56 protein-coding genes and 2 pseudogenes (1 of these 58 running past the window's edge) are annotated in these 57,381 nt (G+C 30.5%); 31 read left to right on the forward strand and 27 right to left on the reverse strand.

What is annotated here, in order from left to right:
• Nucleotides 1-105 precede the first annotated feature (105 nt).
• Nucleotides 106-390, reverse strand: a complete 285-nt coding sequence (locus AJ886_RS01045) for a DUF362 domain-containing protein (protein ID WP_002854354.1) — start codon at nt 388-390, stop codon at nt 106-108.
• A gap of 205 nt (nt 391-595) precedes the next feature.
• Between AJ886_RS01045 and AJ886_RS01050 the strand changes: the two genes are divergently transcribed.
• Both AJ886_RS01050 and flhB read left to right on the forward strand, forming a co-directional pair.
• Nucleotides 596-1,192: a peroxiredoxin gene (locus AJ886_RS01050; RefSeq protein ID WP_002854219.1), complete on the forward strand. Its 597-nt coding sequence runs from the start codon at nt 596-598 to the stop codon at nt 1,190-1,192.
• Nucleotides 1,193-1,310: 118 nt separating this feature from the next.
• On the forward strand, nt 1,311-2,399 hold the full coding sequence (flhB, locus tag AJ886_RS01055; RefSeq protein ID WP_070287027.1) for a flagellar biosynthesis protein FlhB: 1,089 nt from the start codon (nt 1,311-1,313) through the stop codon (nt 2,397-2,399).
• Nucleotides 2,400-2,404: 5 nt separating this feature from the next.
• On the opposite strand, the gene motB is transcribed toward flhB, so the two are convergent.
• From motB to polA, 3 genes are read right to left on the reverse strand one after another with little or no spacing between them, the layout of a single operon-like run.
• Nucleotides 2,405-3,148: a flagellar motor protein MotB gene (motB, locus tag AJ886_RS01060; protein ID WP_044780423.1), complete on the reverse strand. Its 744-nt coding sequence runs from the start codon at nt 3,146-3,148 to the stop codon at nt 2,405-2,407.
• Between the two features lie 2 nt (nt 3,149-3,150).
• Nucleotides 3,151-3,927 carry a flagellar motor stator protein MotA gene (gene motA, locus AJ886_RS01065; RefSeq protein WP_002880492.1) on the reverse strand — a complete coding sequence of 259 codons (777 nt, stop codon included), beginning with the start codon at nt 3,925-3,927 and terminating at the stop codon, nt 3,151-3,153.
• Nucleotides 3,928-3,943: 16 nt separating this feature from the next.
• Entirely contained in the window at nt 3,944-6,583 is a 2,640-nt protein-coding gene (gene polA / locus AJ886_RS01070; RefSeq protein ID WP_070239986.1) for a DNA polymerase I, read from the reverse strand.
• A 160-nt stretch (nt 6,584-6,743) separates the two neighbouring features.
• Here polA and AJ886_RS01075 point away from each other — a divergent pair, with 160 nt between their 5' ends.
• Both AJ886_RS01075 and AJ886_RS01080 read left to right on the forward strand, forming a co-directional pair.
• Nucleotides 6,744-8,105: an MFS transporter gene (locus tag AJ886_RS01075; RefSeq protein ID WP_070287028.1), complete on the forward strand. Its 1,362-nt coding sequence runs from the start codon at nt 6,744-6,746 to the stop codon at nt 8,103-8,105.
• Nucleotides 8,102-9,109, forward strand: coding sequence for a nucleoside hydrolase (locus tag AJ886_RS01080; protein WP_002854630.1), 1,008 nt, complete (start codon nt 8,102-8,104; stop codon nt 9,107-9,109). Before AJ886_RS01075 ends, AJ886_RS01080 begins: the two co-directional genes overlap by 4 nt.
• On the opposite strand, the gene AJ886_RS01085 is transcribed toward AJ886_RS01080, so the two are convergent.
• From AJ886_RS01085 to AJ886_RS01095, 3 genes are all read right to left on the reverse strand, one after another.
• Nucleotides 9,065-9,508 carry a YqaA family protein gene (locus AJ886_RS01085; RefSeq protein WP_002854339.1) on the reverse strand — a complete coding sequence of 148 codons (444 nt, stop codon included), beginning with the start codon at nt 9,506-9,508 and terminating at the stop codon, nt 9,065-9,067. The genes AJ886_RS01080 and AJ886_RS01085 overlap by 45 nt on opposite strands.
• Nucleotides 9,509-9,512: 4 nt before the next feature.
• The gene (gene uvrA, locus AJ886_RS01090; protein WP_070287029.1) at nt 9,513-12,338 is read right to left on the reverse strand and encodes an excinuclease ABC subunit UvrA; all 2,826 of its coding nucleotides are present in this window, start codon (nt 12,336-12,338) and stop codon (nt 9,513-9,515) included.
• A gap of 72 nt (nt 12,339-12,410) precedes the next feature.
• Entirely contained in the window at nt 12,411-13,196 is a 786-nt protein-coding gene (locus AJ886_RS01095; RefSeq protein WP_070287030.1) for a sulfite exporter TauE/SafE family protein, read from the reverse strand.
• A 122-nt stretch (nt 13,197-13,318) separates the two neighbouring features.
• On the opposite strand from AJ886_RS01095, the gene AJ886_RS01100 reads away from it, so the two are divergent.
• The 9 genes from AJ886_RS01100 (at nt 13,319) to AJ886_RS01140 (ending at nt 20,562) form a co-directional block, all read left to right on the forward strand.
• The gene (locus AJ886_RS01100) at nt 13,319-13,444 is read left to right on the forward strand and encodes a hypothetical protein (RefSeq protein ID WP_044778484.1); all 126 of its coding nucleotides are present in this window, start codon (nt 13,319-13,321) and stop codon (nt 13,442-13,444) included.
• A 167-nt stretch (nt 13,445-13,611) separates the two neighbouring features.
• Entirely contained in the window at nt 13,612-14,862 is a 1,251-nt protein-coding gene (locus tag AJ886_RS01105) for an anthranilate synthase component I family protein (RefSeq protein WP_070239990.1), read from the forward strand.
• Nucleotides 14,859-16,460: an anthranilate phosphoribosyltransferase gene (trpD, locus tag AJ886_RS01110; protein WP_070287031.1), complete on the forward strand. Its 1,602-nt coding sequence runs from the start codon at nt 14,859-14,861 to the stop codon at nt 16,458-16,460. Before AJ886_RS01105 ends, trpD begins: the two co-directional genes overlap by 4 nt.
• Complete coding sequence (locus AJ886_RS01115) at nt 16,447-17,046, forward strand: phosphoribosylanthranilate isomerase (RefSeq protein WP_044778487.1); 600 nt, start codon at nt 16,447-16,449, stop codon at nt 17,044-17,046. The genes trpD and AJ886_RS01115 overlap by 14 nt, the downstream gene beginning before the upstream one ends.
• Nucleotides 17,043-18,221: a tryptophan synthase subunit beta gene (gene trpB / locus AJ886_RS01120; protein ID WP_070287032.1), complete on the forward strand. Its 1,179-nt coding sequence runs from the start codon at nt 17,043-17,045 to the stop codon at nt 18,219-18,221. Before AJ886_RS01115 ends, trpB begins: the two co-directional genes overlap by 4 nt.
• A complete protein-coding gene (gene trpA, locus AJ886_RS01125) occupies nt 18,214-18,963 on the forward strand; it encodes a tryptophan synthase subunit alpha (protein WP_070233655.1) in 750 nt (249 codons plus the stop codon). The genes trpB and trpA overlap by 8 nt, the downstream gene beginning before the upstream one ends.
• A gap of 70 nt (nt 18,964-19,033) precedes the next feature.
• Nucleotides 19,034-19,456: a chemotaxis protein CheX gene (locus tag AJ886_RS01130; protein WP_044780438.1), complete on the forward strand. Its 423-nt coding sequence runs from the start codon at nt 19,034-19,036 to the stop codon at nt 19,454-19,456.
• Nucleotides 19,456-19,764, forward strand: a complete 309-nt coding sequence (gene fliN / locus AJ886_RS01135) for a flagellar motor switch protein FliN (RefSeq protein WP_002824739.1) — start codon at nt 19,456-19,458, stop codon at nt 19,762-19,764. Before AJ886_RS01130 ends, fliN begins: the two co-directional genes overlap by 1 nt.
• Nucleotides 19,765-20,562, forward strand: coding sequence for a hypothetical protein (locus tag AJ886_RS01140; RefSeq protein ID WP_070252430.1), 798 nt, complete (start codon nt 19,765-19,767; stop codon nt 20,560-20,562). It abuts the gene before it with no gap.
• Here AJ886_RS01140 and AJ886_RS01145 read toward each other — a convergent pair.
• From AJ886_RS01145 to plsY, 5 genes are all read right to left on the reverse strand, one after another.
• Nucleotides 20,559-22,019 carry a Ppx/GppA phosphatase family protein gene (locus AJ886_RS01145; RefSeq protein ID WP_070252429.1) on the reverse strand — a complete coding sequence of 487 codons (1,461 nt, stop codon included), beginning with the start codon at nt 22,017-22,019 and terminating at the stop codon, nt 20,559-20,561. The genes AJ886_RS01140 and AJ886_RS01145 overlap by 4 nt on opposite strands.
• Complete coding sequence (locus AJ886_RS01150; RefSeq protein ID WP_002854647.1) at nt 22,019-22,264, reverse strand: YfhL family 4Fe-4S dicluster ferredoxin; 246 nt, start codon at nt 22,262-22,264, stop codon at nt 22,019-22,021. The genes AJ886_RS01145 and AJ886_RS01150 overlap by 1 nt, the downstream gene beginning before the upstream one ends.
• Before the next feature lie 112 nt (nt 22,265-22,376).
• Nucleotides 22,377-23,048 (reverse strand): homeostatic response regulator transcription factor HsrA, encoded by a 672-nt coding sequence (hsrA, locus tag AJ886_RS01155; RefSeq protein WP_002857553.1) that lies wholly within the window; start codon nt 23,046-23,048, stop codon nt 22,377-22,379.
• A gap of 78 nt (nt 23,049-23,126) precedes the next feature.
• Complete coding sequence (locus tag AJ886_RS01160) at nt 23,127-23,444, reverse strand: dihydroneopterin aldolase (RefSeq protein WP_002857609.1); 318 nt, start codon at nt 23,442-23,444, stop codon at nt 23,127-23,129.
• Nucleotides 23,429-24,037, reverse strand: a complete 609-nt coding sequence (plsY, locus tag AJ886_RS01165; RefSeq protein WP_070252428.1) for a glycerol-3-phosphate 1-O-acyltransferase PlsY — start codon at nt 24,035-24,037, stop codon at nt 23,429-23,431. Before plsY ends, AJ886_RS01160 begins: the two co-directional genes overlap by 16 nt.
• Nucleotides 24,038-24,237: 200 nt before the next feature.
• On the opposite strand from plsY, the gene AJ886_RS01170 reads away from it, so the two are divergent.
• The 4 genes from AJ886_RS01170 to hemJ all read left to right on the forward strand — a co-directional run bounded on the left by AJ886_RS01170 (nt 24,238) and on the right by hemJ (nt 27,593).
• Complete coding sequence (locus AJ886_RS01170; RefSeq protein ID WP_002870765.1) at nt 24,238-25,263, forward strand: cytochrome-c peroxidase; 1,026 nt, start codon at nt 24,238-24,240, stop codon at nt 25,261-25,263.
• Between the two features lie 93 nt (nt 25,264-25,356).
• Nucleotides 25,357-26,694: a phosphoglucosamine mutase gene (gene glmM, locus AJ886_RS01175; RefSeq protein ID WP_044793898.1), complete on the forward strand. Its 1,338-nt coding sequence runs from the start codon at nt 25,357-25,359 to the stop codon at nt 26,692-26,694.
• Nucleotides 26,687-27,157: a signal peptidase II gene (gene lspA, locus AJ886_RS01180; RefSeq protein ID WP_052858530.1), complete on the forward strand. Its 471-nt coding sequence runs from the start codon at nt 26,687-26,689 to the stop codon at nt 27,155-27,157. Before glmM ends, lspA begins: the two co-directional genes overlap by 8 nt.
• Nucleotides 27,141-27,593, forward strand: a complete 453-nt coding sequence (gene hemJ, locus AJ886_RS01185) for a protoporphyrinogen oxidase HemJ (RefSeq protein ID WP_002870768.1) — start codon at nt 27,141-27,143, stop codon at nt 27,591-27,593. The genes lspA and hemJ overlap by 17 nt, the downstream gene beginning before the upstream one ends.
• On the opposite strand, the gene AJ886_RS01190 is transcribed toward hemJ, so the two are convergent.
• On the reverse strand, nt 27,590-28,936 hold the full coding sequence (locus AJ886_RS01190; protein ID WP_070274997.1) for a coproporphyrinogen III oxidase family protein: 1,347 nt from the start codon (nt 28,934-28,936) through the stop codon (nt 27,590-27,592). The two genes, hemJ and AJ886_RS01190, sit on opposite strands and share 4 nt — an antisense overlap.
• Nucleotides 28,937-29,063: 127 nt before the next feature.
• Between AJ886_RS01190 and cmeU the strand changes: the two genes are divergently transcribed.
• On the forward strand, nt 29,064-29,315 hold the full coding sequence (cmeU, locus tag AJ886_RS01195) for a CmeU family protein (protein WP_070274998.1): 252 nt from the start codon (nt 29,064-29,066) through the stop codon (nt 29,313-29,315).
• 22 nt (nt 29,316-29,337) lie between these two features.
• On the opposite strand, the gene cmeC is transcribed toward cmeU, so the two are convergent.
• The 5 genes and pseudogenes from cmeC to ccoG all read right to left on the reverse strand — a co-directional run bounded on the left by cmeC (nt 29,338) and on the right by ccoG (nt 37,125).
• Nucleotides 29,338-30,816 (reverse strand): multidrug efflux transporter outer membrane subunit CmeC, encoded by a 1,479-nt coding sequence (gene cmeC, locus AJ886_RS01200; RefSeq protein ID WP_070287033.1) that lies wholly within the window; start codon nt 30,814-30,816, stop codon nt 29,338-29,340.
• Nucleotides 30,809-33,931 carry a multidrug efflux RND transporter permease subunit CmeB gene (gene cmeB / locus AJ886_RS01205; protein WP_074470127.1) on the reverse strand — a complete coding sequence of 1,041 codons (3,123 nt, stop codon included), beginning with the start codon at nt 33,929-33,931 and terminating at the stop codon, nt 30,809-30,811. The genes cmeC and cmeB overlap by 8 nt, the downstream gene beginning before the upstream one ends.
• A complete protein-coding gene (gene cmeA / locus AJ886_RS01210) occupies nt 33,931-35,034 on the reverse strand; it encodes a multidrug efflux RND transporter periplasmic adaptor subunit CmeA (protein ID WP_070278299.1) in 1,104 nt (367 codons plus the stop codon). Before cmeA ends, cmeB begins: the two co-directional genes overlap by 1 nt.
• Before the next feature lie 94 nt (nt 35,035-35,128).
• Nucleotides 35,129-35,761: a multidrug efflux system transcriptional regulator CmeR gene (gene cmeR, locus AJ886_RS01215; protein WP_002861132.1), complete on the reverse strand. Its 633-nt coding sequence runs from the start codon at nt 35,759-35,761 to the stop codon at nt 35,129-35,131.
• Nucleotides 35,748-37,125: pseudogene (gene ccoG, locus AJ886_RS01220) on the reverse strand (cytochrome c oxidase accessory protein CcoG). The gene cmeR and the pseudogene ccoG overlap by 14 nt, the downstream one beginning before the upstream one ends.
• A 159-nt stretch (nt 37,126-37,284) precedes the next feature.
• Between ccoG and rpsU the strand changes: the two are divergent.
• The 8 genes from rpsU to AJ886_RS01260 all read left to right on the forward strand — a co-directional run bounded on the left by rpsU (nt 37,285) and on the right by AJ886_RS01260 (nt 43,850).
• Nucleotides 37,285-37,497 (forward strand): 30S ribosomal protein S21, encoded by a 213-nt coding sequence (gene rpsU, locus AJ886_RS01225; RefSeq protein ID WP_002780697.1) that lies wholly within the window; start codon nt 37,285-37,287, stop codon nt 37,495-37,497.
• 116 nt (nt 37,498-37,613) lie between these two features.
• Complete coding sequence (locus AJ886_RS01230) at nt 37,614-38,219, forward strand: UPF0323 family lipoprotein (RefSeq protein ID WP_002870776.1); 606 nt, start codon at nt 37,614-37,616, stop codon at nt 38,217-38,219.
• A gap of 9 nt (nt 38,220-38,228) precedes the next feature.
• A complete protein-coding gene (locus AJ886_RS01235) occupies nt 38,229-39,398 on the forward strand; it encodes a glutathionylspermidine synthase family protein (RefSeq protein WP_070233643.1) in 1,170 nt (389 codons plus the stop codon).
• Nucleotides 39,399-39,401: 3 nt separating this feature from the next.
• Nucleotides 39,402-40,337 carry a D-2-hydroxyacid dehydrogenase gene (locus AJ886_RS01240; protein WP_070233642.1) on the forward strand — a complete coding sequence of 312 codons (936 nt, stop codon included), beginning with the start codon at nt 39,402-39,404 and terminating at the stop codon, nt 40,335-40,337.
• Nucleotides 40,327-40,818: a YajQ family cyclic di-GMP-binding protein gene (locus AJ886_RS01245; protein WP_002854188.1), complete on the forward strand. Its 492-nt coding sequence runs from the start codon at nt 40,327-40,329 to the stop codon at nt 40,816-40,818. The genes AJ886_RS01240 and AJ886_RS01245 overlap by 11 nt, the downstream gene beginning before the upstream one ends.
• A gap of 8 nt (nt 40,819-40,826) precedes the next feature.
• Nucleotides 40,827-41,303, forward strand: coding sequence for a hypothetical protein (locus tag AJ886_RS01250; protein ID WP_044778510.1), 477 nt, complete (start codon nt 40,827-40,829; stop codon nt 41,301-41,303).
• Nucleotides 41,304-41,313: 10 nt separating this feature from the next.
• Nucleotides 41,314-42,138, forward strand: a complete 825-nt coding sequence (locus AJ886_RS01255) for a hypothetical protein (RefSeq protein WP_044778512.1) — start codon at nt 41,314-41,316, stop codon at nt 42,136-42,138.
• Nucleotides 42,138-43,850 (forward strand): AAA family ATPase, encoded by a 1,713-nt coding sequence (locus tag AJ886_RS01260; protein ID WP_044778513.1) that lies wholly within the window; start codon nt 42,138-42,140, stop codon nt 43,848-43,850. Before AJ886_RS01255 ends, AJ886_RS01260 begins: the two co-directional genes overlap by 1 nt.
• Here AJ886_RS01260 and AJ886_RS01265 read toward each other — a convergent pair.
• The 7 genes and pseudogenes from AJ886_RS01265 to AJ886_RS01295 all read right to left on the reverse strand — a co-directional run bounded on the left by AJ886_RS01265 (nt 43,815) and on the right by AJ886_RS01295 (nt 48,615).
• Nucleotides 43,815-44,387, reverse strand: coding sequence for a ferric reductase-like transmembrane domain-containing protein (locus AJ886_RS01265; protein ID WP_044778515.1), 573 nt, complete (start codon nt 44,385-44,387; stop codon nt 43,815-43,817). The genes AJ886_RS01260 and AJ886_RS01265 overlap by 36 nt on opposite strands.
• The gene (gene msrP / locus AJ886_RS01270) at nt 44,387-45,280 is read right to left on the reverse strand and encodes a protein-methionine-sulfoxide reductase catalytic subunit MsrP (protein WP_044778516.1); all 894 of its coding nucleotides are present in this window, start codon (nt 45,278-45,280) and stop codon (nt 44,387-44,389) included. The genes AJ886_RS01265 and msrP overlap by 1 nt, the downstream gene beginning before the upstream one ends.
• Nucleotides 45,281-45,337: 57 nt before the next feature.
• Nucleotides 45,338-46,015: pseudogene (pyrF, locus tag AJ886_RS01275) on the reverse strand (orotidine-5'-phosphate decarboxylase); the annotation flags it as partial.
• The gene (nusB, locus tag AJ886_RS01280) at nt 46,012-46,410 is read right to left on the reverse strand and encodes a transcription antitermination factor NusB (protein ID WP_002854405.1); all 399 of its coding nucleotides are present in this window, start codon (nt 46,408-46,410) and stop codon (nt 46,012-46,014) included. The gene nusB and the pseudogene pyrF, both read right to left, overlap by 4 nt.
• Nucleotides 46,410-46,874, reverse strand: a complete 465-nt coding sequence (gene ribE / locus AJ886_RS01285; RefSeq protein ID WP_002870785.1) for a 6,7-dimethyl-8-ribityllumazine synthase — start codon at nt 46,872-46,874, stop codon at nt 46,410-46,412. The genes nusB and ribE overlap by 1 nt, the downstream gene beginning before the upstream one ends.
• Complete coding sequence (gene kdsA / locus AJ886_RS01290) at nt 46,871-47,686, reverse strand: 3-deoxy-8-phosphooctulonate synthase (protein WP_070287035.1); 816 nt, start codon at nt 47,684-47,686, stop codon at nt 46,871-46,873. The genes ribE and kdsA overlap by 4 nt, the downstream gene beginning before the upstream one ends.
• Entirely contained in the window at nt 47,683-48,615 is a 933-nt protein-coding gene (locus AJ886_RS01295) for a DMT family transporter (RefSeq protein WP_002877515.1), read from the reverse strand. Before AJ886_RS01295 ends, kdsA begins: the two co-directional genes overlap by 4 nt.
• A gap of 101 nt (nt 48,616-48,716) precedes the next feature.
• Here AJ886_RS01295 and der point away from each other — a divergent pair, with 101 nt between their 5' ends.
• Genes der through pflB form a run of 5 tightly spaced genes read left to right on the forward strand, consistent with a single transcriptional unit; the run spans nt 48,717 to nt 55,257 of the window.
• A complete protein-coding gene (gene der, locus AJ886_RS01300; RefSeq protein ID WP_070240028.1) occupies nt 48,717-50,099 on the forward strand; it encodes a ribosome biogenesis GTPase Der in 1,383 nt (460 codons plus the stop codon).
• Complete coding sequence (locus AJ886_RS01305) at nt 50,086-50,583, forward strand: shikimate kinase (RefSeq protein ID WP_079860877.1); 498 nt, start codon at nt 50,086-50,088, stop codon at nt 50,581-50,583. The genes der and AJ886_RS01305 overlap by 14 nt, the downstream gene beginning before the upstream one ends.
• Nucleotides 50,580-51,539 (forward strand): tryptophan--tRNA ligase, encoded by a 960-nt coding sequence (gene trpS, locus AJ886_RS01310; RefSeq protein WP_002861146.1) that lies wholly within the window; start codon nt 50,580-50,582, stop codon nt 51,537-51,539. The genes AJ886_RS01305 and trpS overlap by 4 nt, the downstream gene beginning before the upstream one ends.
• A gap of 10 nt (nt 51,540-51,549) precedes the next feature.
• Nucleotides 51,550-52,785: a serine--tRNA ligase gene (gene serS / locus AJ886_RS01315; RefSeq protein WP_002861147.1), complete on the forward strand. Its 1,236-nt coding sequence runs from the start codon at nt 51,550-51,552 to the stop codon at nt 52,783-52,785.
• Between the two features lie 9 nt (nt 52,786-52,794).
• Nucleotides 52,795-55,257, forward strand: coding sequence for a motility protein PflB (gene pflB, locus AJ886_RS01320; RefSeq protein WP_070240034.1), 2,463 nt, complete (start codon nt 52,795-52,797; stop codon nt 55,255-55,257).
• Nucleotides 55,258-55,287: 30 nt separating this feature from the next.
• Here the strand turns inward: pflB and AJ886_RS01325 are convergent, their stop codons facing one another.
• Together AJ886_RS01325 and pyk are read right to left on the reverse strand one after the other, a co-directional pair.
• Nucleotides 55,288-55,923, reverse strand: coding sequence for a hypothetical protein (locus AJ886_RS01325; RefSeq protein ID WP_070287036.1), 636 nt, complete (start codon nt 55,921-55,923; stop codon nt 55,288-55,290).
• Nucleotides 55,924-56,020: 97 nt separating this feature from the next.
• Nucleotides 56,021-57,381: the 3' portion of a pyruvate kinase gene (pyk, locus tag AJ886_RS01330; protein WP_002865887.1), read on the reverse strand. The gene runs 82 nt beyond the window's last position; 1,361 of the gene's 1,443 nt are visible here — the last part of the coding sequence; its start codon lies off the right edge, out of view; it ends in the stop codon at nt 56,021-56,023.

Consider the following 57,381-nt stretch of genomic DNA (forward strand, 5'->3'; position numbering starts at 1 on the left):
ATAACTCCTTATTTTAATAAAGCTTAAAATTATACTTGAATTTGTTTAAAAAAAGTTAAATTAAAAGAAAAAGCTAGGAATCTCTAGCTTTTTAATTTTTTAAAATTATGCAAAAACTGGAGTGTCCCCGCTTCTCATATCAGCGCCGATATTATCACGACTTGGTTGTCCTGATTCTACAGCACTCCAAACTATACATCCATCTGTTGGGCAAGCACTGGCACAAGCTGGTTGATCATTATGTCCTACGCATTCAACGCATTTGTTTGCATAAACATAATATCTATCTTCACCTTCTGGATTGTTAGCATCATCAACGATAGCACTCACTGGACACTCATCAATACAAGAACCACAAGCAATACATATATCTGTAATTTTTACAGCCATTTTTTCTCCTTTTTAATATTAATATTTAAAAGATTTTAGCATAAAATTCTTAAATAATGTAAATTTTGATAATCAAAAATTTACATTATTTGATAATAATTATAACTTTCTTAAATTTTTAATATTATTTTAGATATTTAAAAAAAAATAAAGATTTAAACGATATAATTTCGTTATCAATAAAATTTATTATTTAGGAGAAAATATGATAGTTACTAAAAAAGCTTTAGATTTTACTGCTCCAGCGGTATTAGGAAACAATGAAATTGTTCAAGATTTTAATCTTTACAAAAACATAGGCCCAAAAGGAGCGGTAGTATTCTTTTATCCAAAAGATTTTACTTTTGTTTGTCCTTCAGAAATTATAGCTTTTGACAAAAGATATCAAGAATTTAAAAACCGCGGTATTGAAGTAATTGGAATTTCAGGAGATAATGAATTTTCACATTTTGCTTGGAAAAATACTCCAGTAAATCAAGGTGGTATTGGTCAGGTTAAATTTCCGCTTGTTGCTGACTTAACTAAGCAGATTGCTAGAAATTTTGATGTACTTTATGCAGAAGCAGTTGCCCTTCGTGGTTCGTTCTTGCTTGATGCTGATGGAACAGTTCGCCATGCTGTGGTTAATGATTTACCACTAGGTAGAAATATAGATGAAATGTTAAGAATGGTTGATACTATGCTTTTTACAAATGAGCATGGTGAAGTTTGTCCTGCAGGATGGAATAAGGGCGATGAAGGTATGAAAGCTAACCCTAAAGGCGTGGCTGAATATCTTGGTAAAAACGAAGCTAAACTTTAATTTCTTAGTATAAAGCCTCTTCATGAGGCTTTTTCTTCATTTTTATTCTTTAATTGAAATTCATAAATTTTCTACTATAATTTTACACACATATTAAAATTTTTACTTAGGCTAAAATATGGCAGGCGAAGATCAAGAAAAAACAGAAGAACCCACGTCCAAAAAGATAGAAGATGCGCGTAAAGAAGGTAATGTTCCAAAGTCTCAAGATGCGGTAGCTATTGTAACTTTGATAATTGGAGTAACTATAACTTTACTTATGATGAGTTTTATGGGCGAGAGAATTGTAAATTTATATAGATACTATCAAAGTTTTATTGGTGTTGAATTTGATTTGCGTATTATTCAAGCCATTATGATTAAAAGCATTTTTGAGGTTTTAATTATTCTTGCACCTATTGTTTTAAGTATTATGATTGCTGGGGTTTTGGGAAATATTATGCAATTTGGTTTTATTTTTACAACTAAACCTATTATGCCAAATTTAGGAAAAATCAATCCTCTAAAAGGTTTAAAAAACCTTTTTTCATTGAAAAAAATTGTTGAAAGTATAAAAATTATTTTAAAAGTGGGTATTGTTTTTACTATAGCTTTTATAGTTTTACTTAAATTTATGCAAGAGCTTCCAAGAGTTGAGCTTTATACTATGGTTGCACAGCTTACTTGGCTAAGAGACAGAGCTATTGTTTTAGCAGCTATTGTTATAGTTGCTTTTTTAATTATTGCTGTTTTAGATGTTTTTTTGGTGCGTTTTCAGTATTTTAAAGGTTTGCGTATGAGCAAACAAGAAATAAAAGATGAGTATAAACAAATGGAAGGAGATCCTCAAGTTAAAGGTAGAATTCGTAGACTTCAAATGGAAGCTGCGCGTCGTCGTATGGTTCAAGATGTTGCAGGTGCGGATGTGGTGATCACAAACCCAACGCATTATGCCGTAGCTATTCGTTATGATACAAGTAAAGAACAAGCCCCTAGGGTTGTTGCCAAAGGAGTGGATTTTCTCGCGCTTCGCATAAAACAAGTTGCCTATGAAAATAATGTTGTAGTTTATGAAAATCCTCCTTTAGCAAGGGAGCTTTATAAAGCTTGCGATGTTAATGATCTTATTCCTAGGGAAATGTTTAAAGCTGTAGCTGAGGTGCTAGGATTTGTTTATAATACAAATAATAAGAGTCGTTTAGCTGGTCAAGTAAAAAAAGGAAGCTAAAACTTTTAAGGTATTTTAGTTCCTATTTTGTTAATAAGCTCAAGAACCGATTTTTGAGTACTTGTATCTGCTGTATCGACTTTAAAATATATTTCTACTCTATTATTTTCTAAGGCTTGCGGATTTCCATTGATGGGATTATTAAGCCCATAGCTTTTAATGCTAATATTTTTTAAATTTGCTCCACCTTCTATAAAATATTTTAATACATTTTCTGCTCTTTGGTAGGCGAGCTCATAACTTCTTATAATAGAGTCGCTATTGTCTGTATAGCCTCTAATTTCTATTTTTGCTTGAGGTGGTAAATATGTTGTTAGTTCAGCCATACGTTTTAAATAATCTTGTATATCAGCTGAAACAATTTGAGCGCTACCTCTTTCAAATTCAACTTTAGATGGAAGGTTAAGAGCAATCTGATTGTCGCTTTGATCTAGAGCTGCTTGAAGACGTTTGATAGTTTCTTGCTGTGTCATAGTCATTTGTTTTAACGATTTGAGTTCATCACTTTCTTCTTTTGCTGCACCTTTATATTTTTCTTGGGTTTTACTCTCTTCTTTGACTGTTTGAGTAGAGGTATAATCAAAGATTTTAACAAATTCGGTTTTTAAAGCCTCTACTTTAGCAGGATTTGTTTTGGAAATTGCCCAAAGAGCAATAAAAAGTGCCAAAAGCAAACTTAGAAAGTCTGCATAAGGCACGGCCCATTTTTCACCTGCAGGACATTCTGGACATTTATGTTTTTTAGCCATTTTTAACCTTTGTCAAATTGTGAAATTTTTGGATCATCGTGACTTAAGAAATTAAAAAGCTTAGCTTCCAAATCTCTAGGGTTTGCACCTTCTGCAATTCCTTTTATGGCTTCAGTGATGACAATTTGCTCTTTTACAAGATCCATTCCATTAGCTTTCATTTTTCTTCCCCAAGGTGCAAAAAGCGCATAAGCACCAAAAATCCCAGTAACCGTAGCTGTAAAAGCACCTGAAATACCCGCTGCCATTGCTTGGGGATTGTCTAGCAATTTAAGAGCTAGAATAAGACCAAAAACCGCTCCAACAAGTCCCATGGTAGGGCAAGTTTCTCCAAATACTATCCAATATTCTGCGCATTCTTTATAATGCTCTTCAAGTTGTTCGGTTTGTATTTCCATGCTTTCGTGAATTTCTTCAAAGCTTTTACCGTCTACAAGCATCATCATAGCATTTTTTAAAAATTCATTTTCAATCTCATTGGTTCTTGATTCTAATGCTAAAAGTCCATCTCTTCTTGCAATAATAGCAAATTCTATTAACTGGGCTATCCTTTCAGGTAGATTTACGCCAGAGCCTTTAAAGACAACTTTGAGTTCTTTATAAGCTGCTTTTACAATTTTTTTATGTGTAGAAGTCATTGCACAAAATGCAGCTGTTGGCATAACTATAAGAAAGGAAGAAAGATGTATAACATGTAAAGGATTACCACCTTCTAGTATATCTCCTACTGAAATACTAGTAACTGCAAGCACCATTCCCAGTATGGTTGAAAGATCCATATAAATATCTCCTTGATTATTTTAAATCGCCCCAATTTTTGGCAATACTTGAGCTTGTTTTTAATTTTACTTTTAATTTTACTATATTTTCCATAATATCTCTAGTTTTTTTTACAAAATTTTCACATAAATCATCTTTTACTTCAAAAATTAATTCATCATGAATTTGTAAAATAAGCTTTTTGTCTTCATTTAATTCTTTATTGATTTCTAGCATTGCAAGTTTGATTACATCTGCTGCTGAACCTTGCAAGATTGAATTAATGCTTTCTCTTTCATACATGGCAATTTGCATAGGTTTTGCATTTTCAAAATCAAAATAACGCTTGCGACCGCTTAAAGTAGTGATAAAACCATTTTGTTTAGCTTCGTTTTTAACTGTTTCAAAATATTTTTTAATGCTAGTAAAATTTTCAAAATATTTTTCTATGTAAGATTTGGCTAAATGAGCTTCTATTTTTAAATTTTGACTTAAAGTTTTATAGCCCATGCCATAAATAAGTCCAAAATTTATACTTTTTGCAACACTTCTGGTTTCATAATTGCTTTCTCCAAAAATCATTATAGCTGTTCTTGCATGTATATCTTCATCATTGGCAAAAGCATTTAAAAGTTTTTCATCTTCGCTAAAATGCGCAAGCATTCTCAGTTCGATTTGAGAATAATCAAGAGAGATAAAACTAAATCCATCTTTAGCTACAAAACAAGATTTATAATCTTTTGCGTATTGTCCGTGTGCAGGAATATTTTGCAAATTTGGATCTTTAGATGAAAGGCGACCCGTTGCAGTGCCAGTTTGTAAAAAACTTGAATAAATGCGTGAATTTTTATCTTTTAACGCTAGTTTTAACAAAGGTTCGCAATAAGTGGAATAAAGTTTGGCAAGTTCTCTATAATCTAAAATTTTAGCAATTACAGGATGTTTATCTAAAAGTGCATTTAAAACTTTTTCATCGGTAGAATATCCTGTTTTTCCTTTTTTTCCACTTGGAAGTTTAAGTTTTTCAAAAAGTATATCACCTACTTGTTTAGGTGAGTTTAAGTTAAATCTATCCTCACAAAGAGTATAAATTTCTTCACTTAAATTTTTGATTTCATTTTCAAATTTTTTCATAAGGACTTCAAGTGCATTTGTATCAAGCTTTATGCCATTTTCTTCCATCATCATAATGATTTTAATGAAATCAAATTCACAGTTTTTAGCAAGTTCTAATAAAGGAGTTTCAAGATTTTTTAAAAAATAAAGATAAAATCTTAAAGTGATATAAGCATCTTCTGCTGCGTATTTGCAAGCTTTTTCAAGTTCTACGCTTGCAAAATTTTCTCCTTTTTTAACAAGACTTTCAAAATGTAAGGTTTCATAATTAAAAAGTCTTAAGGCTAAATCATCCATATTTACTCTTAAAGAAGGATTTTTAAGCCATGCTAAAATCATTGTATCTGCGTATTTTTGAGGCAAATTTAATCCAAAATTATTTTGAATGATTTTAAAATCATATTTGAGATTGTGCCCTATAACAAAATGATCAAAGATTAGTTCTATAGCTTTTTTGGCACTTTGCAATGAGATTTGCTCACCTACTCCAAGATAATTATGAGTTAAAGGCACATAAAAGGCTTCGTTTTCACTCATACAAAAACTAAAACCAACAATTTTTGCCTCTTTTGTATCAAGTCCTGTAGTTTCGGTATCAAAAGCAATAATACTTTCTTTATCAAGAGTATTTAAAATTTCAAAAAGTTTGTTTTCATCTTGTATTAAAGTGGCTTTAAAACCTAAATTTTTATCTTTATTATCAGGATTTTGACGCAGTTTTTTAAGCAAAGCATTAAGTTCGTAATGTTCTAAAATTTCAAGTATTTTTAAAAGAGGTTCTTCATCAGGATAAGTGGCTTTTTCTATGAGATTTTGCACTTCTAAATTGTCATACAAAGAAGCTAATTTTTTGCTTAAAAATGCATTTTCCTTACCCTCTAAAAGCAAGTTACGACTTCTTTCGTTGCGTATTAGAGTTAAATTTTCATAAATTCCTTCTATGCTGCCAAATTCATCAAGTAAGGTTTTGGCTCCTTTTGCGCCTATACCTTTAACGCCTGGAATATTATCAGAACTATCTCCGCAAAGAGCTAAAAAATCTCTGATTTGATGAGGTTTTACTCCGTATTTTTCTAAACACGCTGCTTCATCATAGTCGTTTTTAGAAATAGGACTGTAAATGCTTGTTTTACCATCTTTTATGAGTTGATAAAGATCTTTATCTTGAGTGATAATGCGTACAAAAATATCCCTATCTTCACAAGTTCTTACAAAAGAAGCGATGATATCATCGGCTTCATAACCTTCCCTAGAAACGCTTATAAAACCCATTTTTTCTATCATCTCTATGCAAATTGGAATTTGTTCTAGAAGTTCAGGTGGTGGTGGAGTGCGATTTTGTTTGTAGTTTGGATCAATTTCGCTACGAAAAGTTTTTCCTTTGGAGTCTAATGCAAAAACAATATAATCACTTTTGTGTTCATTTTTTAAGCTATAAATAAAATTTGCAAAACCGCTAATCATTCCACTAGCTTGTCCTTGTGAATTTTTAAAACCTTTTAATGCGTAGTAAAGTCTGAAAAAAAATCCAAAAGTATCAATAATAGTTAAAGTTTTCATAATAATTTCTTCTTTGATAAAATATATTTTTGGGTTATATTATTTCAAAATTTTGCTTAAAATGTCTACAATTTAAGATCTTTAAGCAAAAACACTGCAATTTTTAGCCATAATTACAAATTATTTATAAAAAAATATATTAAAATATAAGGATAATGTAATGACAAATCAGCAAATTGATGGAATTGCGGATAAGAATTTTAATACACCTGAAGGTAGGAAAGTTTTTAAAAAGGCAGTTTTTTCTTGCTGGTTGGGAACTGCTATGGAATATGCAGATTTTGCACTTTATGGTTTAGCAGCTGCAACAATTTTTTCAGAAGTGTTTTTTCCTGAGCAAACTCCAGTAATTGCACTTTTGCTTAGTTTTGTAACTTATGGCATAGGTTTTATTGCAAGACCTATCGGGGCTTTGTTTTTTGGTTATTTAGGTGATAAACACGGAAGAAAAAATGTTATGATGGCTACAATAGCTTTAATGGGAATTTCAACTACTCTTATAGGTTTTATTCCAAGCTATGCAGTGATTGGTGTTTGGACGCCTATTTGTTTGGTTGCATTACGTTTTATGCAGGGTTTTGGCGCAGGAGCTGAACTTTCAGGTGGAACAGTTATGCTTGGAGAATATGCTCCTAGCAAGAGAAGAGGGCTTGTTTCTTCTGTGATTGCCTTAGGATCAAATAGCGGAACTTTGCTTGCGTCTTTTGTATGGCTTTTGATGGTACAAATGGATGAAGCGAGTTTTAAAGAATGGGGTTGGAGAGTTCCTTTTATGGGAAGTATTTTAATCGCTCTTTTTGCTGTATATATTCGTTTTCATGTCAAAGAAACCCCTGTTTTTGAAAAGCAAAAAAATGAAATGATGAAATTGCGTCTTAATAACGAAAAGCATATGAAAAAAGATGAAAGAAGTTTTTGGCAAAGAAGTCGTGCTTTTTGGACTATGGTGGGCTTAAGAATAGGCGAAAACGGACCTTCTTATCTTGCGCAAGGTTTTATTGTAGGTTATGTGACTAAAATTTTACTTTTAGACAAATCAGTTGCCACTACAGCGGTAATGATAGCTTCATTGGCGGGTTTTTTGGTTATTCCTTTGGCAGGTTATTTAAGTGATAGATTTGGAAGACGTATTACTTATAGAATGTTTTGTTTGCTTTTGATGATTTATGCTTTTCCTGCTTTTATGCTTTTAGATAGTAAAAATGAAATTATTGTGATTTTAACTATTATTGTAGGTATGTCTTTAGCATCTTTAGGGATTTTTGGTGTACAAGCGGCTTGGGGTGTAGAACTTTTTGGGGTAAAAAACCGTTATACAAAAATGGCTTTTGCTAAGGAGCTAGGTTCTATTCTTTCAGGAGGAACAGCGCCTATGGTGGCTTCTGCTTTGCTTGCGTATTATGGCACTTGGTGGCCTATCGCAACGTATTTTGTATTAACTGCAGGTATAGGTTTTGTGACTACATTTTTTGCGCCAGAAACTAGAGGCAGAGATTTAAATAAAATAGAAGATGCGATATGAGACTTATTTTAGACACGGATATAGGCAATGCTATTGCAGGAGCAAATACCGATGATGGTTTAGCGCTTGCTTTGATTTTGGCATCTAAAGAAATCAAACTTGAAATGCTAAGCACAATTTGCGGTAATGTTCCAAGTCTTGTTGCCTATAGCGTGGCTAAGGATTTATTTAAACGTTTAAATTTAAATATCCCCGTTTATTTAGGAGCGAATGAAGCCTTAAAAGAACCAAGTAAAGCTTGGCGTCAAAGACTTGATGAAAGTGTAAAAAATTTTAAACTCGAATATCTTTGGGAAAATATAAAAAGTCCTGAAATTTTAGAAAATATAAATCCTGATGCGATTTTTAAAATGGGTGAGTTGGTGGGTAAAAATCCTAAAGAAATTTCTATTTGTGCGATAGGACCTTTGACAAATATCGCTATGGCTATGAAAATTTTTAAAGATTTTGATATAAATCTTAAAGAGCTTTTTATTATGGGCGGTAGTTTTGATATGCCTTATTACACTAAAGATACAAATTTTGGTTTCGATCCTGAGGCGGCTAGTATAGTGTTAAATTCAAGAGCTAAAATTACACTCGTACCTTATAATGTAACCATGCAGACTTTATTGACTCATGAGGATTTAAAAGAGTTGCAAGCTAAGAATATTTTATGCGATTTTATCGTTGAAACTTTAGGCGTTTGGATTGATTATGCTTCTAAAACACGTGGTACAAAGGGAACTTGGATACATGACGCTTTAACGATAGCTTACGCATTAGATTCTAGTATTGCAGATTTTGATGAGTGTTATGCTGATGTTATTTGCGATAGTTCTTTGGCAAGAGGTATGAGTTGGCGTTGCTTTAAAGAACCAAAAATGAGTATGGGGATGGATTTAAGCACTAAAAATTGTGTTAAAATTTTAAAAAATGTAGACAATGCAAAGCTTTTAAAACTTATAAAAGAGAGGCTTTTAAAAGGAGTTTGCTATGAAAATTATGAAAGCATAACGACTTAATTTTCCAAGTAAGATAAAAAATATAGTTTTTAAAAAAGAATATTTCGCAAAACCAAGTCCTAAGGCAAAAAGATCTCCCACTAAAGGTAAAAAGCTTAAAAAAGCAAATATACTTCCAAATTTGGCAAAATTAGCATTGAAATTTTCTAATTTTTTCAAGGATTTGCTAAAGTATTTTTCTAAAATTTTTTGCTTACCAAGATAAGCCAAGCCATAAGTACTTAAACTTCCTAAGGTATTACCCAAAGTAGCTACGATAAGCACTAAATTTGGATTAAAATCAAGTTTTATAAAGCCTAAAACAAAGGCTTCGCTTGCCAAAGGTAATAGTGTGCTTGAAAGAAAACACACTATAAAAAGTCCTAAATAACTTATATCATTATATAAAAAATCAAACATAAAATTATGATTTTTGTGTATTTTTAAGCTCTAAGTCTAGATAATATCCTGTGTAAGAACGGGTTTTTTTGTGTTCTTTAGCGACTTTTTCCACGCTTCCTGTGCTAATAACCTTGCCGCCTTTAACTCCGCCTTCAGGCCCCATATCGATGATATAATCAGCATTTTTAATCACATCTAAATTATGCTCTATCACAAAAACCGAATTTTTAAGATCAACTAAATGTTGTAAAACTAAGATGAGTTTATTAACATCTTCAAAATGCAGTCCTGTTGTAGGCTCATCAAGTATATAAAGGGTTTTTCCTGTATCGCTACGACTTAGTTCTTTGGCAAGTTTGATTCTTTGTGCTTCACCTCCACTTAAGGTGGTGGCATTTTGTCCTAGGGTTAGATAATCTAAGCCCACTTTTACTAGAGTGTCTAATTTTTGTTTGATTTTAGGAACGGCTGTAAAAAATTCACTCGCTTCTAAAACACTCATATTTAAAATTTCACTGATATTTTTGCCTTTATATTTGATTTCTAGCGTGGCATCATTGTAGCGTTTGCCCCCGCAAGTATCACAAACCACCATAACATCAGGTAAAAAATGCATTTCTATTTTGATTTCTCCATCTCCGCTACACTTCTCACATCTTCCCCCTTTTACATTAAAAGAAAAGCGTCCTGCTTTATAACCACGCATTTTAGCTTCTTTAGTGGCGGCAAAAAGATTTCTGATTTCATCCATAGCGCCTGTATAGGTGGCAGGATTTGAACGTGGTGTGCGTCCAATTGGGCTTTGATCAAGATAAATAACTTTATCAAGTTTTTCAAGTCCTTCTATTTGCACCCCACCAAGTTTTTTAACTTTTTTAGCCCGGTTTAATTCCTCTTGTGCAAAAGGAAGTAGGGTTTGAAGTATCAAAGAACTTTTTCCAGAACCTGAAACTCCTGTTATAGCGACTAAATTTTGTAAAGGAAATTTTACGCTTAAATCTTGGATATTGTTAATATTTACATTTTTAAGTTCAAGCCATTCTTTTTGTGCTCTGTTTTGAAGTTGTGAAATTTGTTTTTTCCCATTCATATAAAGTGCAGTTTCGCTTTTGCTTTTTAAAAGTTCTTTATAAGTTCCACTAAATACAACCTCACCTCCAAATTTTCCTGCTTTTGGGCCAATATCCACAATAAAATCTGCTTCTTCTACAGTCATTTTATCATGCTCTACGACAATTAGGGTATTGCCCTTTTGTTGTAAATTTCTTAAAGTTTTAATCAGTTTTGCAGTATCTCTTTCATGAAGTCCTATGCTAGGCTCATCTAAGACATACATCACTCCGCTTAAACCACTGCCAATTTGTGAAGCTATGCGGATTCTTTGTGCTTCACCCCCACTAATCGTTCTTGCATCGCGCCCTAAGGAAAGATAACCTAGCCCCACATCATACAAGAAAAACAATCTTTCGTTGATTTCTTTTAGGATAGGTTTAGAAATAAGTTTTTGTTGCTCGCTTAAATAAGAAAAATTTTTCTCATCTGCAAAAAAGGCCGTACTATCTTCTATGCTCATATCTAAAATTTCACCCAAGCCTTTTTTGGCTACTTTCACGGCTAAACTTTCGGGTTTTAAACGATGCCCACCGCAGTCTTTACAAATTTTTTCACTCATATATTCGGCTAAATCTTTTTCATCTTTTAGCATTTCATAAGCCATTTTAACCACGCCTTCAAAAGTGCGTTTTAGACGATTTCTTTTCCAAAGAAATTCTATAGTTTTGGCATTACCATACAATACAAGGCGTTTTTGTTCTTCGCTTAATTGCATAAAAGGTATTTTGATAGGAATTTCATTTTGTTCGCAAAAGGCGATTAGGAATTTATAATAATAACTTTTGTTAAAACCATACATGATTTTAACAGCACCATTTTCGAGGCTTAAATTTTCATCGATGATTTTTTTCATATCTAAAGTATAACGAATTCCAAGTCCATCACAAGCTTCACATGCTCCTTTTGGAGAATTAAAAGAAAAGCTTAAAGGTTCAAGTGGAACAAAGGAAATTTTACAATCAAAACAAGCTGAATGCTCGCTAAAATGATAGTGTTTATTAAGGTTTATTTCTTCATGATTTAAAACTTCTATTTCTATTTCTCCAAAGCTTTCTTGTAAACCTTTTTCTATATCGCTTGCAAGGCGAGAAAGTAAATCTTCTTGAATTTCAAGTCTATCTATGACAAGTTTAATGGTGTGTTTTTTGGTTTTAGCCAGTTCAATTTCTTCATCAAGTCTTACTAAAACTCCATCGATTTGAGCTCTTACATAGCCTTTGTTGCGTAAATTTTCAAGTAAATCTGCATAAGTTCCTTTTTTTTCTCGTATGAGTGGAGCGTAGATGATGATTTTTGCACCTTTTGGAAATTTTAAAATTTCACTGACTATATCACTTGCACTCATAGATGAGATTTTTTGTCCACATTGATGACAATGTTGAATACCTACTCTTGCATATAAAAGTCTTAGATAATCATAAATTTCAGTGATGGTTCCTACGGTAGAGCGTGGGTTTTTAGAAGTGGTTTTTTGATCTATAGCAATGGCTGGGGTTAAACCTTCGATTTTATCAACATCAGGTTTGCCTACCTTATCTAAAAATTGTCTAGCATAAGCGCTTAAACTTTCTATATAACGGCGTTGTCCTTCAGCATAAAGAGTTCCAAAAGCAAGGGTTGATTTTCCACTCCCACTCAGTCCTGTAAAAACAATGAGTTTGTTTTTGGGAATTTCAAGGTGGATATTTTTTAGGTTATTTTCTCTTGCACCAATGATTTTGATGGTATCGTTCATAGTCTTTCCTAAACATTAAATAAATTTAAGATTTTAGCATAATAATATTAAAAGAACTTGGATAAATCCAAGTTAAAAATTTATAAGATTTAGCTTATTAAGTAAAGAGTGGGTGGTTCCAAGTATTGATAAGGCATATACGCAAAGTAAAATTTTTCTATGAGCTGAAATATGCATTTTTTCTATGATTTTAATTCCTATAAAAACTCCAACCATAGAAGCTATACCTACTAGTATTCCTTTATGAATAACTTCAGAGTCTATAACTCCAGAATTTGAAAAAGATATAATACCAGAGACTGAAGCAAAAATAACAAAAAACAAGGATAAAGAAACAACTTTTTTACTATCATAGCCTAAAAAATAAGCTAAAATCGGAGCAATTAAAAGTCCACCACCAATTCCCAAAGAAATAGCAAAAATACCAGTAAAAGCTCCAGCAATAAATAAAATGACATTCTTTACCCAAACGCTTCTTTGATTTTGCACAATGTTTTCTTTAATTCCAAAAGCATATTTGATAAAAAATATACAACTTACCGCCAAAAATACGCTAGTAAGAGCTACATCGCTTAAAGCTTTTAAAAGCATTCCGCTAAAGCTTGCCCCTATGAGCCCTCCAAAACCTATCATAATACCATCTTTAAGATTTAGATTTTTTTTCTTATAATTAATATAAGAGCCAAAAACTGCTGCAAAAATCATTTGCAATACTGAAATTCCGATAGCATGGTGAGCACTTTCTCCAAGTGCGAACATAGAAGGAACGATAATCATACCTCCACCAATGCCAAAAAGTCCAGAAGCAATACCTGAAATGATTCCTATGATTAGATAAGGTAAATCTGTGATTTCCATAGCTTTTCCTAAAAAATATTAAATATTTCAAATACGGAATAATTTTATCTTATTAAGCTAAGTATTATCTTAGTTTTTTATAAAAATAGAATATTTTTTTGGTAACTTTAAGCATCGTAAAAATGTTTCAAAATATTATAAAATATAAAGATTTTATAATATTTATTTTAAATTTAAAGCAAATTTTATATTTATTGATTAAAATTAATTTAGACTTTAAAAATTTTCATAAAAGTCTTAATTTTTGAAATATTTTATAAGAAAGGTAAAAGATGAGTGAAAATGGTTTTTTTAGTAGTTCTTTGATTTTAAAACTTACACATACTCTTCGCTCTTGGCGTTTCTAAACTTCTTTTTATCTAAATTTTTTCTTTAATGTTATTTTAATTTATTTTAATTTTTAAAAAGGTTTATTATGTTTGTTAAAAATGTAAATTTTTATTACAGACAAATCCTTGAAAAATTTGAAAATTCTTATTTTGCAGAGGATTTGACTAAGGTAATTATAGGGATTGATTGTGATTATTTAGATGCTAATGAATTATCCTTTAGCGAGTTTAAGGCAAAATATTATGAAGCTTTAAGCAAGAATAAAATTTGCGATTTTGCTGGATTTTTTGGAGTTTTTAGTGCAAATTTTGTATCTTTGTTTGAAAAAATTCCACTTTCTTCTAAGAAAAATTATGATTTTCCTTTATTTTTATTCGCCAATGCTAAAGCTTATTTGATTTATGAGAAAAATAGTAAGATATTTTTTAAATTTGGCGCTTCAAAATATTTTGAATATTTAAAAGATGATATTGAGCCAATAAAAACGAAGCAAAAAAATGATTTTGAAATTTTAAACTCTTTAGAAGATGAAAAAAATGATTTTTTAAAAATGTGTGAAAAAGCTAAAGAATATCTTTTAAGTGGAGATATTTTTCAAGTGGTCTTAAGTAAGCAACTTTGTATCAAGCATCAAGTAAATGCTTTTGATTATTATGAGAGTTTAAGTGTTTTAAATCCAAGCGCTTATATGTTTTATTTTCCAAGTAAATATGGTGTTGTTTTGGGTTCTTCTCCAGAGTTTTTATTAAAAATTAAAAAAAGAGAGATTTATTTAGCCCCTATTGCTGGAACTAGAAATTTGGAAAATAACTGCGATCTTTTGGCTTTAGAAAAAGATCTTTTAAGTGATGAAAAAGAACTTAGTGAACATAAGATGCTTGTAGATTTAGCAAGAAATGATGCTTCTAAATTTGGCACTCAAACAAGGGTGGAAAATCTTTTTTCTATTATTAAAAATAAATTTGTCATGCATATAGTGAGTGAAGTGTATGCCAATATGAAAGAAGATGCGAGTATTTTCGATGTGATTGAAGCAGTTTTTCCAGCGGGAACTTTAAGTGGAGCTCCTAAAATAAGAGCTTTAGAGATCATTAGTGAGCTTGAAGATTGTGATCGTGGAGTTTATGGTGGTGCGGTAGGATTTTTAAATTTCAATGAAGATATAACTTTAGCGATTTTAATCCGTTGCGCTTTTTTTACTCAAGATAAGGCTTATTTGGCAAGTGGGGCGGGTATTGTTTTGCAAAGTGAGAGTCAAAAAGAATATGCAGAAATTTGTGCTAAACGCAAGGCACTTTTGGTAGCTTTTGAAAAATTAAAAAAGGAAAATCAATGATACTTTTAATTGATAATTATGATTCTTTTGTTTTTAATGTTAAAAGCATGTTAGAACAACTCAGCAATGATGAAATTTTAGTAAGAAGAAATGATGAAATTTCTCTGAGTGAAATTAAAAATTTAAATCCTACTCATATTATTTTAAGCCCTGGTCCAAAACATCCCAGTCAAAGTGGGATTTGTCTTGAAATTTTTAAAGCAAGGCTTAATATCCCTGTTTTAGGTATTTGTTTAGGGTATCAAGCTTTAGCTTTAGCTTTTGATTCTTTAGTGGTTAAAATGCAAGAGCCTATGCATGCAAAAAATTCTTTGATAAAACAATGCAAGGAAAATGAATTATTTTCTAATTTGCCTTCAAATTTTAGCGTAATGCGTTATCATTCTTTAGAGGTTAAACAGCTTGGTGATGAGCTTGAAATTTTAGCCCTTGATGAAAAGGGTGTGATTATGGCTTTGGGACATAAAAATTTACCTTATTATGGCGTGCAATTTCACCCTGAAAGTTATTTTAGTGAATATGGCTTACAACTTTTTTCTAATTTTTTAAAACAAGATATAAAAAAATCACAAAAACAAGAAAATCCTTTAAGTTTTTATTTGCAAAAAATGAGTGAAAATCATTTTTTACAAAGCGATGATTTTGAGCAAATTTGCAAGATTATTATGTCTAAAGATTATGAAATTTTACAAGTGGCGGCTTTGTTGATTTTAATCACTGAAAAGTCTTTAAACGAAAAATCTTTAAGTGCTTTTGTAAGACAAATTTTAAGATATTCTCAAACTTTTAGTGATGAGAGTGAGATGATTGATATTTGCGGAACAGGTGGAGATGGTTTTAAAAGTATCAATGTTTCTACGACTAGCGCTTTTATTTTAGCAGCTTTAGGGGTAAAAGTAGCCAAACACGGAAATCGTGCCATTTCAAGTTCTAGCGGAAGTACAGATGTGTTAGAAGCTTTAAATATAACTACTCCAAACACTTTAGAATCAGCTTTAAAACAACTAAACAATCAAGGGCTTAGTTTTTTACATGCTCCATTTTTCCATCCTTTAGTAGGAGAACTTAAAGAGATCAGATCAAGGCTTGGAGTAAGAACGGTTTTTAATGTTTTAGGTCCTTTATTGCACCCTAATTTAAAGTTAAAATATCAACTTATGGGAAATTATCACGCACCTGTGCATAGGCTTTTGATAGAGGTTTTAAAAAATTTAGGACGCAAAAAAGCTTTAGTGGTAAGAGGAAATGATGGTATGGATGAGCTTAGTATTTGCGATGAAAGTAAAATTTATGAGCTTTGTGAAGGAGAAATTTTAGAGTATTCTATCTGTCCTGAACAATTTGGTTTTAAAAGAGCTTTTCATAGTGAAATCATAGGATCTAGTGCATATGAAAACGCTAAGGATTTAAAAGATATTTTAAGTGGTAAAATGCAAGGGGCAAAATTTGATTTAGTAGTTTTAAATGCTATGTTTGCACTTTATACAGCCAATAAAGCAAGTTCGCCTTTAGTGGCTAAAGATATGATTTTAGAAGCCATTTATTCAGGTAAAGTTATAGAGTATTTTAAGGAGTATCAAGCTTATGCTAAAGCTTAAAATTTGTGGCATTAAAGATGAAAAAAATGCTAAAGATTTAGCTTTTTTAAATATTGATTTTTTTGGACTTATTTTTGCTAAAAGTCCAAGAAGAGTGAGTTTAGAACAAGCAAGAAATTTAAGTGCAATTTTTCATGAAAAAGATAAAAAAGTTGTCGGTGTTTTTGTAGATGAAAATTTGGAACAAATTTTAAGATGTATTCAAGAAGTTAAGCTTGATGGAGTACAAATTTATCGCACTATTACCAAAGAAGAATTTGAAATTTTAAAGGTACAAAATGTTTTTGTATGGCAGGTGATAAGTGTGGAAGATAGTTTAGATTTAAAAAGTGAAATTTTTGCTGATTTAGTGCTTTTTGATGCTAAGGGAATTTTAAAGGGCGGTAATGGAATAAGTTTTAATTGGACTTTATTAAGTTCTTATACTAAAGATTTTGTATTAGCTGGAGGCATAGGTTTAGATAATATTCATAAGGCTGTAAAAACAGGAGCTAAAATTTTAGATCTTAATTCGAAATTTGAAGATGAAAAAGGCTTAAAAGATATCAATAAAATAAAACAAATTTTAAAGGAGTTGAAAAAATGAAAAAAGCGTATTATGGGGATTTTGGTGGGCAGTTTTTGCCTGAAAGTGCAATGTTTGCTTTAAATGAGCTAGAAGGTGCTTTTTTGAAATTTTCTAAAGATAAACTCTTTAAAAAAGAATTAAACGAGCTTTTAAAAACTTATGTAGGCCGTCCTACTCCACTTTATTTTGCTAGAAATTTAAGCAAAAAATATCAGCATGAAATTTATTTAAAACGCGAGGATTTAAATCATACTGGAGCACATAAAATCAATAATGCTATCGCTCAAGCCCTTTTAGCAAAAAAAATGGGAAAGAAAAAAATCATAGCAGAAACAGGAGCAGGTCAACACGGACTTGCAACAGCCACTGCAGCAGCACTTTTAGGACTTGAATGTGAAATTTATATGGGGGCAATCGATGTGCAAAGACAGGCTTTAAATGTTTATAAAATGGAGCTTTTGGGTGCTAAAATTCATGCAGTACAAAGTGGGCTTAAAACTCTAAAAGAAGCTACTACTGCAGCTATTCAAGCTTGGGTTGGGGATATTAAAAATATTTTTTATGTGGTTGGAAGCGCGGTAGGTCCTTATCCTTATCCTAAAATAGTAATGCATTTTCAAAGCATTATAGGAAAAGAATGCAAAATGCAACTTCAAAAACTCAATAAAAAAGTAGATTATATTATTGCAGCTGTTGGGGGTGGAAGCAATGCAGCAGGAATATTTTATGATTTTATCAAAGATGAAAATGTTAAACTTATAGGTATTGAAGCAGGGGGGCTTGGCATTGATACGCCTTATCATGCAGCGACTTTAAATAAGGGAAAAACAGGCATTATTCACGGTATGAAAACCAAGGTTTTACAAGATGATTTAGGCAATATCTTGCCTGTACATAGTGTTTCTGCAGGGCTTGATTATCCAGGAATTGGTCCTTTGCATGCTTTTTTATTTGAAAGCAAAAGAGCGCAATATCATGCTATAAGTGATGAAGAATGTATGCAGGCTTTAAAATTACTTTGTAAAGAAGAAGGTATTATTGCAGCGATTGAAAGTTCGCATGCTTTGGCATTTTTAGAAAAACTTTGTCCAACTTTAAAAAAGAAAAGCGTGATAGTAGTAAATCTTTCAGGTAGGGGAGATAAAGATATGCAAATGATTAGAGATTATAAAAAAGGGGTGATTTATGGTTGATTTTAGAAAATTTTATAAAGAAAATGCAAATGTGGCTTATACGGTTTTAGGTTATCCAAATCTTCAAACAAGTGAAGCTTTTTTGCAAAGATTGGATCAAAGCCCTATTGATATTTTAGAACTTGGTGTTGCTTATAGTGATCCTATTGCCGATGGTGAGATTATTGCAGATGCGGCAAAAATAGCTCTTGATCAAGGTGTAGATATTTACAATGTTTTTGAGCTTTTAGCTAGGGTAAAAACTAAAAAAGCTTTGGTTTTTATGGTTTATTATAATTTAATTTTTTCTTATGGTTTGGAAAAATTTGTGAAAAAAGCAAAATCTTTAGGGATTTGTGCTTTGATTATACCTGAATTAAGTTTTGAAGAAAGTGATGATTTAATTAAAGAGTGTGAAAAATATAATATAGCTTTAATTACACTTGTAAGTGTTACAACCCCTAAAGAAAGGGTTAAAAAGTTAGTAAAACATGCTAAAGGTTTTATTTATTTATTAGCAAGCATAGGTATTACAGGTACTAAAAGTGTCGAAGAAGCAGTCTTACAAGATAAAGTAAAAGAAATCAGATCTTTTACAAATTTGCCTATTTTTGTAGGTTTTGGCATTCAAAATAATCAAGATGTAAAAAGAATGAGAAAAGTTGCTGATGGAGTGATTGTGGGAACTAGCATAGTAAAGTGTTTTAAACAAGGAAATTTGGATATAATAATGAAAGATATTGAAGAAATTTTCAAAAAATAAAATTTTAAAACATATTTTTATTTTATATTTACTATAATTTTAAATTAAGTTTTTTATAAAGGTGGTAGCTATGTTAAAGATTCTTGAGTATTCCATCACTCATTTTTGCGAGCATATCTTAAGACTTCGCATTGAAGCAGCTCAAGATATAAGCGGTGAACTTTATGGAGCGAGTATTTCTATCATGGGCAAAAGCGAAGGAGAAAGTAATTTTTATTTATTTTTTCCAAAAGAATTTTTAAAAAAAATTGCAGAAATTTTAATTAATGATGAAAAATTTAAAGAAGATGACTGGTGCGATTTAACTAAAGAATGTGCCAATCAGATTATAGGTTATGCTAAAAATTTGTTAAATGATGCCAAGGGTGATGACGAGTATAAACTCGGAATTCCGGAATATTTAGGAAAAGTTGATTTTTCTGAAATAGTTCTAGATGAAGCTTTAACTTATAAATTTGAAAATTGTTATTTTAGAATAGGATATTGCAAATAATGAGCGATGATATAGAGTTTAACATTCATCATGGGCTTTTACAATCTTATGAAGATATCTTAGATATTACAGTAGATTTTGTAAGCGAGCTTGGAACTACAAATATGAGTGTAGCGGAGCTTTTAAAACTTGAAGTAGGCTCGGTTATTGATCTTGAAAAGCCTGCTGGAGAAAGCGTTGAGCTTTATATCAATAAAAGAATTTTTGGCAAAGGCGAGGTTATGGTTTATGAAAAAAATCTCGCTATAAGAATTAATGAAATTTTGGATTCTAAGACTGTGCTTCAATACTTTAAAAAAGAAATTTAAATGAGATTACTAGTATTATTTTTTTTAATTTTACCTTTATATAGTGTTGAGTTGATTAGTTATAATATCTATGATAGAAATGACCGAGTAGATTTAATGCTTTCTTTTGATAATGCTTATAATGGCAAGATTTCTCAAAAAAAAGAAAAAAATTTAACTCTTTTAACTTTTAGTGATTTAACGTATTCTAAAGATGAATTAAAAGAACTTAACTCTCAACTTGTAGATAAAATTAGTATTAGTTCTAAAAATAATAATACCTATATTATGCTACAAAACAAACAAAATATTAATTTAGAACTTAGTTCTATCAATGATAAATTTGGAGTAAGAATACGAGCTATAGAGCAAGGAAAAGCAAATATCGAATCTGTACCTACAACTACTGTGAATAATTCTCAAGAATTAATGCCTAAACCAAAAAGTACAAGTTTAGAAGGGTATGATTATACAAATTATATCTTGGTAATGCTGATTTTAGTTATTTTGTTAATAGTGCTTTGGTGGTTTAAAAAGACTATGGTTTATAAAAATAACAATGTTTCTAGAGATTTTACTATGATTTTCCAAAGATTTTTAGATAAAAATAATCAACTTGTTGTTTTTGATCACGCTAATAAACGTTATACAATGATAATAGGTAATTCCAATGTGCTTTTAGAAAGTGTTGAAATTCCAGAGGAACAAATAATAAAACATACAGAAAAAACAGAGAAAAATTTTGATTCTTTTTTTGAAGAGAATAAAAAAAGAATTCAAAATCTTATAGAGCAGCGTCAAAAAGGTAAAAAATCTTAAATTTTTTGATTGATTGCTAATGCTATGGTAGCTGGTTTTGCAATTTTTTTGAGCTCATCTTTGGGTAAATTAAGAATTTTGTTTTCTTGATATATATAAAGAGTATTGTTTGCAAAAGCAAAATCAATCTTATCTTCATTTGTGCTTAAAGTTTTAGCTAGGCACAAAATAAAATTAAGCCATGAAATGGTATGAATATTGGGTAAAAGTTGTTTATAGGGTTCAAGATTATAAGGATTAACTTTTTTTCCATTAAGCTTAATAATGCTAGCAATTAAAGCTTTTTCTTTATGTGAAAATCCATAATTTAATCCACCTAGTACAAAATGAGCAGAGTGTTCATTAGCAAAATAGAAATTTAAATATTCTCCAATATGGCATAATTTAGCAGCATTTAGTAAAGTATGCTTATAGTTATCGTTAAGTTTATGAAGATTTTTAAGGGTTGTAAAAATTTGCAGAGCAAAATGTGGAGTTTTATTTTTTTGTTTTGATTGTAAAAATTTATCTTGTAAACATTTTAAACTGGGATTGAAATTTGGTGGAAAAGTGATTTTAGGACGAAGCAAATCTTGTAAATAAACTCCTTCTCTGATTCCAACCCCACTCGTGATAACTTGTTTGGCTTTTATTTTTTCCGCAATCTTTAAAAAAATAAATATACCCTCTTTAATGGTATCAAAACGATCCTTTTTTATGCCAAAATTGATTAAAGAGTCTAAGTTTGAATTAAAAATTTTTAAAATATGTCCTTTTTCTTCATCTAGCATATAGCGAAAATCATGTAAATTTTTCAGTGGATAGGAATTTTTTTGCATAATGGAATTAGATATTGCTCTTAAGCTTCCACCTATTGCAATAAGGTTTTGATTGCAAAATTCTTTAGGAATTTGTTCTAAAATTGGTTTTATAAATTCTTCTAAAGAATCCATTTTTCCAGTATCATAGAACAATTCTTTTAGCCTAACAGTGCCAATATCAAGAGATATACAAGAAATAATTCTATTATTTTTTATTAAACACAATTCACTAGAACCACCACCTATGTCTAAAGTGGTTCCATCCTTAAAAGGACTTAATAAATTTAAAGCCGCAAGACCACCTAAGTAACTTTCGCTTTTTCCATCTATACAGCGTATATTTAAAGACAGATTATCTTTGATTCTTTTAATGAAATTTTTTGAATTTGGGGCATCTCTTAAGGCCGATGTGCCTACTATAAATATTTTTTTGCACTTATGCTTTAAAGCACATTGTTTGAAAAAAGCTAAGGCATTTTCGGCTCTTTGCATGGCTTCTTCTTGGAGAATTTTGCCATTATTATAAGCATTTTCTCCAAGTCTTACTTTGCGTTTGTATTCGCAAGTTGTATAAAAACCATATCTAGAAGTTTTTTCAAAAATCACCATTCTAATGGAGTTTGAGCCAAGATCAACAACGGCTGTTTTTTTTGCCATTAAAATTCTCTATCTCTATGTTTGAGTTTTAATTCTTCTATAGTTTCTACATTATCAGGATCAGGAATGATACATTCATATGGGCAAGCAACAATACAGGCAGGCTCTGAAAAATCATTAACGCACTCTGAACAAAGATCAGGGTCTATTACATAAATTGGACTATTTTCATAAATAGCTTCATCAGGACATTCTTCTCTGCAAGCATCACAACATACGCAGTCTTTTGTAATTAAAAGAGACATCATAACCTTTCAAAAATTTAAAAAATAATTTTAGTTTATACAATAACAAAACTTAAATAAAATATAAAAATAGAAATAAAGATAAATTTTTTGCACCGAAGGTGCAAAATTGTTAAGATTTTTTAGGGAAGCAGAAACGGTATCCTCTACGACGAACTGTTTCTATGGTAGATATGTTTAACGGTTTATCCATTTTTTGACGAATTTGATTGATAGCTACTTCGATAACATTTGGAGTTACTAACTCAGGTTCTTCCCAGATAGCATCTAAAAGTTGTTCTTTGGATACAATTTGATCCGAATGTCTTGCTAAGTGCGTTAAAACTTCAAAAGGTTTTCCTTTAAGTTCTATATCTTGACCTTTATAAGTAATTTTTTCCTCATCTGGATCAATAACTAAGTCTTCAATTTTAATAACATTGGTTCCGCCAAGTCTTAGTCTTGCTTCAATTCTTGCGAGTAGAATATCAAAATCTAAAGGTTTTTTAACAAAATCATCAGCTCCAGCTTTCAAAGCTTTGATTTCTGTTTCTTTGTCTGTTTTTGAAGACATAATCATAACTGAAGTTCTTGGAGATTTATGCTTAATAGTGTTAACAAGTTCAGCTCCATCTCCATCAGGTAAAGTCCAGTTTGCTAAAACTAAATCATAATGTCTAATGCCGATAAAGTATTCTCCATCTTTAAAATTTTCAGAAGAATCGGTTTGATAACCAAATTCATTAAGATTGTCTATAATTGTTTTATTTAGGCTAATCTCATCTTCTATAACTAAAATTCTCATTTGTTCTATCCTTATTAAGAAAAATTTAAAGAATTATATCATAGCTTAAGTAAATGTTTAGATATCTTTAAAAAAAAATTAATATTTTTTTTTCAATTTAACCCCAACTGTAGCATTTTTTATTATATGGGGTTTGAAAATTTTTATGTTAAGATTGGTTAAATTAGGAAAATCTTTTTTTAAATTTAAGCTTACAAAGTCTAAAGACTCTTCAAGGGTGTAAAATTCTTCTTTTTTATACCATTTTTTAATTTTGGTAATTACCTCTGCATAATTTAAAAATTCATTTGCTTTAGCTTTAAGCTTGATAATAATTTTTTGTTTTTTCCTTCTTTCGAAATCTAATATACCGATGATACACTTAAAGTGAAATTTTATTTTTATATGACTTTGCATTCTTCTTTAAAAATCAATCTTTTAATATTAGGTAGATGTTTATATACTATAATAAAAGCGATAATGAAAACGGGTGCATGTGTATGAATTTCTAAGTCATAATTAAATATAAAAGAACTTGCAACAAAAGCAAGTAACGCTGCTAAAGAAGCTAGCGAAGATATTTTGAAAATTTTTCCAATAACTGCCCACACAATAAATGCTGTAAGCACTTCCAATGGAAGCAAAACTATCATAGCACCTGCTCCTGTTGCTATGCCTTTCCCTCCTTCAAATAACAAGTAAATTGAAAAACAGTGTCCAAAAATAGCCAAAACTGCCACGCTCCAAAGCAAAGCTTGATCATAATGAAGAAATTTTAAGATTAGTAAAGGAATAGCTGCTTTTGCAAAATCTAAAATTATTGTAGCAATGGCAAGTTTTTTTGCTAGTTTGGGATTTTTTTCTTTTACTACTCTTAAAACATTGGTTGCCCCTATACTTTTTGAACCTTCTTTTTTGATATCAGTTTTAGCAAAAAATTTAGCTAGGATTAGCCCAAAAGGGATTGAACCTAAAAGATATATAAAAGCGTAAATTATTAAATTTTCCATAATATCCTTTTCAAATCATCTTAAAATTTTAAGATTTATAACTAAAAATTATATCTTGTGAAAATAAATAAACAAAAAATAATTTTTTAAGATAAAAATAGTATTAATTAATTATAAATATTTTTTAATAATATTTATTTTTATTTAAGCTCTAAATGATTATTATTTTATTTTAATTTATCTTTAATAGGAGTTTGTAAATGAAAGTAAAATCATTGCTAATTGCATCCTTAGTTGCTTTTTCAAGCTTAAATGCTGCAAGTCTTATAGATGAAGCTAAAAATTCAGGTCTTGTTGCCTTACCAAAAGATCAAAAAGGCGTTGATGAAATTTTAAAACAAAATGGAGTAAAGGCTAGTGAATTTACTCTTGAAAAAGCAGAGCTTGGTAAAAAGCTTTATTTTGAACCACGCCTTTCAAAAAGTGGTATCATTTCTTGTAATACCTGTCATAATGTAGGACTTGGTGGAACAGATGGAGTCAGTACTGCAATAGGTCATAAATGGACAGCAAATCCTCATCATTTAAATTCACCAACAGTTTATAATGCAGTTTTAAATAATACTCAATTTTGGGATGGTCGTGCAGGAACATTAGCCGATCAAGCTAAAGGTCCAATCCAAGCTGATCCTGAAATGGCAACTCCTGCTAAACTTGCAGTAGAAAAAATTTCATCTTTGCCTGAATACGTTAGTGAGTTTAAAAAAATCTATGGTAAAAGCGGTGTAAATTTTGACAATATTGCTGATGCAATTGCAAATTTTGAAAGAACTTTGATCACTCCATCTCGTTTTGATAAATTTTTAGAAGGCGATGAAAAAGCTTTAACAAAAGAAGAACAAAAAGGCTTAAAGCTTTTTATAGACAAGGGTTGTGTAGCTTGTCATAATGGTGTGAATTTAGGTGGCAATATGCAAGCGTTTGAAGTTGCTGGTAAATATAAATTTGCAAATTTAGGTGATTTTAAAGGTGATGCAAATGGCATGGTAAAAACTCCAACTTTAAGAAATGTTGCTGAAACTGCTCCATATTTTCATAATGGCGCTATTTGGAATCTAAAAGATGCTATTAAGGAAATGGGTAGTGTGCAACTTGGCATTAAAATTTCTGATAAAGAAGCAAAAAGTATTGAAACTTTCTTAAAATCTTTAACAGGAACAAAACCAGCAATTGTTTATCCACAACTTCCTATTTCTACTGAAAAAACTCCTAAACCTGAACTATAAGGTTCCAAACAAGCTCTATTTTTAGAGCTTGTTTAAATTTCTTTATCTTAGCTTTGTTATAATTGTCTTTAAATTTTGCTAGAAAGGTTTGCAATGAAACTTTTTGGAACCGATGGAGTTCGTGGAAAAGCGGGTGAATTTTTAGATAGTTTTTTGGCTATGCGTTTAGCAATGGCTGCGGGTATTTATTTTAAAGATAAAAGTATTACTAATAATATCTTAGTAGGAAAAGATACAAGAAGAAGCGGCTATATGATAGAAAATGCTATTGTTTCAGGGCTTACTTCTATAGGATATAATGTTATACAAATTGGTCCTATGCCAACTCCTGCGATTGCATTCTTAACTGAAGATATGCGTTGTGATGCAGGGATTATGATTTCAGCTTCTCACAATCCTTATTATGATAATGGTATTAAATTTTTTGATGCTCATGGAAATAAACTCAGTGAAGATATAGAGAAAAGAATAGAAGAAATTTATTTTGATGATAAGCTTATACAAGCCTCTAAGGTGGATATGGAAAAAATTGGTCAAGCAAAAAGAATTGATGATGTTATAGGAAGGTATATTGTTTCTATTAAAAATTCTTTTCCAAAAGATCTTACTTTAAAGTCTTTGCGTGTGGTTTTAGATGTGGCTCATGGGGCAGCTTATAAGGTAGCACCTACTGTTTTTAAGGAATTAGGTGCTGAAGTTATAGTAATGAGCGATAAACCTAATGGACTTAATATCAATGAAAATTGTGGAGCTTTACATCCTGCAAATTTAGCTGCTGAGGTAAAGCGTTTGCGTGCAGATGTGGGCTTTGCTTTTGATGGTGATGCAGATCGTTTGGTGGTTGTAGATGAAAAAGGAGAAGTGGCTAATGGAGATAGTTTATTAGGGGTTTTAGCGCTTTATCTTAAAGAACAAGGTAAATTACAATCAAGTGTTGTGGCTACTATAATGAGTAATGGTGCTTTAAAAGAGTTTTTAAATAAACATGGCATAGAACTTGATACTTGTAATGTGGGCGATAAATATGTGCTTGAAAAATTAAAAGCTAATGGTGGAAATTTTGGCGGAGAGCAAAGCGGACATATTATTTTTAGCGATTATGCAAAAACTGGAGATGGTTTGATAGCTGCTTTGCAATTTAGCGCTTTAATGCTTTCTAAGAAAAAATCTGCAAGCTCTATTTTGGGTCAAGTTAAACCTTATCCTCAGCTTTTAATCAATCTTAAAATTGCAGAAAAAAAAGATTTAGATAAAATTAAAGGTTTAAAAGAATTAAAAAAAGATTTAGAAAATAAAAATATTAATACCTTATTTCGCTATTCTGGAACAGAAAATTTGATAAGACTTTTGCTAGAAGCTAAAGATATTAAGCTCTTAGAAAAAGAAATGAAAAATGTTGTGGAGTTTTTTAAGAAAGCTTTAAATGGCTAAAACTTTTAAATTTATTTTTTATTTTTGGGGTGCCTTTGTTTTGGTTTTTACTCTTGATCAATGGGTAAAATCCTTAACTTTAGCAGGACTTAGATGGCAGAGTGAATACTTAGATTTAACTTATGCTCTAAATACAGGCGTAGCTTTTTCAATGTTGAGTTTTTTAGAACATAATTTAAAATATTTACATCTTGTTTTAATTGGCGTGCTTTTTATTTATCTTTTTTGGCAAAAAACACTTTTAAAAACTCATAGTATAGCTTTTGGAATGATGCTTGGTGCTGGTGTTTCAAATTTATTGGATCGTTTTATACATGGAGGTGTAGTGGATATGTTTTTTTGGCATAAATGGTTTAATTTTGCTATTTTTAATGTTGCAGATGTCATGATAAATATAAGTGTGGCTTTGATTTTAATACAAGAAATATTTAAAAAAAGGAAAAAAGATGACAGAATGGATTAATGATTATTATTTTTGGATTAAATGGGTGCATTATTTGGCATTTGTTTCTTGGATGGCGGGTCTTTTTTATTTACCTCGTCTTTTTGTGTATCATGCTGAACATAAAGACAATAAAGGTTTTGTCGAGATTGTAAAAATTCAAGAAAGAAAACTTTATTTTTATATACAAACTCCTGCAATGATTGTGACTTTAATCACAGGAAGTTTAATGTTGCATGCTCATAAGGAAGTTTTAATGGTAGGTTCGGGTTTTATGCATGTTAAACTTACCTGTGTTACACTTTTGATTATTTTCCATATACATAATTATTATTGTTTAAAAGCTTTAGCAAATGATACTTCTGCTAAAAGTGGGAAATATTTTAGAATTTATAATGAATTTCCAACCATAATGTTTATTATTATCACTCTAATGATGGTTGTTCGTCCCTTTTAGTTTGCCTCCGCTTTAAATTCCATGCTAGCGGAGTTAAGCGGATCAATATTTTCTTTCATGATATCGATATAATCTTTATTTTTAAGACGCTTATCATCTCTAAATACTGCACGCACAAGATCCATTCCTGTGTAAAAATCTTTCATTAAAACCACAAAAAGATATTGACCAAATTCGGTTGCGATTAAAGCATTTTGATCTTTTATGATGGCACCGCTTGTTTTAAGCCCTAAAAGTTCTATGAAAAGTTCTTTTTCGAGATTGCAATTTAGAGTTTTATTAAATTTATCAATTTCTATTTTTCCTGAAAAAATTTCAGTTAAAAAGACATATTTGATAATCTCTTTTTTATCAAAACAAGCTTTGGCTATATTAGCATTTTGTTTTTCTTGTATAAATTTAGCATAATCATTTAGATTAAATGCATTAATTAAAAGCTCCCCATCTAAAAAGCTAAAAGCCCCACTGCCCACTCCTAGGTATTCATGATGAGAACTGACATATTCGTCATTAAGCTTGTTTTTTTCTAAAGAAAAACTCCAACCATTGTTTTGGGTATAGTCTTTAAAAAATTCGCGTATGATTTGATAATAAGTAAATTCATTATCTTTAATGCTCACTCCTAGACTTTTAGCGATATTATCTTTGGTAAGATTTGATTTCATTAAAGGATAGGTTGTGATTTGTTGCGGGGTTAAATTTTTAGCAATTTCTAAGTCATTTAAAAGTTCTTTTTCACTTTGTCCTGGAAGATTGAAAATAAGATCTATACTAAAAATAGGTAAAATTCCTAAAGCTTTTGAAATTTTTTCTTGAAGTTCTTTGGATGAACCAAATTTATTATATCTTGCCACTTTTTTTAAAGTTTCATCATCAAAACTTTGAATTCCGCAACTTAAACGATCAATTATACCTTTAAACATAGAAAGCTTATTTGGATCAATATGATTTGGATCGCTTTCGCATGAAATTTCTTTTATATTAAATAATTTTTTACAAAGTTCTAAGGTTTTTAATAATTCCTCTTCGTTAATCAGTGTTGTACCACCACCCACATACATGGAAGTAAAATCAAAACCTTTATCTTTCATGATTTTAATTTCTTCTCTAAGATTTTGAAAATACACTTTGGCTAAATTTTCATCATAATAATATTTATGAAAGCTACAATAAGGACAAAAAGTATGGCAAAAAGGTACATGGGCATAAAGCATATAGCTTTTGTCTTGTTTTGGAATTTTTTCTTTGGGTTGTTTTAAAAGTTCAACATTGAAACCTTTTTGGAGGGATTTTTCCATCATAGTATGAGAGTATTTTAAAGCTAAATTTTGAAATAAATTCATAAGTGGCCTATATATTAAAATATTTAAGATATAACTTTATCAATTTTTAGCTAAAATAGGAGTAAATTTTTTATTTCTTAAATAAAAAATGGGATTAAGTTTTTAAATTATTTAAAAAGGATATAAAATGGATAAAGCCAAAATTGTTCAAAATTTAAATGTTTTGTTTAAACAAAGAGCAAAGTTTTACTCTTATTTTGATGAAAATATTGCCAAAATCAATAATACTGAAGTATTTGATTTTAAGAATGCTAAAAATTTAAATCCAGAAGAGGTATATAAGCAATTTTATCATTTTGATTATGCTATAAGAAAATTATTGCCTGCTATTTACAAGGCTTATGAAATTACAGATGCAGATTTAGACAAAGATTTTTAATTTATTTAGAGAATAGAATAAACTATTCTCTAAAAGACATATCTAAATTTTTTGATTCTTCTTTTATATTTTTACTCATATCTTCGCTTTGCTCAAATCCTCCACCAAATGCTTTGATTACATCTACTATGGAATTGGCATAAGAATATTTAGCATTATTAAAAGCAACCGCAGCATTAAGCCAATTTTGACGTGCCTCTAAATAATCTTGTAAAGACATTTCTCCTATATCATAGCGTTTTTTAGCAATTTCATAGATTCTTTTGTAAGATTGTTCGCTTGCTTGTGCATTATCGTATTGTAAGCGTATAGTTTTTCTAGCTACTAAAGCATAGCGAATTTCTCCAAAAGCAGTAATCAAAGTATTTTGATAATTTACAAAAGCTTCATCTTTATTAAGCTTGGCTAAATTTACATTTTGGTAAATTTCACCCCAATGAAAAATAGGCAGAGTAAAGTTTCCACCTATATTCCAAGTCTTAGAACCTCCTTTAACCAAGGTATCTAAATCCCCACTTTCAAATCCCAATAATCCCGTTAAAGAAAGGCTAGGTAAGAAAGCCGTGCGAGCTACTCCAACAAGATAATTTTGCTGAGTTAATTTTTCTAAAGAGGAGCCAATATCTGGACGTTGAAGCAAGATGGTGCTTGAAATTCCAGTTGGAATGTCAAATTCTTTAAGATTAAAAACTTGATAGCTTTGATTTTTGTAAAGTATGTCATTTAAATCATTTGAAGTTAAAATTTTTAAAGCTTTAAGGTAATTTTCTTTATTTAATTTTGCTTCATTATATTGCAAAGCCATACTTTCTAAGTTGGCTCTTGCTTGAGCAAGTTCATATTCACCTACAGCACCAACTTGAAATTTTTCATCATTAATCCTATAAATTTCTTTTGCCGATTCATAGGTTTCTTTAAGAGCATTTTCATTTTCATAAGCATTTACAAGATTAAAATAAGTTTGAACTGTATTTGAAATAACAGAAAGTCTTGCAGCTTCATAATCATACTCACTTGCTTTAAAGCCTGATTTTGAGGCGCGATATGTATCGCGATATTTTCCCCAAAGATCGATTTCATAGCTTAAATTAAGTCCCATTTTAAAATCATTACCGTAACTTACTTCCCCAGTTCGATTGCTTGGAGCATTTATAGCTGTTTTTGCACGACTTCCGCTTGCACTACCATCAAATTTTGGCAACAAACTGCTAAAATCTATACCTAATTGAGCAGCAGCTTGTTCCATGTGTATGAAGGCAAGTTTTAAATCATTATTATTTTTAAGTGCTAAATCAACCACTTTATTTAAATTTTCATCATCAAAGTCTTTCCACCAATTTTTTGTGATAGAGCTATTGTTTTCTTTTTCCCAAGATAAGGCTCCAAGCTTATTATCAATGCTATAGTTTGCTTCGGGAATATTTAAATTTGGACTTAAAGAGCAAGCTGAAATCAAAAGAGTAAAACTTGCTATAGCGCTAATTGAAATTATTTTATTCATGAACCTTACCTCTTTTTTTATCTAGCCATTCATTAAAATTTTCTAAAAGATAGAAAAATAAAGGCACAAAGAATATCGCTAAAGTTGATGCTGCGATCATTCCACCAATAAGCCCTGTTCCTAAAGAGTGTCTTGAAGCACTTCCTGCTCCTGTTGCGAAAATCATTGGCAAGACCCCAAAAGTAAATGCCAAAGAAGTCATTATGATAGGACGAAAACGAAGTTTTGCTGCTGCAACAGCTGCTTCAAAAACTCCTTTGCCTTTTTTAAAGCGCTCTTCCATTGCAAATTCTACGATCAAGATAGCATTTTTAGCTGAAAGTCCAATCAAGAGCAAAAGTCCTGTTTGAAAATATATATCATTGCTAAATCCTCTTAAATATACCAATAAAAATGATCCAAATACTGCAAAAGGCACAGCTGTTACAACTGCTAAAGGTATAAGCCATCTTTCATATTGGGCAGCTAGAATTAAGAAGACAAATATCATCCCTAAAGCAAAAGCATAGCTTGCTGTTCCTTTGCTAGAAACTTCTTGATAGGCTGATCCACTCCAAGCTATGGAATAATCATCCCCTAAAGTTTCTTTTGCTACTTGAGCAATCGCTTCTATAGCTTGACCTGAAGTATAACCTGGTGCGGGTTGACCTTGAACTTGTGCCGCTGGGAAAAGGTTGAATCGTTTTACATCATCAGGCCCTGAACTTCTTTGTAAAGTTAAGAAAGAATCAAGTGGTATCATTTTTCCATCGTTTGATCTTACAAAAATATTTTTTAATGCATCTTGTGTATTTCTAAAATCACCTTTTGCACGGATATTTACTTGGAAGTTTTTACCTAACATAGAAAAATCATTAACATAATAAGTGCCTATAGTTGCATTCATTGTGTTAAAAACATCTTGCATGTTAAGATTGTAGTGTTTTAATTTATCTCTATCAATTATAAGCTTGTATTGAGGGAAAGTTGTATCAAGGGTTGTTCTTACTCTTGATAGTTCTTTTCTTTGGTTGGCTACAGCAACAAGTTTATTTACATCTTTTTGTATTTCATCATAACTTTTTCCACTTTTGTTTTGAACATACATTTCAAAGCCACCTGTGATACTTAATCCAGGTATAGGAGGTAGACCTATAAATATACTTGAAGCGTTGCGATCAAAAGCAAATTTTTTATTAAGTTCCATGGCGATTTCATCAGCACTCACATTTCTATCTTTCCAATCTTGCAAGCCTATAAACATTGCAGCAGCGTTTTCTTTTAATGAGCTTGTAAAAAGATCAAATCCTATCATAGCCATTGCATCTTTAATTCCATTGGTTTTTAAAACTTCTTGACTTATATGATCAACTTCTGAGATTGTTCTATGAAGTGCTGAAGCCGAAGGAAGATTAATAATGCCAATCATCAAACCTTGATCTTCTTCAGGAACTAAAGAGCTTGGTACAGCTTTATAAAGATAAAAAATTGCCCCAAGCATAATACAAAAAATTAAAACAAAGCGAATGGTTCTTTTTAAAATATATGCTACTCCTGTGCTAAATACAGAAGTACTCCAATCAAAAAAATCATTAAATTTCTTTACAAATTTAAATGGCTCTCCTTCATTACGTCGTAAAAATAGTGCGCATAAAGAAGGTGTTAAAGTAAGAGCAACAAAGCCTGATATGGCTACAGATATTGCTAAGGTAAGGGCAAATTGTCTTTGAATTTCTCCAACAAAACCTGATATAAAAGAAACGGGTATAAAAACAGCACAAAGTACAAGAACAATTGAAATAACCGGAGAGCTAACTTCTTGCATCGCTTGGATAGCAGCATCTTTTACGCTTATTTGTTCATTTTCGTGTAAAATCCTATCGATATTTTCCACAACTATAATCGCATCATCTACAACAATCCCTATAGCTAAAATCAAGGCAAAAAGCGTAAGCAAGTTAATACTAAAGCCTAAAACATAAAGTCCAGCAAAAGTTCCTAATAATGAAACAGGTACAGCTATCATAGGAATAAGCGTTGCACGGAAATTCTTTAAGAACATATACATAACAATGATAACTAAAATTAGAGCTTCAACAAAAGTTTTAATTACTTCTTTGATTGATTCTATCACAAATTTTGTTGTGTCGTAAGGAATTTTATATGTTAAACCTTTTGGGAAATTTTTTGAAAGTTCTTGCATTTTAGCCTGGACAAGTTCTGCTGTATGCAATGCGTTTGCCCCTGATTGAAGATTGATTATAATCGGAACTGCATCATTGCCATTTAATCGTCCTTGTGAGCTGTATTGTTGTGATCCTATTTCTACATCAGCTATATCCTTAAGTCTTAAAAATGATCCATCATCATTTGTTCTTAAAATAATATTTTCAAATTCGCTAGGATTTTGTAGTCTTCCTTGCATAGTGATTGAATAAACATAAGGGGATTTTTGAGTTACGGGCTCTTCGCCAATTTTACCAATTGCGTATTGAGCATTTTGATCATTAACCGCAGAAATTACATCAGTAGCTGTGATTCCAAATTTATTTAATAAATCAGGTTTTAGCCAAATTCTTAAAGAATAATTACGATTTCCTATAGCGTTTGCATCCCCAACTCCCGGAACTCTTTTTAACTCATCTAAAACATTTAAAGCGATGTAGTTGTATACATCCACTGCACTCATTGAACCATCATTTGAATACATAGAAATTGCAGCAAGTGTTGCTGAAGAAGTTTTTCTAACAGTTACTCCAAGTTTTTTAACTGCATCTGGCATTTTTGCAGTTGCAGCTGAAATTCTATTATTAACATCTATAGTGGCTTGATCGGGATCTGTGCCGATATCAAAATAGACAGTCAAACTCATAGTTCCTGAAGAACTTGAAGTTGAATCCATATAAATCATATTATCTGCACCATTGATTGCATCTTCGATAGGACTTGCAACCGTTGAAGCAATGGTTTGTGCATCAGCTCCTGTGTAAGTTGCGCTTACCTTAACTGTAGGAGGAGTTAAAGAAGGATATTGTTCTATGGGTAAATTTGTAAGACCGATGACTCCAGCTAAAGAAATGATAATTGCAACAACTGAAGCAAAAACAGGTCTTTCGATAAAAAATTTAGAAAACATTATTGTGCTCCAATTTCTTTAACTTCGCTACCAACTTGAATTTTTTTAAAGTTATCTAAAATGATTTTGTCGCCATTTTGTAATCCTTTGTCAATGATAGCGTATTCATTGTTTTGGTAGCTTATATGTACAGAAGATTTTTCTACTTTTCCATTTTTAACAAGAAGAACATAAACATCATTTTGATCTTGTTTAATAGCTATTTGAGGCACTTTAAAGCCATTTTTTTGTATAAAACCTTCTGAAGTAATTGTTGCAAAAGCACCCGGTAAAAGTGTTGAGTTGTTGTTATCAAATACAGCTTTGGCTTTTACTGTTCCACTATTAGCATCTATAACGGAATCAATAAAATAAAGTTTGCCTTGAACGGTTTCTCCATTAAGATTTAAATTTGCATGAATGCTGTCTAAATCCCATTTTCCGCTTTGAGTATTGCGGACTAAATTTAGTTTATCTGTATCTGAAATAAAGAAATCTGCGTAAATAGGATTTAAATTTGTAACTCTAACTAGTTCAGTTGTTGAAGCACTTACATAATCCCCTATATTAACTAAAGCATCTCCTATAGTACCATTAAAAGGAGCTTTTATTTCGGTATGATCTAGATCAATTCTTGCATTTGCAAGTTGTGCTCTAGCAGTTGTTAGACTAGCTTTTGCATTATTAAATGTAGCAAGAGAAGAGTCGTATTCTTTTTGAGAGATTGCATTTTTGCTAAAAAGAGCCTTCGAACGATTAAAATCCTTGCTCGCGTTTTCAAAAGTTGCCTTAGCCATTAAAGCTTGTCCGTAAGCTGAATCAACGCTAGCTTTAAATTTATCTTGCTCTACAATAAATAATGTCTGTCCTTTTTTTACCTTATCTCCAGCCTTAAAAAGTTTATTTACTATTACGCCACTAACTTGAGGTTTTATAATAACATCATAATCACTGACAAGTTTAGCAGGATAAGTAAAACTAAGTGGCAAATCTTCAGATTTAGCACTCATTGTCGTTACAGGTTGAGGCGGCATTTGTATTTTTGGTGCTTCTTCTTTGCTACAAGCAGTGAGTAAAAGCACAACACTTAAAGCTAAAATAGTATTGTTTTGAAATAATTTCATGGTTTTACCTTGAAAAATTAAATTAAAAATTGTAATATTTATTACAAAAATTTTTGGCTAATTATATCTTAATTTTGGTTAATAAAATTATTTTTTAAGCTTTGGAGCCATTGATCCCATTTAGAAAAACGTTTACAACAAATTCAACATGTTCTTTTTGTTCTTTTTTATTTTTCAAAGGAGCATTAATTAAAACATTAAGATGATGATAAGGTTCTTTTAACATAGTGCAAAAAAGAACAGCAAGTTTTTCTGCGTTTTTTTTCATATAAGAATTATTTTGTTGCTTAAAAAAATCCATAAGTATGTTATAGGAAAAATTTTGTTGATTGTTTTCTATCCAATTAGCAAGGTGTCTATCTTTATCATAAACTTGAGAATAAACAATTTTACCAAAAGCTACAGCTTCTGGTTGATTAAAAATTTCTATAAAAGTTAAACCAAAAGAAGTTAAAATTTCTTTTAAAGTACCATTTTCAATTTCTTGTGTTTTGGAATAAATAAGATGAAAATGTTTTTTACATATGTCATCTAAAATTTCAAAGAATAATCCTTCTTTGCTTTTAAAACTATTATAAATATTAGAATAAGATCCTCCGGATAATTTAATAATATCACTCAAACTTGTTTCTTGGTAACCTTTTGTTAAAAAAAGCTCTAAGGCCACTGCTTTGATTTTCTCTTGTCTAGCTAAAACTTTTTGTGATGGTGTTCTATTTGAGTTCATTTTTTATCCTTTGTAAGAGTGTTTTTGGGGTATACAAATATACTTTTTCTAAAAACCGAAATTTTTTCATTATCTTTTGCATAAGCTTTTATATGTAAAGGAAAGATTACATCTTTTTTATCGTTGTTTGCTAAATTTTTTGTAGCTTTGATAACAACTATTTTTTTAACTTGTTCTCCTGCTTTTAATTTAAAAGGTTTGTTTGGTCTTATGATTTCAATTCCATCATTTATTCCTTCTAAATTTGCTGTAAAATAATATTCATGAGGTTTAGAATCTGTATTTTGAAACAAAAAGGTATAAGCATTTGAAATGACTAATTTACCTTTAACATTTGAAATATTATATAATTCACTACTACGATTGATATTTAAAAGCATGCTTTCTTTTTTGCTTCCCATGATAATTAAAGCCAATAAAGCAATTAAAAGAACTATAAAATATGCTATCGTTCTAAATCTTAAATAATGAACCTTAGAACGCGTTTCAATAGCTTTTGCACTTGTCCAATTGATCAAACTTGGACGATTAAATTTGCTTTGTACCTTAGAACAAGCATCGGCACATTCAAGACAATTAATACATTCAAGTTGCATTCCTTTGCGTATGTCAATATGAGTTGGACAGATGCTAACACAGGCTTCACAACCTATGCATTCTCCTTCAGGCGGTTTTTTATGAAGTTTGATGTGTCCATCATAAATCAAACCCCCGCGTTTTTCATCGTAGATCACTTGCATTGTATCATGATCAAACATTACAGATTGTATTCTTGCATAAGGACAGACATAAATACAAAATTTTTCTTGTAAATAGGTAATATCCAAAGTAAAAAGTAAGCTAGCACAAAATAAAACTCCAAGTAAAAGTAGATGCTCACCAGGATTTTGAATATAATTGAAAAAATCTTCAGGAGGAATAAAGTACCAAAGTAAATTACTAACAGCAACTAAAGATATAAAATAAAAAATTATTACTCCAAGAAATTTTTTAAAATATTGTCCCTCATATTCTTTTTGTTTATTATTAATATTTTTGCGAATTTTAAGAAATTTAGTTTGCATAATATCCCTATATATAACTCTAAAAATCGTTTGTGGACAACTCCAAGCACACCAAATTCTTCCGCCTAAAGTTGTAATAAAAAAAATAAATAAAAAAAGAAATATAAGAATAAAAGGCATGAGATAAAATTCTTGTGTTGAAAAAGAAATAAAAAATAGGTTTAATTTAGAGTGATCAAAACTTAAAAGAAAAAAATGATTTTCATTAATTCTTATGAAAGGTAGAGCAAATATGACAATACTTGCAATTAAATATATAAAATATCGTTTTTTTGTATAGTTTGTAATGTGTCCTTGCATTTTTAGACCTTAATTATAATTTTTAGCACTTTGTAACTAAAGATTATAGCCGATAAAAACTAAAACAATTTTTAAATGCTTTCTAAGTTAGAATTAATAAGAAGTGTTTTATAATTATATTTCACAACAAAAATTTACACATGAAAGGTGGTGAGGACTGTGCCAGGAATCAAGGTGCATCCTAACGAGTCTTTTGATGAAGCGTATCGTAAATTCAAAAAGCAAGTAGATAGAAATCTAGTTGTAACTGAAGTAAGAGCAAGAAGATTTTTCGAGCCTATGACTGAAATTCGCAAAAAACAAAAAATTTCAGCACGCAAAAAAATGCTTAAAAGACTTTATATGCTTAGACGCTACGAGTCAAGACTCTAACCCAAAAGCCCGAAAGGGCTTTTTTTATACCTACAAATCTTCATTCGGTATTAAAAAGTATTTATTATTTTTTGTTAAAATTTCTAATTTAAATTTTCTGTTTTTAGGATAAACTTATGAAAAAAATCAAAAAAATCATTCAAATTGGTATGATAGGTGGTTTAGCAGCTGTTGCTGGAGGTGCTTTAGCAGGTTGTGGAAGTAATAATGACAATGCAGATACTTTAAATCAAGCAGCTAATGTTCAAGGAGCTTTTGTAATTATCGAAGAAACAGCTCCAGGGCAGTATAAAATCAAAGATCAATATCCAAGTGATGAAACAAGGGTAGTTTTAAAAGATCTTAATGGTACAGAAAGAATTTTATCCAAAGAAGAAATGGATGCTTTGATTAAAGAAGAAGCAGCTAAAATTGATAATGGAACTTCAAATTTAACTAAAGACAATGGACAAATCAGTAGTGGAGGATTGAGTTTGGGAGAAACTTTACTCGCAAGTGCTGCAGGCGCTATTTTGGGAAGTTGGATAGGTTCAAAACTTTTCAATAATCAAAATTTTGCCAACCAACAACGCGGTGCTTTTTCAAATCAAAGTGCTTATCAAAGGAGTGTTAATAGTTTTAATAAAGCAGGTACAACAAGCTCCGCTTCAAGTGCTAAAAAATCAGGTTTTTTTAGTGGAGGCTCTAAAGCCACAAGTTCTAGTTCTTCTTTTGGTTCTTAAGGATAAATAATGCAATTATTACAAGTAGACAAACTTCAAAAAGATTATTTAGAAAATATAGGTTTTTCTTGGCATACAGATGAAGATGGAAGTGATTATATTAGCAATAAGTTAGTTTGTGTTAAGGAAAGTGAAGTTAATGCTTATTATGAAGCGGTAAATGAGCTTTATGATATGTTTATTGCTGCAGCGCAAGAAGTGATTGACAATGATCGTTTTGATGAGCTTGGAATCCCTTTTAATCTTATTGATGCGATTAAAATGAGTTGGGAAAATGAGGTTCATTGGCATTTATATGGGCGTTTTGATTTAGCGGGTGGGCTTGATGGTAAGCCTATAAAACTTATAGAATTTAATGCTGATACCCCTACTGCTCTTTTTGAAAGTGCGATTTTACAATGGGCACTTTTAAAACAAAATGGAATGGATGAAAGCGCACAATTTAATAGCATTTATGAAAGTTTGATGGATAATTTTAAAAGACTTATTACCCTTGATGAAAGTGTTGAAGAGTTTGAAGAGCATTACCAAGGGTGGAAAATTCTTTTTTCAAGTGTTGCAGGAAGCAAAGAAGAAGAAATCACTACAAAATTACTTTCCCATATAGCCAATGAAGCAGGTTTTCAAACTAATTTTTCCTTTGTAGATGAGGTAGAATTTAGTGAAGAAGGAATTTTTAAAGAGGGTGAAAATTATGAGTATTGGTTTAAGCTTATTCCTTGGGAGGATATAGCTATAGAAGAGGGTGAACTTGCTATGCTTTTAACTCAGATCATGCGTAATCAAAGAGCGATTATTTTAAATCCTGCTTATACGCTTTTATTTCAATCTAAGGGAATTTTAAAAATTTTATGGGAGCTTTATCCAAATCATCCATTACTTTTAGAAACAAAAGATACTCCTTTAGAGGGTAAAAATTATGTTAAAAAACCTGTTTTTGGTAGAGAAGGTGCAAATATCAGTATAATTAAAGATGGAAAAACTTTGCATGAGAATGTAGGTCCTTACGGGAATAATAAGGCTATTTATCAAGAATATGTAGAGTTTAATTCATGTGAAAACGAATACTATCAAGCAGGTGTTTTCTTTGCTTATGAAGGGTGTGGCTTAGGATTTAGAAAAGGAGGACTTGTGCTTGATAATTATTCTAAATTTGTAGGACATATTATAAAGGATTGAAAAATGAAAATTGTTTGTTTAGATGCGGCAACTTTAGGGGATTATGATTTAAGTGTTTTTGAAAAATTTGGTTCTTTGCAAATTTATACTACAACAAATAAAGAGCAAACCATAGAGCGTTTAAAAGATGCTAATGTCGCCATGACAAACAAGGTTGTAATTGATAAAGATGTGATTGATGCTTGTAAAAATTTAAAACTCATTTTAGAAACTGCTACAGGGGTTAATAATATCGATATTGAGTATGCTAAAGAAAAAGGTATTATTGTAAAAAATGCTGCTGGGTATTCTACCATGAGTGTTGTACAACATACTTTTGCGTTTATGTTTACTTTTTTAAATCAAGTGCTTTATTATGACAAATGGAGCAAAGAGGGTAAATGGTGTGAAAGTTCTATTTTTACAGATTATAGTAGAATTTTAAACACCTTAAGCGGTAAAAAACATGGTATTATAGGTTTAGGAGCTATAGGTAAAGAAGTGGCAAAAATTTCAAAGGCTTTTGGAGCCGAAATTTATTATTATTCTACGAGTGGAGCTAATAAAAACGCAGATTTTGTACATTTGGAATTAAAAGATTTATTGAAAACTTGCGATATTATAAGTATCCATGCACCTTTAAATGAAAAAACTAAAAATTTACTCACCTTTGAAGAATTAAAGCTTTTAAAAGATAATGCGATTTTGATTAATGTAGGAAGAGGTGGGATTATCAATGAAAATGATTTAGCTAAAATCATAGATGAAAAAAATATTCGTGTAGGGCTTGATGTTTTAGAAATTGAACCTATGATGAAAAATCATCCGCTTTTAAGCATTAAAAATAAAGAAAATCTTATTATCACCCCTCATGTTGCATGGGCGAGTAAGGAAGCTTTAAATGCTTTAATGGATATAGTTTATAATAATTTAAAAGAATGGATAGAAAATGGCAAGTGAACATAGTTTTGATATTTCAGCAGCTTTAGATAAGCAAGAGTTAAAAAATGCTTTTGAACAAGCTAAAAAAGAACTTGATAGTCGTTATGATTTAAAAGGAATTAAGTGTGAGATTGATTTAAGCGAAAAAGAGAGTATTTTTAAACTCAGTTCTTCTAGTGAAGGAAAACTTGATGTTCTAAAAGATATAGTGATTTCTAAACTTATCAAAAGAGGAATTAATCCTAATGCTATTAAAGAGCTTTCTCGTGAAAGTGGAGCAATGTTTCGTTTAAATTTGAAAGCAAACGATGCTATTGATAGTGAAAATGCTAAAAAAATCAATAAAGCTATTAAAGATAGCAAGCTTAAAGTTAACTCTTCGATTCGTGGTGAAGAAATTCGTGTTGTAGCAAAACAAATCGATGATTTACAAGCTGTGATGAAGCTTGTAAAAGAGCTTGATTTAGAGTTAAATATCAGTTTTAAAAATCTCAAATAAGGTTAAATTTGAAACATTGTTTAGCTCTATGTTTTGTTTTTTTTCTTTGTGCTTGTAGTGTGAAAAATCAAAATTTTTCAAGTCAAAGCTTGATGGTTTTGATTGCTTCTCCTATGATAAAAATCAATGATGCAGCTTTTTTAAAAAAAGAAAATAATGCTTTAAATTTGGAAGTTTATAAACTAGGGCAAGCTTTTTTTGAACTCAAAATCAAGGATAAAATTTGCATCAATGCAGTGTGTTATGATAAAAAAGTGTTTAATCAAAAATTTTTTAAAAATGTATATTATGATGATATTTTAAGTGATATTTTAAAGGCAAATGCTTTATGGCGGGGTAAAAATTTAGAAAAAACTGATTGTGGTTTTGAGCAAAATTTAAAAGCAAAAAATTATGAAATTTTTTATCAAGTTTGTGATAATAAAGTAAGTTTTTTTGATAAAATTTCACATACTAAAATTATCTTAACGCATATTCAAAATTGAAGGATAGAGTTTGAAATTTTTTTTACTGGTATTTTGCTTTGTCAATCTAGCTTTAGCACAAGTTTATAAAGGTGAATTGTATTTTTATCATTTGCAGGATAAAGAAATTTTTGCCATAGTTTATGATAATGCACCTATGACTCCACTTTTTGACAGGGATAAAAATCAAACAAGTTCTAGTTTTTTAATTATTGATGATATAAATGGAAATTTAGAGATTCCGCTCGTTAAGACAAATGATTTTTGGCAGGATGAGCGTAAAAAATATAAAATCAATTCTTCTAAAATGCTTACATATGATAATAAAAATTTTCAAGGAGAAAATTTAGGAACAACTACTTTAGAACTTGTTGAAACGCAAGATGGCATTCGTATAAAGCGTAGTCTTGATTTTATAGGTTTTAATGATGATTTTAAAGAATTTCATCCTGTTCATAAGGGTGTATTTAGTTTTGAACAAATTCGCCAAAAACCTATTTTTTTACAAGATGGAAAAATTAGTTTTGAAGAATGGTATTATTTTTATGAAGATGGTATGAGTCGTGCTATTTTAGAGTTAAATAATTTTGTTTATGATATTAATGCTCACGCATTTGTAAAACTAAATGATTTGTATAATACTGAAAATAAAAAATTTCAAAATCTTTTACATGAGAAGCTTAAAAATACATGTGATGAGTGTTTTGAAGATCTGCAAAATTTACAATTTAATAATAATTTTTTGCTTAATAATGGAAAACTAAAAATTTGTTATCTACCTTTTGAAGGTCATTTTTTAGATGAAAATATTTGCGTAGAATTTAACGAAGATGAGCTTAAGGAATTTAAAAAATAATGGAAAAATTAAAAAATTTTTTAAGTTTGAAAAATATAGAAGATACCCAAATTTATAAAGAGCTTAAGTGTGCTAAAAATGAGGCTTTGATTCTTAGAGAGCTCTGTAGAAATTATGTCGTTTCTATTTCTTCTATCAATGCCTTTACTTTATTATCGACAGTTTTTGGAAATGATAAGTATCTTTATCTTGATGCTTTGGAGGATTTAAAAAAACTTATCGAAAGAGGTTTTGTAAATCAAAATTCGAGTTTTTTTAAAAGTTTAGAAAATAATAAAACTCAAACATTAACTCTTGCCTTATTGCAAAGCGAGCTTAGTCTAAGTGAATATTTTTTAGAATTTTTAGAAGCAAAACCTCGTTTAAACTTTGAGAAACAAGAGGCTTATGCAGATTATTTAGAATATTTAAAAGATGAATTTGTGCGTATTCAATTATACGAAAGATTAAGTTTTATACAAAAAAGTGCTTATAATAGTGAAATAAAAAATCAAATTAAACTTTATGAAAAACATATCAAAGAAAGACTAAAAAAAAGTAAATTTTATAATGTATTGGCTGATATTTTTAAAGAATACAATCTTGAACATAAAGAACAAATTATTTTTCTAGCACTTTTAAAAGAAGAATACGCCTTAAGTAATGAAAGTTCGATTTCTAGAGAAATGAATTCTTTACTTTCTTTAATCAGTGAAAATGATTTAGAAAGGCATAAAAATAAAAAACTATTACAAGAAAATGCTCCTCTTTTAAACTTAATCGAGTATGATGAATATTTAAATGCTTTTGGAGATATTTCTAAAAGTTTTTTTATTATTGATGAAATTTTACAAAGAATTATAAATTTTGAACCAAAACAAAGTAAAAAAATCAAAATTGAAAGTGTTTTAAAAGATCAGGATATTTTTGAGCTTATAGAACCAAGCACTGATATCAATGATATTATTATGCCTGAAAATACAAAAGAGCTTTTAGAAAATATTTTAAAACAACAAGATAAAAAAGTCCTAGAAAGACTTCATTCTTGGGGTATAAAGAGTAATAAAAATATAGAAGCTAAAATTATTTTTTATGGTCCTGCTGGTACTGGAAAAACTATGTCAGCTTTAGCTATGGCTAAATCAATGAAAAAATCTGTTCTTAGTTTTGACTGTTCTAAAATTTTGAGCAAATGGGTTGGAGAGAGTGAGCAAAATGTAAGAAAAATTTTTGATACCTATAAAAATATCGTGCAAACTTGCAAACAAAGTCCTATTTTACTTCTCAATGAAGCCGATCAGTTTTTAAGTACGCGTGTAGATGGAAGTAGTGGTAGCGATAAAATGCATAATCAAATGCAAAATATATTCTTAGAGCAAATTGAGCGTTTTAGCGGTGTGATTATCGCTACGACAAATTTTTTAGAAAGCTTAGATAGTGCATTTTCAAGAAGATTTGATTATAAGATAGAATTTAAAAAACCTGATTTTAAAGATAGGCTTAAAATTTGGGAAAAATTTCTACCTAAAAAAGCATTATTTGAAAAAGATTTTGATATAAATATTTTATCAAATTATGAATTAAGTGGAGCACAAATTTTAATGGTGGTGAAGAATACAGCTTTGAAAGTAGCTGTATCACAAGATGGGGTTTTTAAAATGCAAGATTTTATAGAAAGCATACAAAAAGAATTAAATTCAAGTTTTGATAAAAGTAAGATTGTTGGATTTTAACTTTTTTAATGTTTTTGTATAGCGAACTATAAAATAAAACAAAGCTACAATTAAAGTACTCCATTCCCAAAACATAGGAACTTTTGGAGTTAAAAAATAATGATAACTTGCCAAAACTAAGCTTAAATATCCTAGTTTTCTAATTTTACTAAGTTTTTTAAAGATTTTAAAAGAACTTAAAAGCATTAAAAATATGATTAAAAATGCGATAAATCCACTTACTTCTAATAAACGATGTGAAATATCATCAAAAAGCCTTAAAATTTGAGCATTTCTATCAAAAATAAAATAATTTAAAAAGTGTAAAATCGCCCAAAAAGTTGCAAAAATACCTAAAATTTTAGGATAATTTTTTGTTTTTTTAAATTTAAGCAAAGAAAATAAAAGACTTAAATTTAAAAAGATCAAAGCAAATATTCCGGTGTAAATATAGGCTTCTTTTACAAAATCAAAGGCTTTTATGATATGATAAAAGCCATAGATTAAACTTATGATAAAGCTAAAATAAGCAAGAAATTTAAAGTATTTTGTCTGCATTAAAAATTCACTTTCAAGTCCATGTTTTTATATAAACTTGCTACTTCTTTTTCATAGCCATTAAACATTAAAGTAGGCTTGGTAAAGAAATCTCCTAAAGTCCTCTCGTTAGCTTGAGACCATCTAGGATGAGAGACATTAGGATTGACATTGGCATAAAAACCATATTCGTTTGGAGCGTAACTTTCCCAAGTGGATTTAGGCTGTTCTTTGGTAAATTCTATTTTAACTATGGATTTAATACTTTTAAAGCCATATTTCCAAGGAACAACAAGGCGTATTGGAGCGCCATTTTGAGGCTTTAAGGCTTTTTTATACATTCCTACTGCAAGCAAGGTAAGAGGATGCATAGCTTCATCCATGCGAAGTCCTTCTACATAAGGATAGTCTATAGTTGGAAATAAAGCGTCTTGATCGGGAAATTGACTCTTATCTAAAAGAGTGGTAAATTTAACAAATTTTGCTTTGCTTGTAGGCTTTGCCATTTCAATCAAACGACGCAATTCAAAGCCTACCCAAGGTACCACCATAGACCAAGTTTCAACACAGCGAAAACGATAAATTCTTTCTTCTAGAGGGAATTTTAAAATATCTTCCATGCTTAGAGTTAAAGGTTTTTCTATTTCTCCACTGATATCGATTTTCCAATTTTGAGTGTTGAAATTTTGTGCTAATGATACAGCCTTTTTTTTGTCTGTTGAAAATTCATAAAAATTAACATAATTTGTAGCCAGTTCTTCATCGCTGATTTCAAGTTTGTTTGGATTAGTATCGTTTGTGAAATTTAAAGCAGATAGTTTAGAAGTAAGCACGCTTGAACTTATTAAAGCACCTGCTCCAAGTTTTAAAAAATCTCTTCTTTTTTTATATAAATTCTCAGGAGTTATAATCATAATTTTTCCTTATTAAAAATTTTTATTATTAAAATATAACAAGGATAATGATTATTAAATTTCTTGTAGAATTTTTTCACAAATTTTTCTAGGGTTATTATCTTTATAAATAGGGCGTCCAACTACTATAAAATCGCTTAAATTTTCTCTAGCCATTGTTAAATTAGCGACGCGTTTTTGATCATCATTTTTCTCTCCAAATGGACGAATTCCTGGAGTGAGAGTTAAGAAATTTCTTTGGGTGTGTTCTTTGATGATTTTACTTTCAAAAACAGAGCATACCATACCATCAAGTCTATTTTCATAGGATATTTTTGAAAAATTAATTACAGCTTCTTCGATTTTTTGTCTATAAATACTAAAGAAATTTTCTTCATCAAAACTCGTAAGAGCAGAAACTGCTAAAACTAATGGTCTTTTTGAAAATTTGCTAAGCCGTGTCATAACTTCTTGCATGGCTATTTTTCCAGCACTTGCGTGGATATTGATCATATCAACACCAAGTTTTGATATTTCTTCGCAAGCATCTGCCATAGTGTTGGGAATATCATGAATTTTAAGATCAAGAAATATTTTAAAATCATCAACTTTTTTAAGTTCTTCTATGAATTTAAAACCATCTCTTAAATATGCTCTTAAACCTACTTTTAACCATATGTCTAAATTTTTTAATTCTTTAGCAAGTTGTAAGCATTCTTCTTTTGTAGAAAGATCAAGTGCGACACAAAGCTTCATTTTTTAGCCTTTATTAAGGCATCTAAAACTCCATTTATAAATTTTGGAGAATTGTCATTAGCAAGTTCTTTGGCAAGTTCTATAGCTTCATTGATAACAATGGCACTAGGAGTATCGGTAAAAAGTAACTCATAAGCTCCAAGTCTTAGTATAGCTCTTTCTACATGTCCTAAAGCTGTAATTTGATTATCATTTAGAAATGAATTTAAGGTTTCATCAATATTGTTTAAATTATCTAAAATTCCATGATATAAATTTAAAGTAAAATTTTTTTGTTCATTGCGTATTTTTTTTTCATCTAAAATTTCATCTACAAAAACGTTGTTTTGAGAATTTAATTCAAAAGCATAAAGTAAGGAGATGACGCTTTGGCGAACTTGATGACGCGTTGCCATTAAAGCTCCTTGCTTAAATTTAACATCTCAATTACAGTTGCCATAGCTTCAAAGCCTTTATTACCTGCCTTGCTTCCAGCTCTTTCTATGGCTTGTTCTATTGTATCTGTAGTTAAAACACCAAAGCTTACAGGGATATTATGATTTAAACTCACATTGGCTATGCCTTTGGTAGTTTCTGCTGAAACATAGTCAAAATGCGGAGTTGAGCCACGAATTACTGCACCTACGCAACAAATTGCATCAAATTTTTTGCTTTCTATAGCTTTTTTTAACGCATACGGAAGCTCAAAAGCACCAGGAACAAGTATAAGGCTTAGATTTTCCTCTTTGCCTCCGTGTCTTAAAAAAGCATCTTTTGCTCCTTCTACAAGGCGATCTGTGATGATATGGTTAAATCTTGCATTAATGATAGCAATTTTTGTATTTGAGTCTAAATTTAATTTTCCTTCAATAATATTCATTTGTTTTCCTTTATGATATTTTGTATTTCTAGTAATATATTAACGCAATTTTTAAGGTGTGTAAGATTAAGCATATTAGGTCCATCGCATAAAGCCTCGCAAGGATTAATATGTGTTTCAAAGAAAAAGCCATCTATGCCTACGGCTGCTGCCGCTCTTGCTAAAGGTTCTACAAATTCGCTTTTTCCCCCGCTACTTCCACCTGCAGCCCCTGGCATTTGTACACTATGGGTAGCATCAAAAATAACTGGAGCAAATTCACGCATAATAACTAAAGAACGCATATCTACTACTAGATTTCCATAGCCAAAGCTAGCTCCTCTTTCAGCTACAAAAATACCATTTTTTTGAGCAGCTTCATAGCCTTCATCTTCTATGCCACGGGTTTGTAGAATTTTTTTAACGCTGTATTTGATATCGCTTGGGTTTAAAAATTGTCCTTTTTTGATATTAACTTTTGCCTTAGTTTTTGCTGCGGCTACAAGTAAATCGGTTTGACGACATAAAAAAGCAGGAATTTGCAAGACATTAGCTACTTCACTTACAGGGTTTGCTTGATTGCTTTCGTGTATATCGGTTAAGATTTTCATGCCAAATTCATCTTTTACGCTTTGTAAAATTTTTAATCCTTCTTCAAGACCAGGACCTCTAAAAGAATTAATACTTGTGCGATTGGCCTTATCAAAACTTGATTTGAAATAAAATTCTATATTTGGGTTTTCATTAAAATTTTTTAATTGTTCGGCAACTTTAAAAATCAAATCTTTGCTTTCTATCACACAAGGACCAGCAATGAGTATCATTTTTTTCATTTTTTTCCTTTGTTCTTAACTAAAATTAATCCACCAAAAATAATGCCTATTATACCTAAAAAAACCATAGTACTTGGTAAATTATCTCCTAAAATTATCCCAACTATCATACTAAATACTACATCAAGATAACTAACTCCAGCAACTACTCCTGCTTGTTTAGCGATACCATAAGCTTTAGTGACATGAATTTGATAAATGGTGCCTAAAGTTCCCATAATGGCAATGATAAGCCAAGCTGTAAGACTTGGCATCACAAAAGGTGCTAGAATGAAATCTAAATGTAAAGAATCAAGATGCTGTGGTTCAAAAAATTCAGCACTGATCATAGAAATTAAAGGCATTAAGGTTCCTAAAAGGATAAAAGAAAAGGCAATTTGTTCTGTAGTGTAAGATTTTCTAAGTTCTCTTACACTTGTAAGAGCTAAAGCGGCTAAAAATCCACTCGTGATGCCTATAACTGAATTTTTTAAATCAAAGCCTGAATGATTTAAATTATGAGCCCAAGGCTGAGCGATTAAAAGCACTCCACCAAATGCTATTAAAATTCCTATCCAGCCTTTGATGCCAATATTTTCTTTAAAAACAACAAAAGCTATTAAAGTAATAAAAATAGGAGCGGTTTTTTGAAAAGCAAAAGCTCCGCCTAGTGTAATATTTGAAACATTATAGAAAAACATATATAGTGAAAGCGTGCCTACTACTCCACGAAATACCAAGAGCCAAAAATGTCCCCCTTCTTTATGTGCCTTAGATCGTTTTAAAAGATAGACTATGAAAAAAATTCCTATGATATTTCTAAAAAACATAATTTCTATAGAACTCATTTCCTTGCTAAGAATTTTTGCACAAGCTCCCATAAGTGCAAAATCCAAACATGCTAAAATCATGAAATAAATTCCTAAATTATGCTTGATTACTTTTAGCATTTTTTTTCCTTGACTAAAATCTGGGTTAATTCTAGTCTTTTTTTGCTTAATATTAAGCCAAATTTTATATAATTTTAAAAATATAATTTTCTAGGAAAAAAATGCAAAGCATCATACTTATAGGCAAGCCAAATGTGGGAAAATCAAGTCTTTTTAATAGAATGGCAAGACAAAGAATAGCTATTACAAGTGATATTTCAGGCACAACTAGAGATACAAATAAAACAGAAATTCATATTCATTCAAAAAAAGCCATGCTTATTGATAGTGGGGGGCTTGATGAAAGTGATGAACTTTTTAAAAATGTGAAAAAAAACACTTTAAAAGTAGCTAAAGAAAGCGATATCATACTTTATCTAGTTGATGGGAAATTAGCGCCTGATGATGAGGATAGACAGTTTTTTTATTCTTTAAAAAAACTTGGAAAACCTATAGCCTTAGTGATTAATAAAGTAGATAATAAAAAAGATGAAGAAAGGGCTTGGGAGTTTGCAAATTTTGGCGTAAAGGAAATCTTTAATCTTTCAGCAACTCATAATGTAGGCTTAGATGAACTTTATGAATGGCTTGGAAAATTTTTACATGAAGAGTTTTTAATCCCCGATGAAGAAGAAAATTTAGAAGATTTTTTAGAGCATTATGAAGAAGGAAAAGAATTTCAATTTAAAGAAGTTGATCAAAATCATATCAGAGTGGGTATTGTAGGGCGTGTAAATGTTGGAAAATCAAGTCTTTTAAATGCTTTGGTTAAGCAAGAACGCAGTGTTGTAAGTTCTATCGCAGGAACTACTATAGATCCTGTTAATGAAAGTGTAGTTCATAAAGATAAAGTGATAGAATTTGTTGATACTGCAGGTATTAGAAAAAGGGGTAAAATTCAAGGACTAGAACGCTTTGCACTAAATCGCACGGAAAAAATTTTATCTCATTCTCAAATAGCACTTTTGGTTTTAGATGCGCATGAGGGCTTTAACGAGCTTGATGAACGCATTGCTGGGCTTGTGGCTAAGCATTGTTTGGGTGTGATTATTGTTTTAAATAAATGGGATAAAAGTGAGATGGATTTTGATAAGACTGTAAAAGAATTGCGTCTTGATCGTTTTAAATTTCTAGCTTACGCACCCGTGATTAGTGTATCAGCTTTAAGTGGAAAAAGGGTGCATGTTTTACTCGATAAAATTTTGCAAATTTTTGAAAATTTTACTCAAAAAATCCAAACTTCTAAGCTTAATACCTTGATAGAAAATGCCACAAGAGCACATCCTTTGCCGCATGATTATGGGAAATTGGTTAAAATTTATTATGCAGTACAATATGACTTAGCACCGCCAAAAATTGCACTTATTATGAATCGTCCTAAGGCCTTGCATTTTAGCTACAAGCGTTATTTGCAAAATCAAATCAGAAAAGAATTTAATTTCGAAGGTGTGCCTTTAGTGATCGCTTCGCGTAAAAAGGGCAGTAAAGAAAATGATGAAAGTTAAAAATATCGTTTTTATAGGATTTATGGGTTCTGGAAAAAGCACTTTAGCAAGAGCTTTAGCTAAGGATTTAGATCTTGTTTTTTTAGATAGTGATTTTTTAATAGAACAAAAATTTAATCAAAAAGTCAGTGAAATTTTTGCGCAAAAAGGTGAGAATTTTTTTAGAGAACAAGAGCAAAAAATGGCTGATTTTTTTAGTTCTTGTGAGAAAACTTGTATTGCTACAGGTGGGGGCTTTGTTAATGTTTCAAATTTAGAAAAAGCAGGTTTTTGTATTTATTTAAAAGCAGATTTTGAATATTTAAAAAAGCGTTTAGATGAAAATGAAATTTCTAAAAGACCTTTATTTTATGATGAAATTAAAGCAAAAAAATTATATAATGAGCGTTTAAGCAAGTATGAACAAAAGGCAAATTTTATTTTAAATATAGAAAATAAAAATATAGATGAGCTTTTAAGCGAGATTAAAAAGGTGATAAAATGAGAGTATTAACAGGCCTTCAGCCAAGTGGCGATTTGCATATAGGTAATTATTTTGGTGCGATTAAACAAATGGTAGATGCGCAAGAAAAAAACCAAATGTTTATGTTTATTGCTAATTATCATGCCATGACTTCTTCTCAAGATGGAGAAAAAATTCAACAAAATTCCTTAAAAGCTGCTGCGGCTTTTTTAAGCCTTGGTATAGATCCACAAAAGAGCGTTTTTTGGTTGCAAAGTGATGTTAAGGAAGTTATGGAGCTTTATTGGATTTTATCGCAATTTACTCCTATGGGTTTATTAGAGCGTGCGCATAGTTATAAGGATAAAGTTGCTAAGGGGCTTAGTGCTTCACACGGACTTTTTTCTTATCCTGTTTTAATGGCAGCTGATATTTTACTTTTTGATACACAAATTGTTCCTGTGGGAAAAGATCAAATCCAACATGTTGAAATCGCACGTGATATTGCTTTAAAAGTTAATAATGAATGGGGTGAAATTTTTACCCTTCCAGAGGCTAAAGTTAATGAAGAAGTAGCTGTAGTTGTAGGCACCGATGGGGCAAAAATGAGTAAATCTTATCAAAATACTATAGATATTTTTAGCAGTGAAAAAACCTTAAAAAAACAAATTTCTTCTATAGTTACAGATAGCACCGCTTTAGAAGATCCAAAAGATCATGAAAACTGCAATATTTTTAAAATCGCAAAGCTTTTTTTAGATGAATCAGGGCAAAAAGAATTACAAATACGCTATGAAAAAGGTGGTGAGGGTTATGGACATTTTAAAATGTATTTAAACGAGCTTGTAAATGCTTATTTTAAAGAAGCAAGAGAAAAATATAATGAGCTTTTAGAAAAGCCTTCGCATTTGAAAGAAATTTTGGATTTTGGTGCGACAAAAGCAAGAAAAATCGCCCAAGAAAAAATGCAAAAAATTTATGAAAAAATCGGACTTTAAGGAGTAGAAAATGCTAGATTTAAAAAATTTGCAAAATAATTTTGATGAAGTGGCTAAAAAGTTAAAAAATAAAAAAGTTGATGAAAATATCTTAAAAAAACTTGCTGAACTTTTTGCAAGTTTAAAAAAAGAAAAAACAGCTTTAGAAGAATTTCAAGCTTTTCAAAATAAATTCAGTAAAGAACTTGCTACAACCGAAGATAAAGAAAGTTTAAAAGCAAAATTAAGCGAAAATAAAAGTAAAATTAATGAGCAAAGCGCTAAAGTAAATGCTTTAGAAAATGAGCTTGAAGAAATCGCTCATGCCATCCCAAATATCCCTGATGAATGTGTGCCTGTGGGTGAAGACGAAGATGAAAATGTGGAGCTTAAAGAAGTTTTAAATCCACCTAGCTTTGATTTTACTCCAAAAGAACATTTTGAATTAGGTGAGAGTTTAAATTGGCTTGATTTTGTGCGTGGGGTAAAAATTTCACAAAGTCGTTTTTGTGTGCTTAAAAACGAAGGAGCTTTATTAAGCCGCGCTTTGGTAAATTATATGATAGATTTTAATAGAAGTCGTGGATTTGAATTTGTTAATGTGCCTTTTTTGGTAAATGGTGCTACTATGTTTGGGACAGGTCAGTTGCCAAAATTTAAAGAAGATATGTATAAGGTAGATGATGAGGATTTGTATTTGATCTCAACTTCTGAAATTCCAGTAACCAATCTTTATAGTGGAGAAATTTTAGCGAGTGAAACTTTACCGATAAAAATGACTTGTTATAGCGCTTGTTTTAGAAAAGAAGCAGGCAGTGCAGGGCGTGATACAAGAGGTATTATAAGACAACACCAGTTTGAAAAAGTAGAGCTTGTAAGTATTACTAAACCTGAGCAAAGTGATAGCGTGTTTAATGAAATGCTTGAGTGTGCAAGTGATTTGCTGAGTTCTTTAGGTTTAGCGCATAGACATTTGATGCTTTGCACTGGAGATTTGGGTTTTAGTGCAGCAAAAACTGTGGATCTTGAAGTGTGGCTTCCAGGACAAAATAAATATCGTGAGATCAGCTCGGTTTCAAATTGTCGTGATTTTCAAGCAAGACGTGCTAAAATTCGCTATAAAAATGAACAAGGAAAAAATGAACTCGTTCACACTCTTAATGGCTCATCTTTGGCAGTAGGAAGAACCTTGGTAGCGATTATGGAAAATTATCAAGACAAAGAAGGAAAAATTCATATTCCTGATGCTTTGAAAAAATATTTTTAAAGAGTATAGATGGCTGAACAAGAAGATATAATACTAGAAAAACCCGAAGATGGCTTAAATCAACCAAGACTTGATGAGAGTTTAGAGGGATTTAAAGGGCAAGAGGGGCAAGCTCCAGAAGATGAAGAATTTGCATCATTGCCAGAAGAATTACCTCAAGAAAATAGTGATAGTGGTTTTAAATTTACAAGAGAAAGTGCGCCTGAAGATGTATTAACTTTTGAAGAAGTTGAAAGTCAAGAGCCTACGCCTTGGTATAAAGATCGTAAGTTTATGTCTCTTGTGGGTTTATCTTTGGGGATTATTTGTATTTTAGTTTTTACACTTTTTTATTTAACTTTTAGTGAAGGAAAAATTAAACCAGATATTATAGCTTCTAAGCCTTTAGAACAACCTGTTGTTATGCCTGATGAATCATATAAATACAATGATATGCAAAGAATTGATGGTATGATCCAAAAAGCAAATGCTTTATATTTAAAGGGTGAGGTTGAACAGGCTTTAAAAGTTTATGAGCAAGTTGCCGTATATAACGAATCTTTATCTAATTATAATTTAGGCGTTTCTCAAATGAATGAGAATAAATTCCAAGAAGCTTTTGAAAGCTTCAAGAAAGCTATAGCCAATGGAGAAAATCAAAGTGTAGCTGCTATCAATGCTGCTGTTTGTGCTTTAAAGCTTAATGATAAGGAAAAATTTAGATATTATATTGATTTAGCTCAAGTGTATCTTCCAAAAGAAGGAAAATCAAAATTATATGATTATTATTTAAGCTTGATTAATTATTACAAAGGATATTACCCTGAGGCTTTACAAATGTTACAAAGAACAGATGTGGAGCCGTATTCTGATGTTGCAAAGTATTTGTCTGCTAAAATTTATGCAAAAATGGACTTTGATTCCAAGGCTATACAGCAATTAAATTCTCAAGGCAATTTTGAATCTAGTTTATCTTTAGGTCTTTTATACGCTAGAATAGGAGAATATGCTAAAGCTAAAGTCGCTTTAAGTACAGCGATGAAAATTGAAAGAGATTTTAATCAAAGTTTGGCGGCTTTAACATTGGTTGATATTAAAACAGGAAATTATCAAGATATGTTAGCGCGCTTGCAAAATTCTTATGATAATGATAAAGATAGATATAAGATTTTAGATGCTTATAAAATTCAAGTTCGTTTAAATAAGGATCTTTTTAATATAGCAGTTGCTCAAAATTCTTTTTCAAAAGATTTGTTAAAAAAACAAAAAGATCAATTCGATTTGCTTTTTTATTTTGCGCCTTATCAAGTTTTTGATAGTAAGCAGGCTGCTTTATATATTAAAAAAGCTAATGTTACAGATTTCGTTGATGATAGTGCTGATGCGGGAGTTTATCTTAATACAAGCAAGGCTCTTTCATCTACCAATGTAAAAATTGCCAATATTATTAACTATGCATTAAATCAGAAGTTACGCCTTGCTAACCAAGAATTTCAAAAACTTATCAAGGATTATCCAGAACATAGTATTTTACATTATAATTTGGCTTTAACTTATGCCCAAATGCAAAATTATGAACTTGCTTATAAGCATTTTTCAAGTTCATATCATCTTAATCCTAAAAATTACTTAGCAGGTGCTTTTGCTATGTTTTGTGCAAAATTAATTGATATTGATACAACTAAACTTTACAATGAAATTCTTGATAATATAGCTGCTGATTCTAATTTTAAAGCTAATATGCAAAAAAGTATGTTATTTTTAGTTAATAATAATTATATTTCTATGCTTCCTTATTTAGATGAAGCAAAAAAAGATACGCCTTTGAGTTTGATTTTTGAAGCTATTGTTGCTAAAAATAATAACCTTAATAATCAAGTAGATGTGAAAATTGCTAAATTGCGTTCAGAGTTGCCTGAAGATATTTTGACAAATATTTTGTATTTTAATTCTTTAAATTCAAATTTAAATATTAAAGAATATGCTCAAAATGCTCAAATTCATTTTAAAAATTTAAAACTTGATTATCGTAGTGTTTTTGGTGGGCCAAATATAGCTAGGGAATTTTATGTTAATTTAATGCATATTGCAGGGCTTTTAAATTTAGAAAGACAGAAATTTAAAGAGTTGATTAATGTTTCAGGAGCAAAAGATGAGGGTATTTTGCAAACTTTAGCTTATTTGGATATTTTTGCACAGCAATACGAGGAGGCTTATGCGCTTTACAATTCTTTGATTGATGATTATGGAGCTAAAGATACTAAAACTTTATTTTTAGCAGCCGTAGCAGCCGTAGGTGCAAATAATCCAAATTCAGCTATAGCGCTTTTGCAGCTTTCTAAACTTACAGATAAAAATAACAAAGAAAGTAAAGCAGCTCTTGGTATGTTGTATCAAGAAGTAAAGAACTATGAAGCTGCGATATCTCAGTATAAAACTTTACCTAATAATTTTAAGAGTGAATTTTTTACTTTTGATATTAATAACAACTAAAAATGCTTAGAACTTTCTAAGCATTTTTAGTTAAGCTTGAAGATCTAGAGTTTTTCCGCCTAGTTCATCAATGCGATCGCTAACTTTTTTAAGTGCCGCATCTATTGTATCTTGACTGATTTGAGGAAGTTCTCCACCCCACATTTTTTCTGCTTGCTCAAATCCTTTTTTCATACCTTCAAGACCTTTTTTCAATTTTTCAACATCGTCGCCACCGCCTTTAATAACAAAATCCGCGATGCGATTGGCTGTATTTTCCACTCCAAAAAAACCATCTTCACTTACAAGTTGTTGAAGTTCATCTGTATTCATATCAAGTGGATTTTTGCCACTGTAGCCTAAGGATGCAAAATCAATATTTGTAAGTATAGATTTCGCAGTATCTAAATTGGTACCATTTAAAAGACTATCTAGTCCAGTTTGGGCATTGCTCGAACCTATTACAGCATTCATTGTTTGCTGTTGAAACTGAACTAGGTAAATTTGTGTAATGCCCTTTCCATCAAGTGCATTTAATTTTTCAAGGGTATTTTTATCTACATCCTTGCTAGAATTAGCACTTTGAACATTTTTGTCTTTTGTGTTTTCCTTAGCATCATCTGCCTTCTTATTGCTAACTTGTGTTTGTGCCATGCTAGCGATATTTGAAAAAGTATTCACTTGCATATTTGCTCCTTTGTGTGAGGCTTTAATTTATATCGACTTTTGACTTAAAAAATTTATAAGGACATTAAATTCCTTATTTTCAAAGGAATTTAATGTTTTATTGTAGATAATAAGCAATTTGCTCTTTATTGAGAATGCGGATAAGATTGCTAGTACCTTCTACTCCTGTTGGAAAGCCTGCAGTTAGAAGATAGCATTTGTCTTCATCCATAAAACCTTTTTCAACACTTGATCTTACAGAGTCTTTTAATAATTCTGTAAGTTCATTACTTTTGTTAACCAAGATCGCAGGATTAACTCCCCAAACTATACTTAAAGAGTTTAAGGTTTTTTCAGAATGCCCTACTGCTATGATTTCTATATTTGGACGATATCTTGCAATCTTAATAGCAGATTTTCCGCTACTTGTTAAAGAAAAAATAGCATCAGCGTTAAGATCTGTTGCAAGATGAGCTGAAGAACGCATGATTTTATCTGTATTGTCTAAATCATTAAAATCATTAAATTTGTTATATGGATAGCGTTTTTCTGTTTCTATTATAGTTTGGCACATTATATCAACAGCGTTTGCAGGATCTATACCAACGGCGCTTTCTTCACTTAGCATTACTGCATCTGTTCCATCTAAAACAGCATTTGCAACATCTGAAATTTCAGCTCTTGTGGCGGTTTTGCTTTTGGCTAATGAAAAAAGCATCTGAGTTGCAGTAATAACAGGCTTAGAGGCATTGTTTGCTTTTTGTATAATTTCTTTTTGGATATTAGGAACTTTATAATAAGGTACCTCAATACCTAAGTCTCCTCTTGCAACCATTATACCATCGCTAGATTTAATAATCTCATCAATATTTTCTACTGCATCAAATTTTTCAATTTTTGCAAAAATAGATATTTTTGCGTTATTTTGTGCTAAAATTTCACGAACTTCATCAATATCGTGTGCATTTTGTACGAAAGATATTGCTAAAAAATCTACTTCATTTTTTATACCCCAAAGTAAATCATTTTTATCTTTTTGTGTAATAACATCAATATTGATTTTAGTATTCGGAAAATTAATACCTTTATTTGAGTTTAAAAAACCATCATTTTCTATAATGGTTTCAATTTTTTGATTATCTATGCTTACTACTTTAGCACGAATTGATCCATCATATAGATAAATATATTCATCAATTTTTAACATATCTAAAATGGATTTTTGATTGATGCTGATTTTATAATGATTTTGAGCAATCTTCTCCCCTAAAATTGTTTCACGATAAAAATCAAGTCTATCACCCTTTTTTAATTCAAATGGTTCTTTAAGTTCGCCTGTACGAATTTTAGGACCACTAATGTCTTGTAAAATTCCAATACGAGTATGCAATTCTTTAGCTACTCTTCTTATGGTATCTAAGTTTTTTTTATGATACTCATGTGTTCCATGAGAAAAGTTTAAACGGAAAACATTTACAC

The sequence above is a fragment of the Campylobacter sp. BCW_6465 genome (genome assembly GCF_001762815.1).
Classification (GTDB): Bacteria; Campylobacterota; Campylobacteria; order Campylobacterales; family Campylobacteraceae; genus Campylobacter_D; species Campylobacter_D jejuni.

What these genes read in the sequence shown, in the direction of transcription:
- AJ886_RS01045 (WP_002854354.1), bottom strand. Translation starts at nt 390, where the DNA reads ATGGCTGTAAAAATTACAGATATATGTATTGCTTGTGGTTCTTGTATT.
- AJ886_RS01050 (WP_002854219.1), top strand. Translation starts at nt 596, where the DNA reads ATGATAGTTACTAAAAAAGCTTTAGATTTTACTGCTCCAGCGGTATTA.
- flhB (WP_070287027.1), top strand. Translation starts at nt 1,311, where the DNA reads ATGGCAGGCGAAGATCAAGAAAAAACAGAAGAACCCACGTCCAAAAAG.
- motB (WP_044780423.1), bottom strand. Translation starts at nt 3,148, where the DNA reads ATGGCTAAAAAACATAAATGTCCAGAATGTCCTGCAGGTGAAAAATGG.
- motA (WP_002880492.1), bottom strand. Translation starts at nt 3,927, where the DNA reads ATGGATCTTTCAACCATACTGGGAATGGTGCTTGCAGTTACTAGTATT.
- polA (WP_070239986.1), bottom strand. Translation starts at nt 6,583, where the DNA reads ATGAAAACTTTAACTATTATTGATACTTTTGGATTTTTTTTCAGACTT.
- AJ886_RS01075 (WP_070287028.1), top strand. Translation starts at nt 6,744, where the DNA reads ATGACAAATCAGCAAATTGATGGAATTGCGGATAAGAATTTTAATACA.
- AJ886_RS01080 (WP_002854630.1), top strand. Translation starts at nt 8,102, where the DNA reads ATGAGACTTATTTTAGACACGGATATAGGCAATGCTATTGCAGGAGCA.
- AJ886_RS01085 (WP_002854339.1), bottom strand. Translation starts at nt 9,508, where the DNA reads ATGTTTGATTTTTTATATAATGATATAAGTTATTTAGGACTTTTTATA.
- uvrA (WP_070287029.1), bottom strand. Translation starts at nt 12,338, where the DNA reads ATGAACGATACCATCAAAATCATTGGTGCAAGAGAAAATAACCTAAAA.
- AJ886_RS01095 (WP_070287030.1), bottom strand. Translation starts at nt 13,196, where the DNA reads ATGGAAATCACAGATTTACCTTATCTAATCATAGGAATCATTTCAGGT.
- AJ886_RS01100 (WP_044778484.1), top strand. Translation starts at nt 13,319, where the DNA reads ATGTTTCAAAATATTATAAAATATAAAGATTTTATAATATTTATTTTA.
- AJ886_RS01105 (WP_070239990.1), top strand. Translation starts at nt 13,612, where the DNA reads ATGTTTGTTAAAAATGTAAATTTTTATTACAGACAAATCCTTGAAAAA.
- trpD (WP_070287031.1), top strand. Translation starts at nt 14,859, where the DNA reads ATGATACTTTTAATTGATAATTATGATTCTTTTGTTTTTAATGTTAAA.
- AJ886_RS01115 (WP_044778487.1), top strand. Translation starts at nt 16,447, where the DNA reads ATGCTAAAGCTTAAAATTTGTGGCATTAAAGATGAAAAAAATGCTAAA.
- trpB (WP_070287032.1), top strand. Translation starts at nt 17,043, where the DNA reads ATGAAAAAAGCGTATTATGGGGATTTTGGTGGGCAGTTTTTGCCTGAA.
- trpA (WP_070233655.1), top strand. Translation starts at nt 18,214, where the DNA reads ATGGTTGATTTTAGAAAATTTTATAAAGAAAATGCAAATGTGGCTTAT.
- AJ886_RS01130 (WP_044780438.1), top strand. Translation starts at nt 19,034, where the DNA reads ATGTTAAAGATTCTTGAGTATTCCATCACTCATTTTTGCGAGCATATC.
- fliN (WP_002824739.1), top strand. Translation starts at nt 19,456, where the DNA reads ATGAGCGATGATATAGAGTTTAACATTCATCATGGGCTTTTACAATCT.
- AJ886_RS01140 (WP_070252430.1), top strand. Translation starts at nt 19,765, where the DNA reads ATGAGATTACTAGTATTATTTTTTTTAATTTTACCTTTATATAGTGTT.
- AJ886_RS01145 (WP_070252429.1), bottom strand. Translation starts at nt 22,019, where the DNA reads ATGGCAAAAAAAACAGCCGTTGTTGATCTTGGCTCAAACTCCATTAGA.
- AJ886_RS01150 (WP_002854647.1), bottom strand. Translation starts at nt 22,264, where the DNA reads ATGTCTCTTTTAATTACAAAAGACTGCGTATGTTGTGATGCTTGCAGA.
- hsrA (WP_002857553.1), bottom strand. Translation starts at nt 23,048, where the DNA reads ATGAGAATTTTAGTTATAGAAGATGAGATTAGCCTAAATAAAACAATT.
- AJ886_RS01160 (WP_002857609.1), bottom strand. Translation starts at nt 23,444, where the DNA reads ATGCAAAGTCATATAAAAATAAAATTTCACTTTAAGTGTATCATCGGT.
- plsY (WP_070252428.1), bottom strand. Translation starts at nt 24,037, where the DNA reads ATGGAAAATTTAATAATTTACGCTTTTATATATCTTTTAGGTTCAATC.
- AJ886_RS01170 (WP_002870765.1), top strand. Translation starts at nt 24,238, where the DNA reads ATGAAAGTAAAATCATTGCTAATTGCATCCTTAGTTGCTTTTTCAAGC.
- glmM (WP_044793898.1), top strand. Translation starts at nt 25,357, where the DNA reads ATGAAACTTTTTGGAACCGATGGAGTTCGTGGAAAAGCGGGTGAATTT.
- lspA (WP_052858530.1), top strand. Translation starts at nt 26,687, where the DNA reads ATGGCTAAAACTTTTAAATTTATTTTTTATTTTTGGGGTGCCTTTGTT.
- hemJ (WP_002870768.1), top strand. Translation starts at nt 27,141, where the DNA reads ATGACAGAATGGATTAATGATTATTATTTTTGGATTAAATGGGTGCAT.
- AJ886_RS01190 (WP_070274997.1), bottom strand. Translation starts at nt 28,936, where the DNA reads ATGAATTTATTTCAAAATTTAGCTTTAAAATACTCTCATACTATGATG.
- cmeU (WP_070274998.1), top strand. Translation starts at nt 29,064, where the DNA reads ATGGATAAAGCCAAAATTGTTCAAAATTTAAATGTTTTGTTTAAACAA.
- cmeC (WP_070287033.1), bottom strand. Translation starts at nt 30,816, where the DNA reads ATGAATAAAATAATTTCAATTAGCGCTATAGCAAGTTTTACTCTTTTG.
- cmeB (WP_074470127.1), bottom strand. Translation starts at nt 33,931, where the DNA reads ATGTTTTCTAAATTTTTTATCGAAAGACCTGTTTTTGCTTCAGTTGTT.
- cmeA (WP_070278299.1), bottom strand. Translation starts at nt 35,034, where the DNA reads ATGAAATTATTTCAAAACAATACTATTTTAGCTTTAAGTGTTGTGCTT.
- cmeR (WP_002861132.1), bottom strand. Translation starts at nt 35,761, where the DNA reads ATGAACTCAAATAGAACACCATCACAAAAAGTTTTAGCTAGACAAGAG.
- AJ886_RS01230 (WP_002870776.1), top strand. Translation starts at nt 37,614, where the DNA reads ATGAAAAAAATCAAAAAAATCATTCAAATTGGTATGATAGGTGGTTTA.
- AJ886_RS01235 (WP_070233643.1), top strand. Translation starts at nt 38,229, where the DNA reads ATGCAATTATTACAAGTAGACAAACTTCAAAAAGATTATTTAGAAAAT.
- AJ886_RS01240 (WP_070233642.1), top strand. Translation starts at nt 39,402, where the DNA reads ATGAAAATTGTTTGTTTAGATGCGGCAACTTTAGGGGATTATGATTTA.
- AJ886_RS01245 (WP_002854188.1), top strand. Translation starts at nt 40,327, where the DNA reads ATGGCAAGTGAACATAGTTTTGATATTTCAGCAGCTTTAGATAAGCAA.
- AJ886_RS01260 (WP_044778513.1), top strand. Translation starts at nt 42,138, where the DNA reads ATGGAAAAATTAAAAAATTTTTTAAGTTTGAAAAATATAGAAGATACC.
- AJ886_RS01265 (WP_044778515.1), bottom strand. Translation starts at nt 44,387, where the DNA reads ATGCAGACAAAATACTTTAAATTTCTTGCTTATTTTAGCTTTATCATA.
- msrP (WP_044778516.1), bottom strand. Translation starts at nt 45,280, where the DNA reads ATGATTATAACTCCTGAGAATTTATATAAAAAAAGAAGAGATTTTTTA.
- nusB (WP_002854405.1), bottom strand. Translation starts at nt 46,410, where the DNA reads ATGGCAACGCGTCATCAAGTTCGCCAAAGCGTCATCTCCTTACTTTAT.
- ribE (WP_002870785.1), bottom strand. Translation starts at nt 46,874, where the DNA reads ATGAATATTATTGAAGGAAAATTAAATTTAGACTCAAATACAAAAATT.
- kdsA (WP_070287035.1), bottom strand. Translation starts at nt 47,686, where the DNA reads ATGAAAAAAATGATACTCATTGCTGGTCCTTGTGTGATAGAAAGCAAA.
- AJ886_RS01295 (WP_002877515.1), bottom strand. Translation starts at nt 48,615, where the DNA reads ATGCTAAAAGTAATCAAGCATAATTTAGGAATTTATTTCATGATTTTA.
- der (WP_070240028.1), top strand. Translation starts at nt 48,717, where the DNA reads ATGCAAAGCATCATACTTATAGGCAAGCCAAATGTGGGAAAATCAAGT.
- AJ886_RS01305 (WP_079860877.1), top strand. Translation starts at nt 50,086, where the DNA reads ATGATGAAAGTTAAAAATATCGTTTTTATAGGATTTATGGGTTCTGGA.
- trpS (WP_002861146.1), top strand. Translation starts at nt 50,580, where the DNA reads ATGAGAGTATTAACAGGCCTTCAGCCAAGTGGCGATTTGCATATAGGT.
- serS (WP_002861147.1), top strand. Translation starts at nt 51,550, where the DNA reads ATGCTAGATTTAAAAAATTTGCAAAATAATTTTGATGAAGTGGCTAAA.
- pflB (WP_070240034.1), top strand. Translation starts at nt 52,795, where the DNA reads ATGGCTGAACAAGAAGATATAATACTAGAAAAACCCGAAGATGGCTTA.
- AJ886_RS01325 (WP_070287036.1), bottom strand. Translation starts at nt 55,923, where the DNA reads ATGCAAGTGAATACTTTTTCAAATATCGCTAGCATGGCACAAACACAA.